A 57,671-nucleotide genomic window follows, 5' to 3' on the forward strand; every position below is an offset into this window, starting at 1 on the left:
CAACATCAAAGCCATATAAGCAAAAATGATAAATTCTTGATCATTTTCTTGAGTAAATAATCCTACTAAATCCTTATCCAAAACAAATATCATTGCAACAGACAATAAAGATAAAATCGCACCTGCAAAAAAACATTACCTTTAAAATATCTTTAATCCTTGAAAAATCTTTTTTAGCATAATTATAACTTAATGCAGGTTGCATCGCATCACCCATAGCGATAATAAGCATAATGATAAAATTATCAATATACGAAACGATAGAAAAAGCGGCAACTGCTTGAGTGCCTGAAATTTTTAACAAAACTAAATTAGCAAATATACCATATAAAGAACCCGAGATATTGCCAAAAAATTCACTGCTTCCATTATAAACTATGTTTTTAAAAATCTTCATATTCATATACAAACTTGAGAATTTAAGCTCTAAATTTTGAAATAAAAAAGGAAAAATTCCAAAAATACCGCCTAGCATAAGCCCCAAGCAAGTCGCAAGAGCTGCTGAAAACAAGCCCCAACCCAACACAACGATGAAAATATAATCAAGCACTATATTACTCAATGCTATAATCACATTCATTGTCATACTATAAGTTGTTTTTCCGCAAATTCTAAGATAATTATCCAAAGCAAAAGAACACATAGTAAAGGGGGCGAACAAAGCAAATACAAGCATACACTCTTTTGCCATTGATTTGATATCTTCATTTACATCTAAAAAATCGATCAAAACAGGACTCAAAAGATATTCTAAAATACCTACTAAACATGAAATAAGGAAGATAATTAACATACTAGAACTAAAGATTTTTCTAGCTAAATGCTTCTTCCCAAGTCCTAAATGCATGGAAATTTGTACAGCTGAACCAATGGCAATCATATCAGCCAAAGCAAAAGATATCATAATAAAAGGAATAATCAAGGCCAAAGCTGCTAAAGCATCATTTCCTAGATATTTTCCAACAAAAATTCCATCAACAATATAATAAAAAGAAATAAATGCCATGCTTATTACATTAGACACAGCACATTTAACAAAAAGCCTAAAAGGGCTTAAAGTGCTAAAAATATTTGACATAAAAAATCCTTTAAAATATTTAACAATACAAATATCTTAAAAGGAGCTAATAGAGTGTTTGAAGTCCTAGTATGTAGAAAGCTAAGCGATAGGTTTCTATCGGTATGATTTTTTTATTGTTTTTATCTTGTGTTTGCATAATAATATTTAAAAATTAAAATATAATGAAGAAATTATAATATTGAAAGTTTAATAAGTCAAATTCAGCCCAAGGGCTAAATTTGATTAAATTACGGCAAGTATCTTTACAGCGTCATTTAAACCTGTTACTATGCTTGCGCCATTTTTAGTCGCAATATCTCCTGCTACGAAAATACCTTTTACATTGCTTTGTTTATTTTCATCCATTAAAGGAACTCCTTTATCATCAACATTGATTCCGCATTTTTGTAAAAAATCAAGAGGAGTAGAACCACCGATAGCATAAATGATTCTATCATAAGTCTCACTGCTACCATCGTTAAATTTCACTTTAGCTTTGCCATTATCATCCTCAAGCTCTTCTATATCTATACCGAGTTTTAATTCTACTTTGCCTGAATTTCCAGCTTCGTGGATATCTTTAAGATTAATATCATTTAGTCTTGTAAATTCTTTCTTGCGATAACAAAGGCTTACTTTGTTTGAACTAGCCAAATCCACTGCGTACTCTGCAGCTGAATTTCCGCCTCCTACAACGAGGATTTTTTCATCACCTAAAACAGAGTTGGCATTGAAATTAATAATCTTTGTTAAAGTTATAGGAAGTTTATAATCAGGCTTATTAGGCTTACCCATTCTACCTATAGCTACGATGATATTTTTACACTCATAAACACCCTTGCCTGTACTTACTAAAAATACTCCATTTTCATTTTTCACACTCTCTACCTCAGAGCCAAACTCAACTTCTATTTTATGCTCATTTAAAGCATTTTGAAAAGTCTCTATAGTGCTTTCTTTGGTTCCATCTTGAAAAGGAACATGTCCGTGATTTGTGCCTTCACAACCCTTATAAGCCATATCAACCCTTTTGCCATCTTTATAAAACTGCATCAAAGTTTGACAAATATTGTTTGATTTTTCTAATACCAAAACTTCTTTATTTTTAAGCTTAGCTTCAACTGCACAACCAATTCCTGTCGGCCCTGCACCTACTACAATTAAATCTACTTTTTTCATTCAAATTTACCTTTCAATTCTAAATTTTTTTGTATAATTTATCAAGTTTTTTGTAAATAAAGGATTAAAAATGCGAAATTTACTTGAAAATATTAAGAAAAATTCTCAAAAACTGCTCAATTTAACTCCCAAGGATAAAGAAAATATTATATTGAAATTAGCTTGTGCTTTAAGAGAGAATTTTAAAATCATATTAGAAGCCAATGAAAAAGACATGACAAATTTTACCAAAAGCGGAGCAATGCGAGATAGACTTTTACTAGATGAAAAACGCATTTTTTCTCTTTGTGATGCTTTGGAAAAGATTGCTTATTTAGAAGATCCTATAGGTAAAATTTCTAAAGGCTGGGTTAATTATACGGGCTTAAAGATAGAAAAAATCAGCATTCCTATAGGATTAATCAGTGTGATTTATGAAGCAAGACCAAGCCTAAGTGCTGAAATCATCGCTTTAATGATAAAAAGCTCCAATGCTTGCGTACTTAAAGGAGGCAGTGAGGCAAAATTTACAAATTCGGCCATATTTGATCTTGTTTATAAAGTGTTAGAAGAGTTTAATTTGCAAGATTGTTTTGCTATGTTTTATGAAAGAAATGAAATCATGCAAATTTTAGCTTTTGATGATTTGGTTGATGTGATCATCCCTCGTGGAAGTTCAAACATGATACAAGAAATTGCTAGTCATACAAAAATTCCACTCATCAAACAAGATAAAGGCTTATGTCATGCTTTTGTGGATGAGAGTGCAAATTTAAATATGGCTTTAGAAATCATCCTTAATGCAAAATGCCAAAGAGTAAGCGTTTGTAATGCTCTAGAAACCCTTTTAATCCATGAAAAAATTGCTAAAGATTTTATAAAGCTTTTAATCCCTGAATTTGAAAAATTTAAGGTAAAAATTCACGCACATGAAAATATCTTAGAACATTTTAAAAACTCAAAATTAGAAATTTCAAAGGCTGATGAAAGCACTTTTGATACAGAATGGCTTGATTATGCTATCAGTATAAAATCGGTAAAAGATTGTGATGAGGCTATAGAGCATATCAACCAACACAGCTCTTTACACTCTGAAACCATAATCTCAAACAATGCTTTAAACATAGGCAAATTTCAACGCCTTCTACGCTCATCTTGTATTTATGTCAATGCCTCGACTCGTTTTAGTGATGGGGGTGAATTTGGCTTTGGTGGAGAGGTAGGAATTTCCACAAGCAAACTTCATGCAAGAGGTCCTATGGGAGTTGAAGATATTTGCACCTATAAATACTTAATCAGTGGAGAAGGACAGATAAGAAAATGAGTAAAAGAAAAATTTTAAAACAATAATGTAAAGAAATCATACAACTTAATCCAACCGAAAGAGTTTGGCAAATGCCTTTTTTCTTTGCCTTAGCAGTTAGATTTGCGCTTAGTATTGCTGCATATTATGATCGTATGGACTTAGGATTAATTGCTATAATAGGAATTATGGCTTTTGTTTATACAACCAATACACCTATGTATCATAGAATGGCTGTTACAATGTGCTGCTCTTTTGATTTGTGTTTGTCTTTTTTAATAGGACTTTGCACGCATTTTTTTTCCTGCATTCTCTCCGCTTGTAGTTGGCTTAGTAGCTATGGCTAGCTCTATTTTGATACGCTATTATAATATAGGCGCGCCAGGATATTTTTTCTTCGTTTTTTCCTGTTTACTAGCTTCATTTTTTCCTTTTCCGCCAAAAGATTATATTTTTCTAGTGGGACTGTATAGGCGGTATCATTGCTAATATAACTGCTTTTTTATACTCTGTATCTGTCATTTATATTTTTAAAAATTCTCCACCCAAACCCGTTTTAAAAAATGGAAATTTAGGTTTTGATGTTATCTTTGTGGATTCTATAATTATTGCTTTTTTTGTTGGCTTTGCTGTGTTTTTAGGAACATTTTTAGAACTTGATCGAAGTTATTGGGTTGCAGTTAGCACAACGGTTATCTTACAAGGGACTAATTTAAATTCAGTTTGGATAAAACAACTTCAACGCATTCTTGGAACAACAGTTGGAATTTTATTTGCATGGTGGCTTTTAAGAATTAAATTCACTCCTTTAGAATTTATCTTTTTAATGATGTTTTTAGCCTTTATAATTGAATTTTTAGTAGTTAGAAACTATGCCTTAGCTGTCATTTTTCTTACACCTTATGTGACCTATTTGGCAGAGGCGGCTTCTTTTGGAAACTTAAGTGTTGATATGTTAATACACGCTCGCTTACAAGATATTATCATAGGCAGTCTTTTAGGTTTTGTTATTCATAGGGCTTATTTAAGAAAATATTTTGAATACATTGCAAAATACATTTTTAGAGCAAAATTGACAAGTAAATAATTCTTTAAATTCAGCTTTTAAGCTTGCATGCATTAAAAGCTGAAATAATATATTTTAAAATCTTACATAAATATCTTAATTTATACAAACTTGCTGAATTTGATATTTATTTTTTGCGATAAAATCAAACGCGCTTAAAAAAATCTGTACGCGTAAAAATTTTATTTATTAGCTCTTTCGATATATTCTCCGCGCACTGTATCAACGCGTATAACTTCACCCTCTAAAACATGGAAAGGAATTTGCACAACTGCACCTGTTTCAAGTGTAGCAGGTTTTTTGTTTGAACCTTGAGTATCGCCTTTAAAATTTGGAGCTGTTTCTACAATCTTAAGTTCTACAACTTGCGGAACTTCCACGCCAATAGCCTTGCCGTTGTGAAAAAGTACATCCACCATCATACCATCAAGCATCCATTTTTTTGCTTCGCCTACATCTTCATCACTGATTGCAACTTGCTCATAAGATTCTGTATCCATAAATTGACAATTTTCTCCATCATCATAAAGATACTGCATAGTTTTTTCTTCCAAATTTGGAGCTTCGCATTTATCTCCTGCGTGAAAAGTTTTTTCTAAAACCTTACCATCAATAAAAGATTTGATTTTTATACGCACAAAAGCAGGACCTTTTCCTGGTTTTACATGTTGATATTCAACTATTTTAAAAGGAATTCCATCGATTTCGATTTTAAGCCCTTTTTTTAAATCACCCATTGAATAAGATGCCATAATTTTCCTTTTATATTAAAAATAAATTATAATTCTAACAAAAATTATTTGATATCACAATATAATTGATAATAAAATAAGCATTTTTTTGTTAGAATTTAGCTTTAAAGCATAGTAAATGCTCGCTTCTTTAAAAAAAGAAGAGGAAAGTCCGAGCTGCAAAAGACAAACATTCCATCTAACAGATGGCTAGGGCGACCTAAGGGACAGTGCAACAGAAAGAAAACTACCACAAAAGTGGAAAAGGTGAAACGGTGAGGTAAAAGCTTACCAGCGATTTTGGCAACAATTTCGGCTATGTAAACCCAATGTGCAGCAAGAAGGGATGGTTAAGGTCTTTGTTTTAACCCTTCGCTTGATTTTGTTTGCGAAAACAAAACTAGATAAATGAGCATTCTAGACAGAACTCGGCTTATCACTATGCTTTAAAATATTTTAAAGCTTTTTGAATTTTTTGAATTTCACAAGCCTTAGAATTCTTTTTTGCACTTATTAAAACAACTGCTTCTTGTAAAAGCGCTTTAATTTGTCCTAAATTGTCATTTAATTTATCTTTTAGCTCATCATTTTGAAAATCTCTTGCAAGATCTTCAAGCATTTTTTTTAAATCAAGCGCATTTAGCAAACTTTCAAGCTTATTAACATCCTCTTGTATGAGCGCAAGTTTAAAATCACTAAGCCATTGCTTCATTGTTATGCACTTCTCTCCAAGCTTCTAACAAGCCTTTAGTTACATTAATAACCTCATCAATCCTTGCTTCATTATTTTCCAAATTTGCCAAAGATAAAAGCTGAATTTCTCTTGTGTAAAGACCACTAAGATAATGAGCCACTTCTCCGCCTTTTTCATAGTTTAAAGTATTAATAAGCTCTATAAAAATAGCCGTAGTTCTTTTTACAAAATACACTCTTTGTTCTATGTCTTCATTTCTTATGGCTACTTTAGCTCTTGCACAAAAACGCAAAATTCCCTCATAAAGCATTTCAATAAGTTTTTGCGGAGACTCTATCCCCACTTGATTTTGAGAATAAGCATTATAGGCTAAATTATTTTGCATCTCTTTTATCCTTAATTATTAGAATTGTTTGCCGCATTAATCATATTAGTTACAGTATTTAGCTGTTGATTGAGTTTATTTAAAATACTCTCATATTGCAACCATTGATTCGCCATAGAATCATATTTAGTGTCTATTGCTTTTTGGGCACTCTCTTTTGCTTTATTTAAAGTCTTTGTGTCATTAGTTAAACTTTCATCGTATTTAGTGAGCGAACCCTTTGTTCCTGTCATCCCTTGCAAGGTGGATTTAAGCTTAGAAAAAACGCCCTTACCTTCCACAGGTTTAGCTGTGATATTGGTTTCGCTAAGACCAAATTTTTTAAGGAAATCTTTATTGCCCTTGATAGAAAAATCAGACCCACCATCGCCTTTAATTTTAAGCTCCCAGCCTTTTTGATTGTTCTTATCATAGGCTTCAACCTTAACGCTTAAACCTTCTATACCCAAACTATTGATATGAGTGGCTAAATTTTGAAGCATTTCTTGCTCTGTTGCACCTGTAAGCTTAAAGGTGCTTCCATCGCGTGCTTTTGATATATCATAACTTTGATTATTATAAACTATAGTAAATTCGCCCTGCTTAAATTCTAAACCATTATTTGTTCCGGTGCCTACATATTGCTTCAAGCTTCCTTCTTTAATCAAATCCCCAGTATGATTAATGTCTTCATATTTGGTAATATTTGAGAAAAAGCTCTCTGTAAGGTCAGGGTTTTCTTTTACCTTTTTTTCAAATTTCGAAGAATCAAAGCTTAAACTCCCTGAGTCTGTCAAACTCAAGCCAAAATCCTGCATAGAAAGCATAACCTTAGTTTTTACTTTATTCCCGTTTTTATCTTCAACCGTTCCATCTATACTTTGAGAGTCAAACAAAATAGAAGTTATACTAGAGCGTATGGAATTTACTTCTGTTACACCCTGCAAAGTTCCTTTAGTGCCAGTTTCTGAGTTATAATCCGTTGCGGCATTAAGATTGCTTACTAAATTATTATAAGCATCCACAAGCTCTTGCATAGTTTTAGTTACAGCTTCATTGTCTTGCTGGACATCGAAATTAATCTCCCCTGTTTTATTTAAGGTTAAAGTAAGTCCTACGCCAAGGTCTGTAATGGTATTGCTTGAACGAATCATTTTAATACCATCAAGAGTAAATTCGGCATTTTGTGCTTTTTGTATATGCAAAGGGTCTGTGGCGTTATCTTTAATCCCATAGCCTTTTTTATCTTTAGCTGGGTCAATTGTGCCTCCAGTAGTATCTAACTCCCAACCAAGATTTTTAAAAATTTCTTTAGATTCATTGCTCTCAGTATATTTACCATTACCATCCTTCTTACCCGAGTAAAAGCTTATAGCGTGGTCTTCGCCTGTTTCCTTGCTAGTAAGAGTCAGACGATAAGGAGTATTTTTTTCGCCTGTATTAACTATCTTTGCAACTATTTCACCCCCACTAGCCGCATTAATCTTATCAGCTAAATCCTTATAAGTCGTGTTTTTATCTACACTTACGATATATTCTTTGCCATTAGAAAAAAAGGTCAAATCCGTAGCCTTTGTTAAATTTGCATTGACATAACCAGAATCGTTTGTAAGTCCCTTGCTTTGATACACATCTTTTTGAGCGATTTGAGTTACATTGACCTTCATACTTTGCAAGGACACCCCGCTGTTCGCAGTCAAACTCGCAGGTGGGTTTTCGGTAATACTACCTACAACTTTTCTTTTAGCAAAGGCTGTGGCATCTGCCAAGGATGAAACAGCGGTTTGAAAGGTAAGCAATTTGGTTTTGATTTCAGTCAAATCCTTTTGCTTGGTTGTGTTTTCCTCAACTTTTTTTGTATAAGGCTCAACTTTATCCTTCTCTTCTGCTTTTTTCATTTTATCCATAATATCTTGCTTTAAAACATTTGACGCAAAACCCAAACTTGCTAATTGTCCTAATGCCATCTTAACTCTCCTTATCGAATATCATTCCTATCACATCTTTAAAATACTCAGCTAAACGCATAGCCTCTTCGCTAGGAATTTGGCGGATTTCTCTTCCTGTGCTTTTTTCCGTTACGCTAATATACATAGAGCCGATTTTATCGCTATAACCAAAGCGAACATTGGTATCTAAAGAGTCCATTTGCTCATTTAGTTTTTTTGTAATATCAGCTAACTTTTCACTCAAACCTTGTTCTTTTTGTCCATCATCGCCTCCTTGGCTTTTATTTTCTCCAGCTTGAATATCTGAATAAGTTTGATGCACTCCACTTGCTCTTTGACCTAAATTCGCAAAAGCTGCATCTAACTGTCCATTTGCCTTTGATATTTCCATTTTAAAATCCTTTTTAAAATTTAATATTGCTATTTAAAGGCTATATCGACAAAATTATAAATTTATGAATACTTTATAAAGAAAAATTTATTTTTCATTATAAAAAAATAACAAGCAAAAAGTGTACCAAGAGTTATTAAAAAGCTGAATTTAAGATAGAACTAACCTAGAATTTCAAATTTTGAAAAAAGTTCTGAGTTATTTTCCAAAATATTTCTTAAAATCAAATCCTCAATCACGCTTTTAGTACAATCAGTTTGCTTAGGCCAAACTCTTTCATAACCCTCTACTAAGCCCTTGGCACTAGCATCGACACCTACTCTATCAGCTTTGATAAAAATATCTCTTTTAGCGTCTATATTGTTTACCACACGCCATACAAGCATATAAGGATTTTCAAGTTTGTTATTGGAATCTAAAAATACTAAAATTCTAAAATGTTTTTTAAATTCCAAAAGTTTTTCAAAGCTTTGCTCTATTTTTTCTTTTTTATCTAGCAAAATACAAACTATAGGGCTTTTGCTTTCTTTGTAAAATTGTTTTAAATTAACAGGCTCTATTTTGGTTGTAAAAAGTTCTAATAATTTTTCATCTTCTAAAATTTCAAGCTCTTCTACCATGGCTTCTTCACAAGCATCAAGTCCTGCTTTTCCTCCAAAGCAAGAATTAGGCGAAGCATGATCTAATTGATCACAAATTCCTTCAGAAATTAAAATTTTATTTGTATTAAAACGATTTAAAATATAAGGTATTAATGCATCATAATCATCCAAATTTGGAGCTTTTTTATCTACAAAAATAGCATGTTTAACAAAGCTCATTTGCCCCACTCCCCAAAAAGCATGCATAATTTGCTGTGCATGAGCGGGATATTTTGCATCAATTTTTGCCAAGATAAGATTATGAAAAACCCCATTTTCGGGCATTTTATAATCGATTAAATCAGGAACTGAAGTTTGCAAAAGAGGTAAAAATATTCTTTCAGTCCCAAGTCCCATAATCTTATCTTCTAAAGGCGGTTTTCCCACAACAGTTGCTTGATAGATGGCTTCTTTTTTAGCATAAATTTTTTCTACCTTCATCACAGGAAAAAGCTCTGCAGGGGTATAAAAACCCGTATGATCGCCAAAAGGTCCTTCGACTTTAAACTCTTCTAAATCCACGTAGCCTTCGATCACTATATCGCTATCATAAGGCACGAAAATACCATTTTCACAAGGTGTCAGCTTAGCTGGAGTTTTTTTAATAAAACCATAAAGCAAAAGTTCAAAAATTCCCTTAGGTAAAGGTGCTTGAGAGCACCAAATATAAAGAGGATCTCCGCCTATAGCTATACTTACAGGCATTTTTTTAAAGCCAGCATTTTTATACTCATGATAAAAATTTGCCCCATCTTTATGAATTTGCCAATGCATTAAAAGCTCATTTTTATCGCTAACTTGTAAACGATACATGCCAAGATTGTTTTGGGTTTTGTCTAAATTTTGTGTATAAACTTGCCCCATAGTAATAAATCTACCCGCATCTTCTTCCCAAGTCTTAAGTATAGGAAGTTCTTCAAGAGAATTTAAAAGCTCATAATCATACAAAGCTTTATCTGCTTTTAATCTTTTAGGTGGGACATTTTTAAGACTTAATAAATTCATAAAAAAATCTATTTTTGCTTTAAAACTAGTAGGAATATGAAGTTTGGTTAGCTTTGAAATTTCATCAGCTACCTCTTTATAATCTCGTCCAAAAGCCAAATTTAATGCTTTTTCATTACAAAAAGCATTCATTAAAACAGGAAATTTATATTGTTTATTGTTTTGTTTATCTATGGGATTTTTAAAAAGCAAGGCCTTGCCATTTTCACCTTTTTTAGCTTCTATATAAGCTAAATGGGCGATTTCAAGATCTACATCTACAGGTTCTTCATACACTTTTAGTAAATCATTGTCTTTTAGAATTTTAATAAAATCTTTCATATCATACTTTCAGCTTTTTTCAAAATTTCTTTAGCCCCCTTGGCGATAAATTCTTTCGCTAAACTTTCGCCAAAGCCTTTAAAATCACTTTTTTTGATCATTCTTTTTTCTTTTAAAATTTCACTACCATCAGGCAAACCAAGTATGGCACGCACACAAATCTCATCATTTAGAAGTTCTGCATTAATACCAATAGGCACTTGACATCCTCCTTCTAAAGTAGCGATAAATTCTCTTTCTATGGTAGTTTCTATCAAAGCATTATCATCATTTAAACACTTTAAAAATTCTAAAATTTTTTCATCATCTGTACTCTCTATACCCAAAGCCCCTTGAGATGCTGCTGGGATCAGCTCATCTTTGCTAAATGCATAAACAAAATTCACTTGTTTGTCTAAATCCAAACGCTTAATGCCTGCCATAGCTAAGATAATCGCATCAAAATCCCCATTTTTTAATTTTTCTATACGAGAATTCACATTGCCACGTAAGGAAATGATTTCCAAATCAGGTCTTAATAATAAAAGTTGCATTTTGCGTCTAAGGCTTGTAGTGCCTATCTTTGCGCCTTTTGGCAAAGAAAGAAAATCTTTATAATTTTGACTCAACATCGCATCATTACTTTGTTCTCTTTTGCTAACTGCAGCCAAAATCAAACCTTGTGGAAAAAAGCTCGGTACATCTTTTAAACTATGTACAGCTAAATGCGCTTCATTTCTTAGCATACTTTCTTCTAGTTCTTTAGTAAAAAGTCCTTTACCACCTATTTTTGCTAGTGGGCTATCTAACAAAACATCTCCTTTGGTTTTAAAGCCTTCTAAGCGAACTGCTATGCCATGAGTTTTATTTAAAAAATCTGCTACAAATTCACTTTGCCAAAGAGCTAATTGACTCTTTCTTGTAGCTATAACAAGCTCTTTCATTTTCTCTCCTCTATAATTTCAACATCGATAATTTCTTCATCAGAAGTGTTATTTTGTCTGTAGTTTCTTTTATATCTAGGCTTAGCAAAATTAAAAATCAAACCAAAACACAAAACAAAAAATCCAAAAATACTCGTTACTATTCCTGGAAAGATAAGCAAAAAAGCCGCCATTACAAAAGCAAATTGAGTCAACATATCTTTAAAACCGCTTATACGAAATTCAAGCATATTTTTCCAAAAAATTCCGAGCAAAATTACTCCAAAAATCATACTAGCTAAAATAAATATTAAAAAATTTCCCAAACCAAAAAATACAATAAATAAAATACTTGCAACAAGTTCTAGTAAAAAAAGCGGACTAAGGCTAAGTTTATAATTCATTCTATACTCTTTTTAATAAAATCAAAAGCTTCTTTACTTGATATGATTTTTTTCTCTAGTGTTTTTCTATCTATAAATTCTAATTCATCCTTTTCTAAGCCCTTGCCTACAACTAAAGCATAAGGAAAGCCTATAAGCTCAAAATCATTCATCTTAACACCAAAACGCTCATTTCTATCATCAAGTAAAACTTCAATACCTGCATTGCTTAAATCCTCATAAAGCTTGGTAGCAAATTCCAAAGACTTCTCATCTTTGATATTTGAAATTATAATTTCAAGCGTAAAAGGAGCTAAGGTTTTATTCCAAATACAACCCTTTTCATCATGATTTGCCTCAATTGCTACTGCAAGTAAACGCGAAACTCCTATACCATAACATCCCATGTAAAAAGGCTTGCTTTTGCCATTTTCATCTAAGAAATTTGCATTCATAGTCTTAGAATATTTTTGTCCTAATTTGAAAATATGTCCTACTTCTATACCCTTGCTTAATTTTAATTTTCCACCACATTTAGCACAGCAATCATTTTCTTTAACCTCTGCTAAATCCTTAAAGCGATCTTTGTTTAAATTAACTACATCAATGCCTATTAAATGATAATCTTTTTCATTTGCTCCCATTATCATTTGTTTTTCGCCTTCAAGCTCTTTATCCAAATAAAAATCAACATTTTTCAAACCCACAAAGCCTATAAAACCTGCAACCAATCCCGCTTTTTCCAATTCTTCTTCGCTCGCATCCACAAGCTCAAGAGCATTGCAAGCGTTTTGCGCTTTGGTTTCTTGTAAATCATCGCAACCGCGTATAAAAAACACAACTAATTTATTTTCATTTTCATAAATAGCTTTTTTCACCACAGCCTTGATAGTATAAAAAGCATTGATTTTGAAAAATTGCGCTAAAGCTTCTATGGTTTTAATATCTGGAGTGTGAAATTTACTTGCGTAATTTGCCTCAGGACGCTCTTCATCACAAGTTTTATTGGCTCTAACTGCAGCTTCAACATTTGCAGCATAATCACAATTTTCACAAATTAAAATATCATCCTCACCATTTTTTGCCAAAACCATAAATTCCTTAGAACCACTTCCACCAATAGCCCCACTATCAGCTTCAACTGCTCTAAAATCAAGCCCCATTCTTTGCAAGATTTGGGAATAAGTGTTATACATCAAATCAAATTCACGCGTTAAATCTTCTTCATTTGCATGAAAACTATAACCATCTTTCATTAAAAATTCACGACATCTTAAAAGCCCAAATCTTGGTCTTGCTTCATCACGAAATTTAAGCCCTATTTGATATAAATGCAAAGGAAGTTGTTTATAAGATGTGATTTTATTTTTTACCAAAGAAAGCATAGCCTCTTCATGCGTTGGGCCTAAAACAAAATCATTTTCTTTTCTATCTTTAAAACGCAAAAGCTCTTTACCAAAAACATTATAACGCCCGCTTTCTTGCCATAAAGTCGCTGGAGTCACAAAGCTTAAATTTACCTCTTGTGCTCCTGCTTTATCCATTTCTTCCTTAACAATAGTGCGAATTTTATCCAATACTCTTTTTCCCAAAGGTAAAAAATTATAAAGCCCACTACCAATTTGCTCAACAAAGCCAGCGCGTGTTAAAAAAATATGGCTCGGTAAAGTCGCATCTTTTGGAGCCTCTTTAAGACTTGGTGCATATAATTTACTAAATTTCATCATTATTCTCCATATTAAATTCGCATGTGTATTGATTTAAACCTTCAAGATTATTTTCCAAATCAAAAATATAACGCATAGCATTAATCACTGTATCACTTTGCATTTTACCTTGCAAATGTTTCAAATTCATAGTTGGAGTATGCAAGAAAGCTTTAAAAACTTGATGGATTAATTTTCTTGCCTCTTCTTCATCAGAATGTTTTAAATATCCTTTATCTAAAGCGATTTGAAGCTGTTTGTTGGCACATTCTTTTGCTTGCAAGCGAATCGCTTTTATAATAGGAGTTAAAGCTAAATCATTTAAATATCTAAAAAATTCTGCTGTCTCACGCCCGATGATACCATACGCCATACGCGCTTCTTGTTCTCTTAAGGCTAAATTTTTTCGCACAACAACTTCAAGATCATCGACCGCAAAAACTGATATTTTTTCATTTTCACTAATATAAATATCTCGTGGCACAGCAATATCAAAAAAATATCTCTTATGAGAGACCTCATCGATTAAAGAATTTGTAATAATAGCATTTGGGGCATTGGTAGCTGAGAAAAAAAGTTCATACTCATCAAGATATTTTTTTAAATTATTTAAGCTATCGCACTCGCTTAAAACACCCAATCTCTCACAAAGGATACGAGCCTTTTCCATATCCCTGTTTAACACTATAACTCTAGCTCCAGCAGTGATTAAATGCTTGGCTGCAAGCTCTCCCATCTCACCCGCACCTATAACTATAGCACTTTTTCCATCTAAAGGCAAAAGTTCTTTAGCCTTAGCTACTGCTACACTAGCGACTGAAATAGGATTTTTTGAAATTTGGGTTTCATTACGAACCTTAGCTGCGCATTTAAATGCACTGTGAATTGCCCTTGAAAGATGTACCGCGCAAAAATTATTTTTTAAAGCAAAAGCAAAAGCATCTTTTAATTGCCCTGCGATTTGTGTTTCTCCAACAACCAAACTATCAAGTGAGCTTGCAACCGAAAAAAGATGATGAATAGCTCCGCTATCTTCAAAAATATCAGCTTTTTGAACTAAGCTTTCTTTATCTACATTGCATAATAAAGCTAAGGATTTAATAATATATTCTGCACAAGCTTCTTTTACATAAGCTACTATTTCTACACGATTACAAGTGCTTATAACCAAACATTCTTCAATATTTTCATGAATGCTTAGCAATCTCAAAAACTCGTTTTTTTTTGCTTCATCTGAAAAACTCAATCTCTCCCTTAAAGAAAGATCTGTATTTTTATGAGTAAAAGATATGCAATAATACATTAAAAATCCCTATCTATCATAGCTTGAATTATATCTTGAAGTTTTTCATTGGAAAAATCTTTTATAGCTAGTGCTGCTTGGTGGGCATATTCTTTAGCCTCCAATATAGCTTTATTTAAAGCTTTTGTTTCTTCAAATTTGGTTTGTATCCAAATTTTTTCATCATTGTTTAAATCTTTTTGAAATAAATTCTTTAATTGAGCCCTATCCTCATTATTTAAATTTTCATAAAGATAAATATAAGGCAAAGTGGTTTTACCCTCTTTAAAATCATTCATAGCAGGTTTTCCAAGGGTTTTTTCATCGCCCTTAATGTCTAAAATATCATCAATCATTTGAAATGCAAGACCTAAATTTTTGCCATATTCTCCAAAAGCTTTTTCATCTAAATTTGCCAAAATAGCCCCACACCTTGCACTTGCTTCGATTAAAACTGCGGTTTTATTATAAATCATCTTTAGATATTTATCTTTATCCGCATTAAAACTTTTGCTAAGCTCAACATCCATAAGCTCGCCTACAGCAAGCTTAACAACCGCATCTGAAATAATACTTGCAAAACAAGCATCTAGTTGGCTCAATTCATAAAAAGCTTTTGAATATAAAATATCTCCAAGCATAAGGGCGTTTTTTGTACCAAATTCGGCATTAACAGACTTTGCACCACGTCTTAATTTGCTTTCATCTATGATATCATCATGCAACAAACTTGCTAAATGTATAAGTTCTATTGCGGCACAAATTTTATAAGAATTTGCATTTTCTCCTGCGATTGCTAAAAGTAGCTTTGAACGCAATTTTTTGCCTGATTTGGTATTAGCAAGCATAGTTAAAATAGGTTCATAATCAAGCTCTTGCAAATATTGTTTTATCAAATCATCTATTGGCTGCACCCTATATCCTTCAAATTTAGTTTGTGGTATTTTCTCGTTGTATCAATGGTTCTACTTGAGGCTCATTAAAATCTATCATAGGCACTACTTGATTATTTTGAGGTGGATTTGTTAATTGCATTTTTCTTGGATCAAGAAATTTCACTTCAAGTCTAGAATCCTTATCTTCTATATACACAGTAAAAATTGCCTCACCTTTTTTGTATTCGCTAAATTCTAAAATAAGCCTTGCTCTATCAATATGTGGATTTTTATAATCAGGAATTAAAGTTTGGGTTACCCAGTCCAAATTTCTTCTTAAACTCATCACAAATTGACGCGGATATTTACGAAATTTAGAATGAACGACTATATTGGTATTATCAAACAAAGTCCAATAAAAATCAAAATTTTGAACCCCATTATCATAACCAAGCTCTTTAATCTCCACGCTAGCTCTCTCGTCTTTTTTAAGTGTAAATTTATATGTATAATCAAAAACAGGAGCAGCATTTAAAACAATGCAATTTGCCATCAAAGTAAAAAAAACCAAAAGCCTAATGCTCATTAGCCCTCATGTCCTAAAATTTTAGCACCTAATTCTATAAAAAGATCGTTTTGCCTTTCTTGAATAAAATCTCCATTTTCAAGTATAAAGCTTTTCATATCCATTTCATTAAAACCTTGTTTTTCTAAAAGTTCGATCATAGCAATATGATCAGCAAAAAAGTTTTCAAATACTTTTTCTAAAGCTCCTAAATTTCCATTTTGTATAATTTCTATAAATTTTTCCTTAGGAGTTTTATTAAACATTTCGTCAAAAATATCCATTGAATTTCCTTAATAAATATGTTTTTGATTATAAAATTTTAATCGTTAAAAGTAGCTAAATTAAAAAATGAAAAAGTTTAAAAATTTATTTCAAGAAGCAATAAATTTGGGAATAAACCCAAATTTATTTAAGAATGAGCTTTGGTTTCTTGTGCGTATTTAACACCCAAATCAAAAGCTTTAGAATTTGCATCTCTTGTTTTAGCTGGAACCATATGAAGCATCGTTTCTTTAAGAATATCCAAATCAATACATTTACTCATATAAGCAGCTATGGCTAGTGCAACAACTGATTGAGTAGCTACATTACCTACCTCATCTTTAGCTATAGTAATGATAGGAATTTCAAAAATTTGCCATTTTTTATAATCTTCGCTTTCAGGATGAACCAAATTTGGTTCTACAACTATGATGCCACCCTCTTTTACTCCGCCACGAAAACCTTTATAACCCTTATCTGCAGTTGAAAGCATAAAGTCTACTTCGCCCTCTACCGCATAAGGAAAAAGAATTTCTTTATCATCGATGATAATATCAACCTTAGTCGGACCTCCACGCACTTGGGAAGTATAAGTTGAAGCTTTAAAGGCTTGACGACCTTCTTTAATCGCTGCTTCAGCTAAAATTTCTCCTGCGGTGATAACACCTTGACCACCCTCACCACCAAATCTTAATTGATATTTCATTTTAAGGCTCCTAAATCAACCATTCTTTTTTCTTTGGCTGCACGACGCACTTCTTCATAAGCGTAGCAGTATTCTGGCTGAGAATTATCTTCATGTAAAATTCCTGTTGGGAATTTATCTTTTCTTTCTTCAAAATCCATACTTTCAAATTTAGACTTATCCACAACACGATTTTTAATCCAATCAAGCATAGCCACTGCTTCACCCATTTTATTTTTTCTACCTAGGTTAATATGACAATTTGAGAAAACATCAACAAAGCTATAACCTTTGTGTGCTAAAGCTTTATAAATTAAATTTTCTAATTTATTTGCCTCAATAACATTTCCTCTTGCCACAAAAGAAGCTCCAGCAGCTTTAGTTAATTCGCAAGCATCAAAATTTGGATCGATATTTCCAAATTGTGCAGTTACTGTATAAAAACCTTTTGGAGTAGTTGGAGAAGTTTGGGAATTAGTAAGCCCATAAATAAAATTGTTGATTACAATATGAGTTAAATCTATATTTCTACGACATCCATGTATAGTATGATTTCCACCAATTGCTAAAGTATCACCATCGCCACTTACTACAATAACATGTTTGCTAGGATTGGCTAGTTTTATGCCTGTTGCATAAGCAATAGCTCTACCATGAGTAGTGTGCACGGTATTGCAATTTACATAAGAGCTCATTCTACCGCTACATCCTATACCTGAAACAAGACAAACATCATCCATATTCCAACCAAGTTTTTCTATCGCGCGGATAATACATTTTAAAACAACACCATCGCCACATCCCCAACACCATTGAGTAGGCATTTTATCTACTCTTAGATATTCATCATAATTAAAAGCCATTTATATATTCTCCTTTACCTTAGCAATAATTTCACTTGGAGTGATAGGACGACCATTTGCACGGTGCAAACTAATAAAATCGCGACGCGAAGTTACTCTTTCAATCTCCTCAAGATACTGTCCCATATTTAATTCGCTTACCATTACCTTTTTAAATTTGTTTACCACTTCAGCAATTTTCTTTTCAGCTACAGGATAAAGTGTGATAGGGCGGAAAAGTCCTACCTTAATACCCTCTTCTCTGAGCCTATTGATAGCTTCTTTAGCAGAACGACTTACGCTTCCGTAAGCTATGATTAAAAATTCAGCATCATCAAGCATATATTCTTCATAAGTACAAATATCATCTTGGTTGTTTTTAATTTTACCTATAAGTCTTTCCATGTTTTTCTTAACTATAGCGCCATCTTCTGTTGGAAAACCTATATCTCCATGATGAAGTCCGGTTACATGATAGCGATAGCCAGTAAAAAATGGATTGAGTGTTGCGGGTTCATTTTCGCCCGCTGCATAAGGTTTATAATCTTTTTTATCGCCTGTGAATTTTTTACGATTAATAATTTCTATATCTTTTAAATCAGGCAATACCGCTTTACCATTCATATGCCCTACAGTTTCATCCATAAGTAAAAATACAGGAGTCATATACTTTTCAGCCAAATTAAACGCTCTTATGGTTTCTGTATAAGCTTCTTCTAAACTCGCTGGTGCGATAGCCACACTAGCAAAATCCCCATGAGTAGGTGCTTTTGCTTGAAATAAATCCCCTTGAGCCACCCTTGTTGGAAGACCTGTCGAAGGACCACCTCTCATAACATTTACAATAACAAGTGGAATTTCAGCGATAAAAGCAAGACCGATTTGCTCTGCTTTAAGTGAAATTCCAGGACCACTACTTGCGGTCATTGATTTTACGCCACTCATAGCAGCACCAATAGTCACACTTACACCCGAAATTTCATCTTCCATTTGTATAAAAGTTCCATCATTTGCAGGAAGCATATGGCTTAATTCATGTGCAATTTCAGAACTTGGTGTAATAGGATAACCTCCAAAAAATTTACATCCACAATCAATTGCTGCTTTTGCAATCAAAACATTACCTGTTGCTATAACTTCTCTCATTGTCTTTCCTATGCTAATTTTTTATATTTATTATTTTTTACTGCTACGGCTCTGTCTTTAGCTTCCGGAGTCAGTTTGGCAAATTTAAATTCATCTCTTTTTGCCACCATAATAGCAAAATCTGGACAATGTGTTTCACACTCAGTACAACCTATACAGGACTCAGGATGTACAACCTCTATCATTTGTCCCAAAACCGCATGAACATCATCGCGCATAGCTAAAACCCCTGCAGGGCAATAGCTAACGCAGATATTGCAAGCTTTACATCTATGCTCATCTACCCAAACAGGGGTATCTTTTGGAGCTGCTATACTCATATCTTTTTCCTTTTTTAGCCTAATATTTTTTGTATTTCTTCACCGATTAAAGCTGGAGAATCCACTACATGAATTCCATAAGACTTTAATGCTTCTTTTTTAGCTGCAGCACTTTCATCAGCACTACCTACTATAGCTCCTGCATGTCCCATTCTTTTACCTTTTGGCGCAGTCGCTCCCGCAATGAATGCTACCACAGGTTTGCTAATATTTTCTTTAATAAATTTTGCTGCTTCTACTTCTAAGCTACCGCCGATTTCCCCTATCATAACAATAGCTTTTGTTTCGTTATCTTTTTCAAATTCACTTAAAAGTTCTTTATAAGCAAGTCCTATGATAGGATCTCCACCAATGCCTACTGCTGTTGAAATTCCATACCCACCTTGAACTACTTGATTAGCTGCTTCATAAGTTAAAGTTCCACTTTTTGAAATAAGCCCTACGCAACCCTTTTTAAAGATAAAGCCTGGCATAATGCCTAATTTGCATTCTTCAGAAGTAATGATTCCTGGGCAATTTGGTCCTATAATTTTCATGCCTTTTTTATTTGCATACTGCTTGGCAAACATCATATCTTTAACCGGAGTATGTTCTGTAATTACAACAGCAAGCTTAATGCCTGCATCCGCTGCTTCAATCACACTATCACCTACTGCAAAAGCAGGAACAAAAATCAAACTTACATCAGCTCCTGTGGCTTTAACTGCATCTGCAACTGTATCAAAAACAGGCTTGCCAAGATGAGTTTGACCACCTTTATGAGGAGTTACACCTCCGACTATATTTGTACCATAAGCCATACACTGCTCTGCATGAAAAGTTGCTTCTTTACCTGTAAAACCTTGAACTATTACTTTTGTATTTTTATTAACCAATATACTCATTTTTTATCCTTATCCTACTAAACTTTTTACTAATTCTGCACCATTTTTAAGATTGGTTGCTGCTTTGATATTTTTAAGATTTGAACTATCTAAGATCGCTTTTGCTTCAGCTGCATTTGTACCATCAAGACGCACTACGATAGGAATGTTCACCTCAACATTTTTAGTTGCCTCCAAAATACCATTTGCGATTCTATCACAACGAACAATACCACCAAAAATATTGATAAATATTACTTTAACATTTTTATCTCTTAAAATGATTTCAAAAGCTTTTGCAACTGTTTCAGCAGATGCGCCACCGCCCACATCTAAGAAGTTTGCAGGTTTTGCACCACTATAATTGATAATATCCATTGTTGCCATAGCAAGTCCTGCACCATTTACCATACAAGCAACATCACCGTCTAATTTTACATAACTTAAACCAAATTCAGCTGCTTCTCTTTCAGCAGGATTTTCTTCTGTGATATCTCTAAGTTCGGCAATCTCTGGATGGCGATAAAGTGCACTGTCATCAAAACTACATTTTGCATCAAGAGCGTAAAAATCTCCTTCTGCAGTTTTAATTAAAGGATTGATTTCAAGCATATTCATATCTTTATCCATATAAAGCTTATAAAGTTTTGCTATCATAGAAATAAGTTTTTTGCTTTCATCTTTATCAAGTCCTAAAACTCTCGCTACTTCAAGTCCATGAAACATTTTAAAGCCAATTTGTGGATCAATGCCTACTTTTGCGATTTTTTCAGGGCTTTCTTTAGCCACTTTTTCTATATCCATCCCCCCTTCGCTTGAAGCAATGATTGTAATTTGTTCTGCCATTCTGTTAAATAAAATAGCCAAATAATATTCTTTTACTATATTTGCACCACTTTCTATATAAAGTTTTTGCACGAGCTTACCTTCAGGTCCTGTTTGATGAGTAACCAAATTCATTCCTAAAATTTTACTTGCATAATCTTTTACCTCATCTAAATTTTTAGCGATTTTAACACCACCGCCAAGACCACGACCACCTGCATGGATTTGAGCTTTCACAGCCCAAACGCTACCGCCTAATTCTTTAGCATTTTCTACAGCTTCTTCTACGCTAAATGCAACCTTTCCCTTTAAAGTAGGGATACCATTGTCTGCAAAAATCGCTTTTGCTTGATATTCATGTATATTCATTTATCTTCCTTTATATATTGATATTTTATTAATGATTTTTTTACCTTGTCTTTTTCTTCGTCGCTAAGTTCAAGCTTCATAATCTCAACAACGCCCTCTAAACCCAATCTTGCCATAGTACCTAAAGCTTTATTTTGCACTCCAAATTCTCCATGCAAAATCACACTCATAGGTAAAAATTCTCCACTTCTTATGGATTCGAGCATTCTTACACAAGCGCTTGCAGGTGCCAAATATGCTGAAGTTTTAAGATGTTTAATCACCTTTGCTCCACCGGTTTTAACTTCATTTTCCAAATCCTCAAATTCTTCTTCGCTTAAAAGTTCTCCGAGTTTTTGATTTTTAACACTTGCATAAGATTTTACTAAAACCATATCATCATTATGAAAACCAATTAATCTTGTATCCACACTTGAAATTCTAGCTTTTAACTTTTTAGCTACTTCATACTTAAATCTTGCATTGTCTAAAACCCCTGCCATAGCAACAATTTTTTTAGAAGAAAAAATTCCACTCTCATAAAGAGTATTGAGCAAAAAATCCACCGGATTTGTTAAAATGATAAAAAGTGGATCAGGATTAAATTCTTTAATTTTTTTAGCACAATCAAGCATAATGTTTGTATTTAGCTGCAAAAGCTCTTCTCTACTTTGGCCATCTTTTCTTGCAAATCCTGCGCTAAAAAGCACAATATCAGAATTTTTTGTATAAGCATAATCCTTAGTACAAGTTAATTCTATGTCTAAATTTAAAGCAGCTATGCTTTGGGATAATTCTAATTCCCTTGCAATCAATAAATCTTCATTGATATCAACTAAAACAATCTCATTTGCCAATTCACGCAAAATTAAAGCATAGGCTACGCTTGAGCCTACATTCCCTGCACCGATGATTGTGATTTTCATCTTTGTCCTATTTTTTCTATGATAGCATTAAAAGTTGCACTTGGGCGCATAATTTTATTTGCTTTCTCATCATCAAATTTATAATATCCACCCAAATCGACTTTCACACCTTGTGCATCATTAAATTCGGCTCTAATTTTTTCTTCATTAGAGGAAAGCTCTAAGGCAATATCTTTAAAAAAGCTTTGAAGCTCCATATCATTTGCTTGTCTTGCCAAATGATTTGCAAAATACATTGCTAAATAAAAATGGCTTGTACGATTATCATCTTCTTTTACTTTTCTTGATGGAGCTTTATTGTTTTCAAGCCATTCACCTATAGCCTCATCAAGACATTCTGCTAAGACTTTAGCTTTATGATTGCCACACTTATTTGCATAAAATTCTAAGCTTGCTTGTAGGGCTAAAAATTCACCCAAGCTATCCCAACGCAAATGATTTTCTTCGACTAATTGTTCTACTTGCTTTGGTGCTGAACCTCCTGCTCCGGTTTCAAACATAGCTCCACCATTTAACATTGGTACAACTGAAAGCATTTTAGCACTTGTTCCAAGCTCTAGAATAGGAAAAAGATCGGTTAAATAATCTCTTAAGACATTTCCTGTAATAGAAATAGCATCTTTTCCAGCACGAATCAATTCTAAGCTTTTTAAGCAAGCTTCATAAGGAGCAAGGATAGCTATATTTTTATTTTTTTCCTTAAGACGGTTTTGAACTAAATCTATCATAATTTTATTACTAGCTCTTTTACTGTCTAGCCAAAAAATCGCTTCAGCTCCTGTCAAATCAGCTCTTTCTATACCCAAATCGATCCAATTTAAAACAGCGTCAAATTTAGCTTGATTGGCTCTATAAATATCACCTTTTCTAACTTTATGCTCTAATAAAACCTTACCTTTGGCAATGATTTTAAACACTCCATCTTCTTTAGCAACAAATGTTTTATCATGTGAGCCGTATTCTTGAGCTTTTTTAGCCATCAAACCTACATTAGATACACTGCCTAATTTCGCAGGATTTAAAGTGCCATTCTTATGCAAATCTTCGATAACCGCTTCATAAATAGTTGCGTAAGTTTGATCAGGGATAACTGCATTTGTGTCTTTTTCTTTGCCTTCTTTATCCCATAATCTTGCACCATTTTTAAGCATAGCAGGCATAGAAGCATCAACAATAACATCGCTTGGAACATGTAAATTGGTGATACCCTTATCTGAATTTACCATAGAAATATCAGCACGACTGTTTAAAATTTCGTTGTATCTTCTTAAAATTTCGTCTTTCTTGCTTGAAGTTTTCACCTTGCTTAAAAGTTCGCTCAATCCATTGTTTGGATTGATTCCAAGTGTTTCAAATTCATCTTTAAATTCATCAAATAATTCTTTAAAAAAGATTTTTACCGCATAACCAAAAAGTATAGGATCGCTTACTTTCATCATCGTAGCTTTTAAATGAAGAGAGAAAAGTAAATCATTATCTTTGCTTGCTTTGATTTCTTTAGCATAAAAATCTTGCAATTTTTCTACATCCATAAAGGTTGCATCTAAAATTTCATTTTTTTCAAGCTTTAAGCCTTCTTTTAAAATTTCACTTTTGCCACTATCTGCGACAAATTCAATACTTGCTACACAATCCTCATCGATTAAAACCGCTTTTTCATTAGAAAAGAAATCACCTTCTTTCATATAAGATACACGAGTTTTAGAATTAGGATTAAACTCAACCACACGATAAGGATTATTCTTTGCATAATCTTTTACCGCTTTAGTAGAACGGCGATCTGAATTGCCTTGTCTAAGCACAGGATTAACTGCTGAACCTAAAACTTTTTGATATTTTGCTTTTATTTGAAATTCTTCATCGTTTTTTGGTTCGTCTGGGTAGTTTGGTAACATATAACCCTTTTCCTGCAATTCTTTAATAGCAGCTTTCAGCTGTGGAATAGAAGCTGAAATATTTGGAGTTTTGATTAAATTTGCATCTGATTTTTTTACGAGCTCACCCAAAAGCTCCAAAGCATCTTCGCATCTTTGATCTTCTTTTAGATACTCACTAAAAGTAGCTAAAATTCTTCCAGATAGCGAAATATCAGAAGTTTTTACTCCTATATGCGCCTTGCTTAAAAAAGCTTTTACTATAGGTAAAAACGAATAGGTCGCAAGTGCTGGAGACTCATCTGTCAAAGTGTAAGTAACTTGCATTTTCTGTCCTTTTAAACACTAATTTTATTTTTCAATCTAAAGTATATTACAATTAAAAAAAAATGCAAGAGTAAATTTAAAGTTTGTTTTAGTTTTAAAACAAACTTTAAACACTTTTAATTAAACAAATTAGAAGGAAGTTGTATGATATTTTTAATCAAATTAAAAGGGGTTTTTAAAGTATCGCTTAAAATTTGAGTGTGAAATTTTGGATCATCTAAAGCGCCATCGACTTTTATATTGGCGCTTATCTCTTGATTTTTCCCCAAAATAACATAATTTAAAATCGGAACCTTTGAAATAGTTTCAGAAGCTGATTTTAAAGTTTTTAATTCTAAATCTATATCTATGGTATTTAATCTTAAATTTGCACTGCCTAAACCATACAAATCCATACTGTTGCCATTTAAATTAATCGCTTCAAAACTTAACAAATCCTTTTTACGATTAAAAACAACTCTTCCATCATGCAAACTTAAACCTTTTTCATTAAAAGTAGGAGTTTTAAACATCAAAAGACTTGGAACCGTATCGATAAAAGATATAAGCTGATTAACCCCTTTAAGGTCCCTTATAAAGGTATCTTTAAAATTAAATTCCCCCTCAAAATAATCTAGGCCACTACCTATCACGCTAAAATTAAAGACACCCTCTTGCACAGCCCGTTTTTGCAAAAATTCATTCAGATGTTCATCGTTTATATTTTTAATAAATAATTTCAAATCATTAGGACTATAATGAAGATCAAAATTTGCATTCTTGCGAGTAGCCCTAGCATCTAAGATATCACTTTTTAAATTTGCCTCCATTTTATCGAAATTTAGAGTTTTGTTAAAATCTGCTAAAATCAAAGTGAGATTTTCTCCATTAAGTATAATATTTTGAGTATTTTTTGCTATATCAAATGAAGAAGTAGAAACATTTTCATCTTTTTGGTAAATATAAGTTAAATTTTTAAGATGTATGGTTTTATTATTATCAATAACCTTAACATTAGCTAAACCACTTTGTGTATTTATGTTTAAAACACCACTTTTACGAACAATACCAAAGCTATCATTTTCGTAAGGCTTGTTATTAACCAATAAGTTATTTTTAAAATGAGCATCCTGTATTTGCGCATTAAAATCATTAAAGTCTACACTTTTATAATAAATACTTTTTGCACTCATAAAACCGAATTTTTTTAATAAAGGCGAATGAGGGATTAAAATATTAGGATTGTTTGCATATGCCTCAAATCCTTCTTTAAAATTTAAAGTCAAATCCCATTCTGGCACACTAAGCTGTAAATCATCTGTATAGTCTAAATTTATCTTTGTTTTTTGATTTCTCATATCAAAAAGCTCGCCATTGTCAAAATATAATCTTGAAATTTGAGTATCAAAAATACCCTTATGGGTAGCTAGATCGATTTTAGCATTAAAATCTGCTTCCAAAAACTCATTTTTTACGCTTGCATTTTCTATACTCAAATCATTTTGATTTAATTTAACAAAAGCTCTAGCCACGCTAAAATTTGCTAATGAAAGCTCCGCATTTTCTAAAGACAAAGTGCCATTATATTTTACATCACCCTTTTCGTTAAAATCGATTATAAGCTCTAAATCACTTCCAAGTTTTCCATTTTTTTGGTAAAAAGGTAAATTTAAATCATAATTTTTTAATGCCTTAGCAAGTTTTTCATCAAATTTTAAATTTTTAGATTTGATACGCAAGTAAATTCCATGCTTTTTATTATCAAATAAATCATATAAAAACACCTTGCTTTCACTTAAATCTGATTCATTATAACTTGCCTTATTGAAGGTAAAATTTAATTTTTGATTGCTTAAATTTAAATCAAGTTTTGGAAAATTAATAGCATTCATTTGATTATCCAAACGAACTTTTACATTATTTGCATAACCCCAAGCACTGATATCATCAAAATAATAATTATTTTTAGAAAAATCAATAAAACCTTGAATAAAATCAAAATGATAAAAATCTCCTTTAGCCCTATGCGCAACCCAAAGAACTAAAGGTTCGGGCAATGCTATTCTTTTTTTTGCTTGATTGAAGATAGTGGTAATATCTCTAATATTGATATCTTCAAATTTATAGGCTAGGTTTTGATTTTTGTAAGAAATATTTATCTTAAAATCAGCCAAATCACTATTTGCTTGGCCTTTAAAATTATAAAATTCACTTTTTGCATTAATACTTAAATTTCCATCTATGCTTAAATTATAATCTTTAAGCAAAAGATTTTTAATATCAGCATTAATTTCCTTTCCTTCTCTGTGTAGCGCAAGTTTTAAAAACAATAAATCATTATCTACAAAAAATTCATCATTTTTAAACAATATACGCATATGATTATCTTTGATATTGAAATTTTGTATGTCTATTTCCTCAACAAAAGTATAAAGATATTTTAAATTTTTAGTAATATTTAACAATTCCTTAGAAGCAAAGTCAGAATTTACATTCTTATCATCCTGAATACTTGCATTGTTATCTTCATTAAATGTGATATTTTTTGCTCGTACAATGAGTTTTTTATCTAATTTAATATATAATTGCTCCAAATTTAAAAAACTAAATTGGATATGAGATATGAGAATACCATTCTTAAGAACTAAAAATACAACTGAGATAAATACAATTAAAACAAGTAATGCATATACAATTTTCTTTTTCATTAGAAACTTCTTTTTGATATTTATTTTAGGAATTTTTTATTATTTAACACAACCTTTAAAAAGCAATTCTGTTGTTTTTTTGCCTCAAGGTTCCATTGCTCAAATTATAACACATCTAAAACAAAATAAATATGAAATGAGCACGATTGATAAATATATCTTATTTTTCTTGGGTCATCCTCAATCAGGCTGGATAAATATAGGCACAAAAGAACTCAATAGAATAGAATTTTTACACAAACTCACCATAGCTAAAGCAGCATTAGAAACCCTTACTCTCATCCCTGGAGAAACCAGTGTGATTTTTTTAGAGCAAGCTGCAAAACAATTAGAACTTGATAAAAACACGCTTTTAGCCGAATTTGAAAAACAAGCTACATATAAAGAAGGGGTTTTTCTTCCTGAAACTTACAAAATTCCAAAAGGAATCACAGAAGCACTTTTGGTTCAAGTTTTGCTCAAACATGCAGAAAATTCAAATAGAAAAACTTCGGAGAAAATTTTTGGCGAATACAATGCCAAAAAATGGCACCAATACATCATAACAGCATCAGTCATTCAAAAAGAAGCGGCTAATGAAAGCGAAATGCCTATAGTTGCAAGCGTTATTTATAACCGTATAAAAAAAGGTATGAAGCTCCAAATGGATGGAACCTTAAACTATGGATTTTATTCTCATACAAAAATCACTCCTCAAAGAATAAGAGAAGATAATAGCTCTTATAATACTTATAAATTTGAAGGTTTGCCTAAAGAAGCAGTTTGTAATGTCTCTTTATCCGCAATTCGTGCTGCTATCTTTCCTGCAAAAACTGATTATTTATATTTTGTAAGAGATAAAACCACAGGGGCGCATATTTTTAGCACCAATCTCAATGATCATAATAAAGCCATTCAATCACAAAAAAACAAATAACTAAAATTGCAAAAATTTATGCAAGTTGGAACAGTATTTGCTTGTTAATTTTTGAAATGATAAAAAGGATAAAAAATGATTAACCCATTCAAATCAAAAGAACTTATCACAAGTGCTTTAGCGGGTAGAAATTTAAGAAATCAACTCATCAATGCAAACCTTGCAAATGTTGACACTCCTTTTTATAAAGCAAGAGATATTGAATTTGAAACTGCTTTAGTAAATCGTGCAAATGAAATCTTTAAAAAAAATGATAATAAAGAATTACAATTAGCAATAACTGAAGAAGGACATCAAAAACCTTGGAAATTCCCAGATCCTAGCAAATCTACTATTTATCTAAGGGATGGACATTTAGCAAGAAATGATGCAAATACTGTGGATTTAGATGTTGAGACAACTGAAATGAGTAAAAATACAGTGATGATTACAGCTCTTGATGGGGTCTTAAGAAGACAAAGTAATATTTTTAGCTCTATACTTGATGCAAGTTCTAAATTAAGTTAAAGGTAAATTATGGCATACTTAAGTGATTTTGATATTAGCGGATATGGTTTAAGTGCGCAACGCTTTAGAATGAATGTTATTAGCTCCAATATAGCTAATGCAAACACAACAAGAACAGCTGAAGGCGGACCTTATCGAAGACGCGAAGTGATCTTTAAAGCGACAGATTTTGATAAGCTTTTAAACGAGCAAATTAATAAGGACAATAACTTTTTAAAATATGAAAATCCTTTAAATGATCCAAGCTCACCTGAAGAGGCAAAGCCTGCTATACAAAGCGTTGTTGTAGATAAAGTCGTAAGAGATGATAAAGATTTTCGTATGAAATATGATCCTTCTCATCCTGATGCTAATGCGCAAGGCTATGTAGCATATCCAAATGTAAATCCTGTCATCGAAATGGCAGATTTGATTGAAGCAACAAGAGCTTATCAAGCTAATGTTAGTGCTTTTACAAGTGCAAAAACCATAGCTCAAAGTGCGATTGATTTATTAAGAGGATAATAAAATATGAATAATATTAATGATTTAAGATTAAATAATAACATTTCAAATGCAAACAAAAGCCAAAATTCTAATGATAAAATCGGCGATGAATTTGCTAAAATGCTTAAAAACGAAATCGAAGATTTAGATAAAACTCAAAAAACTGCAGAAGCTGCGATGACAGATATTGCAACAGGACAGGTAAAAGATTTACACCAAGCAGCTATTGCTATCACAAAAGCTGAAAGCAGTATGAAATTTATGCTAGAGGTTCGAAATAAAGCTATCAGCGCTTATAAAGAAATCACAAGAACACAAATTTAAGCTGTATGCAAGAGCATAAGAAAAATCGTGTTTCAAAAGTCGCCTTTGCTTACTGCATGGCGCTTTTTTTTATGATCATTTTTCTTAGCTCTACCTTTTTTCTCACTTCAAAGCGCCATATCCCCAACACTGAAAAAGATCAATACTCTCTTGCCTTACGCGGAAATATCATCACTAAAGATAATTTTACTATCACAAGCTCAAGGCAAATTTATCGCGCAGAAATTGATTTAAGAAGTATCAATAAGGATAAATTTGATTTATTTTTAAAGCTTTTTCAAATATATAGTGGAATTAGCGATGATGAAATTGCAGATATTAAAAAAAGAATTCAAAAACAGAAAAAACGATCCTATCATTTTATCCTTTCTCAAAATTTAGATTCTAAACAAGCAAGCTATCTTAGAGATCTTGCAAAAAAGCTTTATATACAAGGATTTTTTAAAGCATTTACCAATAACCTAGGAAAGGTTGAAACAAGAGGTTTAAGCATTATCGAACATGAAGAAGATAGAATTTATATGTCTAAAGATGCTTTAACTCCAGCCATAGGTTATACTAAAATGGTTTTAGATCCTCAAAGCGGAATTTTAAAAAATGTTGGAGTAAAAGGACTTGAAAAATACTATGACGACTGCTTAAGTCCACTCCAAAATGAAAAAATTCAAGGCCTAAAAGATATAGGTGGAAATATAATCTTAAATTTAAACTCATTGCAGCAAAAAAAGATTGATGGCTGTCTTTTATATCTTAATATATCCTTAAAACTTCAAAAAAGTATTGAAAAAGCGATTGATGGAAGAAATGAAGATTTAAAAGCTAATGAAATCATAGTCGGAGTTATGGATAGTAAAACAGGTCAAATTCTAGCTCTGGCAAGTTCTAGGCGTTATGATCCCCAAAATCGCGGTAAAGATTTATCTGTTTTAAATGCAAGCGCTATAGAGTATGGATATGAAGCAGGATCGGTTATCAAGCCTTTTATTTTTACAACTGCTCTAAGACTTGGCAAACTCAAGACAGATGAAGTAATTAACACCTATGGTGGAGCTTATAAACTGGGGCGTTTCACTATTAGAGATGATCATAAAATGGATAAAATGACTATGGAAGAGGTGATTAGATATTCTTCTAATATAGGTATGATACAAATTGCGAAAAGATTGAGTAATCTTGAAATCATTGCTGGACTTAAAATTTTTAAATTTGGCGAAAAAAGCGGAATTGACTTGCCTTACGAGCAAAAAGGAGAAATCCCTAATTCCAAGCGCTTAAGAGATATAGAAAAGTCGGTATTAAGCTATGGATATGGCTTAAAAACAACCTTTATACAACTACTTGCTGCTTATAATGTTTTTAATAACAATGGAGTTTACATCACTCCGCATTTGGCTGAAAAATTCTATCAAGATGGACGCTTTGTAAGTCTTGAAGAGGATATCAAAAAAGAAGTTATTTTAACCCCGCAAGCAGCGCAAACCATGCAAAAAATTCTTATTGATGTTATAGAAAAAGGCACAGGAAAAAAAGCTATCACTCAAGGTATAATCGTAGGGGGTAAAACAGGAACTGCGCGTATTGCAGAAAGACAAGGCTATACCTCCAATCGCTATAATGCTTCTTTTTTCGGTTTTGCCAACGATACAAAACATAACTATACCATAGGGGTTTTAGTAAGAAACCCTACCAAGCCTTATAGTTACTATGCTGCTCAAAGTGCTTTGCCTATGTTTAAAGATGTTGTAGATATTTTAATCAATGAAGATTTTCTAACCCCTATCATCACAGAAAATAATCAAACTCTTAATTAATATCATCCCAAAGCACCTTTTCTCTTGCGAAAATGATTTCAACGGCATCTATAAGATCTTTAGCAATCTTAGCAATAAAACTTGTATCATTAATTATAGATATACCCTCTGCGGTAGTGATTTTTCTAACTAAAATAAGATGTTCGACATTATTAAGAATTAAACCATCAATTTCTTTTAGAATTTCCTTGCCTTTTTGAAGATTTTTAATAATCAAATACACTTTTTCATCGTCCACGCTTCTAAGCTCTTGAATACTTCTTAGCAATTCTCCCAAATTAGATCTTATTTTATTGTATTCTAAGGCCAAATCTTTATTACCGCAATTAGAGTATTTTTTGATATTTTCTTGAACTAATTTTAAATTTTTAGTTGCCTCTGTAAGATTTTTAGCAGCGATTTTAAAAGTAAAAATTCTGTGATTTTTAAGTTCATCATCTATGTGAATTTGCGCTTTGGTTGAAAAGTCAATGATAGCTTCAAAAAGCACTTTGATTCTAGTTTGATACAAATAATCCAAATCCACATTTTTACTAAACCATTTTTTATTTTGCAAAATTTCTTCAAAGCTTTTATTGCTTTGTATATCTTTACGACTCAACCCTATAGCATGAGCGATAATCGCATACGCATTATCATAAAGATGTTCGCTTTCTTTTCGCAAAGCTTCGATAGCTGTATCACTAAATTTCAATAAACTAGGTTCAAGATATAAGGGTCGATCTTTATTTTTATCTTTAGGTGCTTTAACGATTTTGTTTAAAAAATTTACCAATTGTGGGATAAACAATACAAAGATAAATATTCCTAAAAGATTAAACAAAGTATGAAATAAGGCCATTTTTAAAGCTAAATTTTCTATATTTAAAATTTTTGCCATCCCATTTAAAAAATCAATAAAATAAGGAAAAATAAGTATGATTATAATTGCAATAGTAAAATTAAAAATACAATTTGCAAAAGCAAGCTTTTTGCCCTCAACATTAGTACTTAAAGAAGCTAGCACAGCTGTTACCACACCTCCTACACTCGTACCCAAAGTCGCTGCTAAAGAATTTTCAAAACTGATTTGCCCTGTCAATAGTGCTGCGACTATAATGGCTATTGTTGCTGTGCTTGATTGAATAATACCTGTAAGCAAAGCCCCAAGACCTACAAAAATCAACACTCCCTTAAAACCTGTAAAATCAAAATAAGACAAATCTATAGCATCTTGAAATTCATTAAAACCATTTTTTATATAATCCACTCCTAAGAAGAAAAAACCTATACCTATAAAAATATTTCCAAAACTTTTAATCATATTATCTTTTTGAAAGAAAAACAAAACTCCAATTACGAGCAAAGGTATAGCCAAGATAGAAATATTAACTCTTGTAAGCCAAACAATCAACCATGAACTTGCAGTATTTCCCAAATTTGCACCAAAAATAATACCCACACCAGCAACTAAAGATATTAGTCCTGCGCTCAAAAAAGAAAGAGAGATAATCGAAACTAAAGTTGAAGATTGCATGATAAGAGTGCTAATAGCACCAAAAAGTATGCTTTTAAGTTTTGTATTTGTCGAGTGAGTAAGAATTTTTTCAAGCAAGCCGCCACTAAAAGATTTAAATCCTAGGCTTAAATTGGTCATTCCTATAAGTAAAATTGCAACTCCAGCCAATAAATTAGCCAATTCACTAAATCGAATTAAAGCAAAGATTAAAACCAAAGTAAAAATACCCCAAAAAGTCATCTTGAGATATTTTAAAAAGTTTTTGCGTTCTTGCACCTTAGCCTCTAAGCTTTTCAAATTCATTCATCAAATTTTCTCTTAAATTTTCAGCCTCTTCTTCGCCATTTTCCAAATATTCAAGCAATAATTTTTCAAGCTCTTTTAAAAAATCAAAAAGCTCACTTTGCCATACACTATCGCTTTTATTGCTTAAATTCATTGTTTGTATGAAGGTAAGCTCTCTGCTTAAATCCCCTAATTTTTCCAATAATTCATCTTTTTTATCTTGATCTTTTAAGGTAAAACTATTATTTTGAACCCCATCCTTAAATTCTCTAATTCTTTCATCGATAATATCACAAAATTTGGGATAAATATCTGATTTTATAGGCTCAAGCAAGGCCTTTTCATCTATATTTAAAGTAAGTTTTTTAAGTGCAAAATAAAGGAGTAAAAAAGATAACGCTGCTATCAACAAATAAAGTCCTATCATATCAAGCCTTTTAATGCCAACATCCCACCATCTAAATTTACACTTTCTAAACCGAGTTCATTTTTAATAAAATTTGCAGCCATCATACTTCTATGACCTCCACGACAAATAAAAGCAAGTTTTTTATTTTCATTTCTTCTCGCTTGAAATTCTTCTAAAAAATTAGCATTTAAAAGCCCATGATTATCATACAAAGCTACACATTCAGCATGAGGTAAAACACCCTCCTCCCATTCAGCTGGAGTGCGAACATCAAAAATTTGATATTCGCTTAAATCCTGCTTCATCCAAACACTTGCTGGGAGATTTGTAATCATGAGAAAGCCTTAGTGATGATTTTTGTAAGGCTTGCATTAAATTCAGCCGGATTATCCACACCCATACCTTCGCTAAGTTTTGCCATATTTAAAACTAAGGTTGCTATATCAGCACTAAAAGTTTCATTATTTTTAAGACCTGTAAAAATGGCGTGTTTTGGATTGATTTCTAAAATAGGTTTAAAGTTTTGTTCTTGTCCCATTTGTTTTAAAAGCTGCTGCATTGCAAAATCAGGCTTATTTTTATCATAAACAATACAACTTGGACTATCTTTTAAACGACTTGTAAGTCTCACATCTTCAACTTGATCCTTTAAAAGCTCTTTAAATTTAGCCACCAATGGAGCAAATTCATTTTTTTCCTCATCGCTTAATTCATTTTTATCTTCAACTTGATTAATGGCTATAAATTTCAAGCCTTCATATTCTCCAAGCATAGGAGTAACCAAAGAATCAATCTCATCATCCATAAGTAATACTTCTATATTTTTTTGCTTATATTCTTCAAGTAAAGGTGAATTTCTAAGCAAGCTTTCATTGTTTCCAGCGATATAGAAAATTTCTTTTTGCTCGCCTTGTATATCATTTTTATATTCTTCTAAAGAGCGCAAACTTTCACCCTTAGTGCTTTTATAAAGCATGAGTTTTAAAAGACTGTCTTTTTCGCCACCAAAACCATAAAGTCCCTCTTTTAACACTTTGCCAAAATTCTTAAAAAAGCTTAAATATTTTTCTTTATCTTTATTTTTAAGTTTTTCAAGCTCGCTAAGTATTTTTTTAACGCTGGCTTCTTTTACGCCTTTTAAAATTTGATTTTCTTGTAAAATTTCACGGCTTACATTAAGTGGTAAATCCTCTACATCAATAATCCCGCGCACAAAACGCAAATAAGTCGGTAAAAGCTCCTTATCATCATCGCTGATAAATACGCGTTTTACATAAAGTTTTAATCCGCTTTGATAATCCACACGATAAAGATCAAAAGGTGCATTTTGCGGAATAAAAAATAAAGAATTGTATTCTAATTTTCCCTCACTCTTAGTATGAAGATAAAGCAAAGGCTTGTTAGAATCGTGAAAATTTTGCTCATAAAATCTTTCATAATCCTCTGCCTTAAGGCTTGATTTTTGCATTCTCCACAAGGCATTAGCTTTATTAATTTGAGAAATTTTAAGCTCGGTTTTTCCTTCTTCCTCGCCCTCTTTAGCAGGGATAAATTCCTCTTTTTCCATAAAAATTGGAAATTGGATATGATTTGAATATTTTTCTATAATACTTTCGATTTTATAAGAATTTGCAAATTCATCATCTTTTAAATATAAAGTAATACTTGTCCCTTGCTCTTCTTTAGTCGCATCTTCAATCTCATAGCCATTTGCATCAGAAATCCAAAGATAAGCTTTATCATCTAAAGCTTTTTTGCTTAAAACTTCGATTTTACTAGCCACCATAAATGCAGAATAAAAACCTACACCAAATTGTCCTATAAGTTGAGAATCTTTTTTTGCATCACCACTTAAATTCTCTAAAAAACTTTTTGTACCACTTTTTGCTATGGTTCCAAGATTGTTAATAAGATCATCTTTATCCATACCTATACCATTATCGCTAATAGTAAGGGTTTTCTTATCTTTATCGATTTTAATATCTATTCTAGGTTCAAATTTTAAACTTTTATATTTATCATCACTCACGCTTAAAAAATTAAGTTTATCTAAAGCATCACTTGAATTTGATACAAGTTCTCTTAAAAATATTTCCTTGTTTGAGTATAAGGAATGAATCATCAATTGTAAAAGTTGATTTACTTCAGTTTGAAACTGCATTTTTTCTCCTTTATAAATTTTGAAACAGATATTTTAGCAAAAAATACAAATTCTAAGGTAAATTTCAAGAGCTTACTTAAAAATTATAAAACCAAGCCAAACTGCTATCAGGCAAAGGATTATATTTAATAAAATATTTAAAGAAAAATTAAAATAATTTCCACTTTGTAAAAGCAGTAAATTTTCATAAGAAAATGTAGAAAAAGTTGTAAAAGCTCCTAAAAATCCTGTACTTATAAAGCTTTTGAGCGCAGGAGATAAACCCTTATGATGTGCATAAGAAAACAAAAGCCCCATCATAAAAGATCCTAAGACATTAACAAAAAGAGTACCAAAGCTTATAGAATGGGGTAAAATTTTATTTATCAAATTGATAGAAAGCATTCTTAAAACCGCCCCTATAAAACCCCCAAGACCAACAACTAAAATGGTATTTAGCAAAGCTTAGCTCTTTCTTGATCTAGTAATTCTTGCATTTTTTTTCTAGTATTTTCAAGCCATTTTTCATCACTCGTATCCACTAAATCCATGCAAATGATTTTCAATACTCCAGAACTAGCACTAAAACTTTTAGTGTCTAAAATTTTCGCAGAATCAACAATCAAAATAGGCTGCACTTTTAAATCAAGCTTTTCACTTAAAATTTTAGCACCACTTTGAAATTTAAGCAATTTTTCATTCCTAGAACGCGTTCCTTCAGGAAAAATCGCCAAAACTCTATCTTCACTAAGCCTTTGTTTAGCTTCTTTTAAAACACGCACCAAATCGCGTGGATTTTTTCTATCTATGCAAAGAAGTTTAGGTTTTTTAATGGCAATTTTAAAAAGAGGAATTTCGCCTAATTCTTTTTTGGCAATCCAACATAAATTTTTAGGATACAAATCCTCTAAAGCTATGATATCTAAGGTACTTTGATGATTCATTAAAATCATATTTGCTTTAAGATCAAATTCCCCTATGACTTCATATTTGTAAAAAAGAATATTTTTTTGAAATCTAGCCCAAGATTTTCGAAGTTTCCAAAGCGTATCTTGAGATTTGATAAAACAAAAACATAGCACAACAAAAGCTACGCTTATAATAAAAAAGAACCAAAAATATAAAGCTTTAATTTTTTTGTAAATCACTACTTTCAACCCATCCTATCTTACCATCGCGAAAAAGCACTTTAACATAATGAAGTCTTTTGCCTAACACCTCAACCTTTTCGTTAGAATTTGCTGTATAAAAATAAGTTGATGATTCAGTTGGTAAAATTTTAGCCCTAGAACCCGCTTTTAAAATTGCATTTTCTGTGTTAGTATCTACAAGAAAACCAAGTATAAAACATAAAAGCGCTCCTGCTAAAATAAAATAATTTTTCTTCCAAACAAACCATAATGCCAAAATAAGAGTCAAAGCCCAAAGAGCATATTGTTTATAAATATTAAAATCCCTATTTGTAGGATTTAAATCGCTTTGAGTGCTCACCTCATCATCGCTGATTTTAAGCTTAAAGCTCATATTTTCCATTTTTTTAGTATCTTTGTTAAAATAAGAAAATTCAAAATCTGTTTTAGTCGATGGAAAAATAGCATAATAAAAAGCATTAGAAGAATTAAAATCACCCTTTAAATTTTCAATACCCTGTTTCTCGACTCCATTTACAAAAAAGCTCTTAAGATTTGCATTTGTGGCGCTTAGTTCAATCATTGTAATAATGCTTGAATCATCAAAATAACTGGTTTTGATTTTTTTAACCTCCAAGGAACTTGCCACAAGATGTGAAAAATTTTTATTATTAGGTGTATTTTCAAAATGGATAGCACCTATACTAATACTAGCACTTTGAAAAATTTTTCCATTTCTTAAAAGGCTGACTGAAATCTGTTCTAAATTTGCATTTGAAGTTTTAGCCTCAAACCACAAAACAGCCCTATAATCGCCTTTAATATATTCCCATTTTAAATCAGGATTTAAAAAGATCAAGTCCTTGCTTTTTTGCAAAGTGATGTTAAAATCAAAATTTGTATCCTCTGTAATCTTAGCATGAAGAACTATGGGAAATACTTCTCCAATATATACTTTATTAACATAATCATCAGTAGTAAGAACTAATGAACTTTGAGGTATAAAAGGATCATATATATTACTATCAAAATCGGAATTTTCATCACTTGGAGCGATATTTTGATAGATTTGCTGTTCCTCTTTTGGAAGTTTTTGCAATTCTCTTTGCATATTTTCATCTTGACCATCAAAAACAGAAATTTCACTTCGAGCAAAAAGACTCAGACAAACAAAAACTAAAAAAAATATTATTCTCACATAAAACCTTCGAGCATTCTTAAGCCTATATCATTACCTAATATTTTATCGCAAGCGCGCTCTGGATGAGGCATAAGGCCAAAAATTTTTTTATTTTCATCACAAATTCCTGCGATATCCAACACAGAGCCATTAGGATTTGGTTCGTATTTTAAAAGAATTAAATCTTTATCTTGCATTTTTTTCAAGGTAGCTTCATCTGCATAATAATTTCCTTCACCATGAGCAACAGGAAGATTGATAATTTCATCTTTTTGAAAATTCTTTAAAAAAACATTATCATTTGAAACAACTCTTAAATTTTGATTTTTGGAGATAAAACTTAAATTATTATTGTACTTCATAGCACCTTCTAAAAGTCCACTTTCAAGCAAGATTTGAAAGCCATTGCAAATTCCTAAAATATATCCTCCTCTTTTCGCATGTGCGATAACACCTTGCATAGCAGGAGCGATTTTAGCAATGGCTGCACATCTTAGATAATCTCCATACGAAAATCCTCCAGGCAAAACCACTAAGTCTGCATCAATTTCTTTTTCTTCATGCCAAATGATTTGTGCTTTTACACCAAGTTTTTCAAAAGCATATTGGGTATCAAATTCGCAGTTTGTTCCAGGAAATCTAATAATAGCAACTTTCATCATTTCTCACTTACAATAAGCTCATAATCTTCGATTACACTATTTACCAAAAGCTCTTCACACATACTTTTCACGCGTTCTTTTGCTTTTTGTTCATCACTCTCATCTAAATCAAGCACGATTTGTTTGGCTACTCTTGCTTCTTTGATTTCATTAAAATTTAAAGAATGTAAAGCCTTTTCTATAGCTTTTCCTTGAGGATCTAAAACACCATTTTTTAAAAAAACATTGACAAGTATTTTCATGATATTCCTTAGTTTAAAATTCTTTTTAAAACTTCTTCATAGGCCATTTTAACATTTCCTAAATCTTGACGAAATCTATCTTTGTCTAGCTTTTCATTGCTAAATTTATCCCAAAATCTACAGCTATCAGGACTGATTTCATCGGCTAAAACAAGCTCATTGTCTTTAGTTAAACCTAGCTCAATTTTAAAGTCAATAAGTCTTAAATTTTTAGCATCAAAAAAAGGAGTTAAAATCGCATTGATTTTTTTAGCCATTTCTTTAATTTCTTTAATCTGTGCTTCATTTTGTACTAAATTTAAAATCAAACAATGCTCATCATTGATAAAAGGATCTCCTAACTCATCGTTCTTAAGACAAAATTCCACCAAAGCAAAAGGCAAAACTGTGCCGTCTTTAATACCCAATCTTTTTGTAAGCGATCCTGTTGCAACATTGCGCACTATAACCTCAATAGGCACAATTTTGCATTTTTTTACCACTTGCTCATTATCACTAATGGTTTCAACTAAATGAGTTTTTATGCCATTTTTTTCAAGCAAATGAAAAAGTTCTGTGCTGATTTTGCAATTTAATGCACCTTTTCCACTTTCACTTCCTTTTTTTTCAGCATTAAAGGCTGTTAAATCGTCTTTAAATTCGCTTATAAGAAAATTTTCATCTTCGGTTGTATAGAGTTTTTTACCCTTACCTTCATAAAGTAATTCTTTTTTTTTCATAATTATTGTCCTTGTTTAATATTTAATATTTTAATGGTATCTATGGCAGATTTTAACTGCGCATCATCATTAATTTGCTTTTGAGTAATGATATTTTTATCATTTTTTTGCTCTTTTTTGTCTTCTTTTTTCTCATTTTTATCAAGTTTTTCCAATTCACTTTCTAAATGCTGCTTTAAATCACTTTCTTTGATATTAAAGCCATCTTCTTGAGTATTAACTTTTCCTGGAAATACTTCAATATCAGGTTTTACACCTACTGCTTGTATAGTGCGCCCACTTGGCAAATAATATCTTGCAATAGTAAGTCTTAAAGCTTCAGTTTCATTGATCGGAATAATTTGTTGAACACTGCCTTTTCCAAAAGTATTTTCTCCTATGATTATAGCTCGCTTAAGATCTTGCAAAGCCCCACTAACAATCTCACTAGCACTCGCACTTCCGCCATTCACAAGCACTACTAAAGAACTGTCAGAAATTTTATTTTTTGGATTTGCTGTATACTCTTGATTTTCACTTGTAACGCGTCCTTTTTGAGAAACAATTACTCCTTTATCTACAAATAAATTAACAAGCCCTGTAGCTTGATTTAAAAGACCGCCAGGGTTATTTCTTAAATCCAAAATTACACCCTTTACATTAGGATGTTTTTTAAGCTCTTTACTTGTCATGTCCACAACATTTTTATCAAAATTCGTAACTCTTAAATAAAGTATATTTTCATCTTCGATAAGCTTTGCATAAACACTTTCTACTTTAATAATATCACGCGTTAAAGTAACATCAAAAGGCTTAGTTGCTCCTTTTCTAAATATAGTAAGAGTGATTTGCGTCTTTGGTTTTCCGCGCATTTTATCCACTGCATCGTTTAAATTGATTCCCAAAGTAGCCTCATCGTTGATTTTTAATATTATATCGCCTGATTTAATCCCAGCTTTATCTGCTGGAGTTCCCTCTATAGGAGAAATAACAGTCAAGGCGCCATCTTTCATACCTACAGTGATCCCAAGTCCACCAAATTCACCACTTGTTTGAATTTTCATATCATTAAAATCTTTTTCATTTAAAAAAGAAGAATGCGCATCAAGATTGCTCAAAAGTCCAGAAAGTGATTTATCAATCAAATCTGTAATATTTTCATCATCTACATAATACTGCTCAACTATAGCCAAAGTTTTAGTCAATTTATCTAAAGACTCTAAGCGTTGTTGCATTAAATCAGATGGATTCTTTGGTTTTGCTTGTAGGTTGCTTGCTAAAAAAACACAAAGAGCCAAAGAGCCTGTAAAACCTGTAATAGCGGCTAGAAATCTTTTACTACTCAAAATGAACTCCAAAATTAAATATTTTAAGCCCAAATTTTAATAACTTTTGCTTAAAAATTCGTAAATAATACTAAATTTGTTATAAGTTTAATGGATTTAAAAAAAATTAATGCTAAAATATTTTATATTTTTTAATTTCAAAGCAAGAAAGAATATAAATGAAACACACTCATACGCATTCTCCAAAACATATCAAAGCCATAAGTAATCGTTTAAGTCGCACTATAGGACATTTAGAAGCTATTAAAAAAATGGTTGAAAGAGATGAGGATTGTAGTGATATTCTTATCCAGCTTGCTGCGGTTAAAGCAGCGGTTAACAATACCGCTAAAGCCATACTTAAAGAACATTTAGCCCATTGTATGTATCATGCGGTGATGGAAAAAGATACGCAAAGCATAGAGGATTTAAACAAGGCTATTGATATGTTTGTAAAATAGCTATTTAAGTGCTTAAAATTCAATACTTTCTAAAATATACTTAATTTTATTTCAAAAATTTTATAAAATAACTTGACATTATTTGACTAAAGTTATATAATACTTCATATATAAAACTTGAAAAAGGATATACAATGGCAAATATACAAGAATTTTTAACCGACAATATGCTTTCAAACCTTGAAAGTGCAGCGTCTTTGGCGATTCATTCTAAAAATAATGAAGTTGTCCCTTTACATCTTTTATGGGCTTTAATTGTAGACAGTTCAAGTATTTTAAATCAAATTTGTAATAAATTTAATATTTCAAAAGAAGCTTTAGAACTTGAAATCAAAAGCAGAATTTCAAATCTTGCAACAAGCTCTAATGTCAATCGTGAAAATGTGCGTTTTTCTAATGAATTTATCAATTCCTTAGAAAGTGCTAAAGGACTTATGAGTGCCAATGGTGATAATTACTTAAGTGTAGATACTTGGCTTATAAGCGAAAGCGAAAAAAATCCTATTAGAGAAATTTTAGCCAAATTTATAGATATTAAAGAATTTCAAAAAGAGCTCCAAAATTTAAGAGCAGGACGCAAAATCGAAAGCAAAACAAGTGATGAAACCCTAGATAGCTTAAATAAATTTGGTATAGATTTAACCGCAAAAGCAAGTGAAGGAAAGCTTGATCCTGTTATAGGCAGAGAAGAAGAAATCGAACGCTTAATGCAAATTCTTATACGCAAAACAAAAAACAACCCTATACTTTTAGGTGAACCAGGAGTAGGAAAAACAGCGATCGTAGAAGCTTTAGCACAAAGAATTATCAAAAAAGATGTGCCAAAATCTTTACAAAATAAAAAAGTCATAGCTCTTGATATGAGTGCATTGATCGCAGGAGCAAAATATCGTGGAGAATTTGAAGATAGATTAAAAGCGGTGGTAAATGAGGTCATTAAAAGTGAAAATATCATACTTTTTATCGATGAAATTCACACCATAGTAGGCGCAGGAGCAAGCGAAGGAAGTATGGATGCTGCAAATATTTTAAAGCCGGCACTTGCAAGAGGCGAACTTCACACCATAGGAGCAACCACTCTTAAAGAATATCGTAAATACTTTGAAAAAGATGCGGCCTTGCAACGCCGTTTTCAACCTGTAAATGTAGGCGAACCTAGCGTAAATGAAGCTTTAGCAATGCTAAGGGGTATTAAAGAAAAACTTGAAATTCATCACAATGTCACCATCAATGATAGTGCTTTAGTAGCGGCAGCTAAGCTTTCAAAACGCTATATTGCCGATCGTTTTTTACCCGATAAAGCAATTGATTTAATCGATGAAGCTGCGGCTGAACTTAAAATGCAAATTGAAAGCGAACCAAGCTCTTTGAGAAAGGCACGCAAAGACATAGAAACTTTAGAAGTAGAAAATGAAGCTCTAAAGATGGAAAATGATGAAAAAAATCAAAAAAGACTAGATGAAATTGCCAAAGAACTGGCCAATTTAAAAGAAAAACAAAGTGCTTTAAATTCACAATTTGAAAATGAAAAAGCAGTTTTTGATAGCATAAGCGCAAAGAAAAAAGAAATCGATAGTCTTAAAAACGAAGCTGTTTTTGCAAAAAATAAGGGTGAATTCCAAAAAGCTGCAGAATTAGAATATGGCAAAATTCCAGAATGCGAAAAAGAAGTGGCAAATTTAGAAGAAAAATGGAAAAAAATGAGCGAAAATGGAGTCTTGCTTAAAAATCAAGTGGATGAAGATTTGGTTGCTGGAATTTTAAGCAAATGGACAGGAATTAGCGTGCAAAAAATGCTGACTTCAGAGAAGCAAAAATTTTTGGAAGTAGAAAAACACTTAAAAGAAAGTGTGATTGGGCAAGATAAGGCTCTAAGCGCTTTAGCAAGAGCTATCAAACGCAATAAAGCAGGATTAAATGCAGACAATAAGCCTATAGGAAGCTTTTTATTTTTAGGGCCTACAGGAGTAGGAAAAACACAATCTGCTAAGGCTTTGGCGAAATTTTTATTTGATGATGAAAAAGCAATGATTCGCTTTGATATGAGCGAATTTATGGAAAAACATAGCGTTTCAAGACTCTTAGGAGCGCCTCCAGGTTATGTAGGGCATGAAGAAGGCGGAGAGCTTACTGAAGCGGTGCGTAGAAAACCTTATAGCGTGCTTTTATTTGATGAAGTCGAAAAAGCCCACAAGGATGTGTTTAATGTACTTTTAGGAATTTTAGACGATGGTAGGGCAACTGATAGCAAGGGTGTAACTGTGGATTTTAAAAATACCATTATTATTTTAACTTCTAATATCGCCTCAAGTGCTATCATGAATTTAAGCGGAAAAGAACAAGAAGATGCGGTAAAAAATGAGTTAAAAAATTTCTTTAAACCTGAATTTTTAAACCGCTTAGACGATATCATCACCTTTAATCCACTTGGAAAAGATGAGGCATATGAGATAGTTAAACTTTTATTTAAAGACTTGCAAAAAAGTTTGGAAAATAAGGGTATAAAAGCAAGTCTTAGTGAAAATGCTGCGCTTTTAATCGCTAAGGACGGATTTGATCCTGACTTTGGTGCTAGACCTTTAAGAAGGGCTATTTATGATTTAATCGAAGACAAGCTAAGCGATATGATACTTGCAGACAAGCTTAATGAAAATGATGAGATTGTTATCGATGCAAAAAATGATGAGATTGTTATCGAAAAAGCTTAACTCTTTTAGAAGAAATAGATTTTTCTATTTCTTCACATACTTTTAAAATAAAATCTCACTTTCATTAAATTTCATATTCGCTCTTGGCAGAGGTGATTTGATAGTATAATAAGCATTTTGCCCCTTATAACTTCCTCTATATACCCCATTTGGAATGCTGAATTTTCTTGTAGTATCAGGAAATTTCTCTAAGTATTTATTTAAAAATTCCTTAAACACGGGAGCAGAAGTCCTAGCCCCACCCTCTGTATAACGCATAGGCTTATTATTGTCATTTCCATACCAAATCAAAGCTTCAATCTCAGGTGTTAAGCCACAAAACCAAGCATCGATATTTTTATTGGTAGTTCCTGTTTTGCCTGCTATTTCTATGCCTTCAACCCTTGCATTGCGTCCTGTACCATGCTCTACAACATTTCTCATCATATCCAAAACCAAAAAGCTTTGCGCTTCATCGCTCACTCTGTATTCATTTGAGTTAAATTCCATAATAATTTGATCATTTCTATCTTGTACTTGCTTAATGATTTGTGGCTCTTTTATAACTCCATAATTTCCAAACATAGTATAAAATTTAGAATACTCCAAAGGAGAAATTCCAAAGCTTCCTAAAACAATCGATAAATTAGCCGGAATATCCCTAAAGCCAAATTCTACAAGCTTTGAATGAAGCACATCAAGTCCCATACCAAGAGCAAGATTGATAGTAGCTAGGTTTCTTGAACGTGTTAAGGCTTCTTTTAGGGTAATCAAGCCAAGGAATTTACCTCCATCATTTTTAGGTTTCCAGTCTTTATTATCCCCTGCTCCACCTTCAAAAATTCTAGAAATATCTGCAATCTCACTCATAGGCGAATAGCCTAGATTAATAGCTGCTTGATACACAAAAGGTTTAAAGGAGCTGCCTGGTTGTCGTGTGCTTTGAGTAGCTCGGTTGTAATTACTTTTTTCATAATCAACCCCACCCACTAAGGCTAAAACATCTCCACTTTGATGATTAACCACCACCATAGCTCCATTTAGCGTACTTAAATTTGCATCCTTATCACGCTTTACTATTTCATCATAACCAAATTTTAAGGCATTTTGAGCCATTTCTTGCACATCTAAATCTATATTTAAAGTGATTTTATAGCCGCCTGTTTTAAGATCTTTAATGCTAGGACTTAATTGCTTAATCACCTCATCTACAACATAAGGAGCTGCATTTTGCGTTAAAGTATCATCATAAACTTGAGGAATTTCTTTCATAGCTTCATCATATTCTGCTTTAGAAATCCAACCTAATGTATACATTCTTGCTACAACATTATTTGCCCTTGCGATAGAAAGATCTAAATGTTTTGTAGGATCATAGCTACTTGGTGCTTTTGGCATACCCACAAGCATAGCAATCTCTTTAAGGCTTAACTCATTTAGATTTTTATGAAAATATCCTTGCGCAGCTGTTTTAACCCCATAATATCCATGTCCAAAAAAGATATAATTTAAATATCTTTCCAAAATTTGCTCTTTGCTTAAAATTGTTTCCATTTTATAGGCGAGCAAGGCTTCGCGAATTTTACGAGTGATAGTTCTTTCAGGGGTTAATTCTGTATTTTTGATAAATTGTTGAGTAAGCGTTGAAGCTCCCTCCATGGTTTTTCCACCACTTCTTATAATTTTAACAATAGCCCTAAAAATAGCATCAATATTTACCCCATCATGTTCAAAAAAGCTAGTATCTTCTATAGCTACAAGAGCTTCTATAAGACGCGGGGGTAATTCTTCATAGCTTGCATAAAAACGATGTTGTTCAAAGATATTGGCTACTAATTTTCCATTTCTGTCGTAAATTTGCGTTGTAAGTGGAGGTTTATACTCTTTAAAAGTATATCCTTGAGTATCTGCATTTGCAAAAAGATAGGCCACATAAATAAATACAGCGATCAAACACACAACAAAAAATGAAAATATATATTTTAAAATTTTCATAAATAAGCCTTTAAATTTTGAGTATCAAGTCCTAAAGCGGTGTTTAAATTTCCCTCTTGTTTAATGATATAGTTTTTATGAAAACCCTCACACATAATCGCCCCTGCTTTACCCTTATAAAATCCATTTTCTACATAGTCTTTTAAATCACGAGGATCAAATTTTGAAAAATAAAGCGTTGTTTTTGAAAGAGAGAAAACTCTTTTTTTTAAATTCTTTAACAAAAAAGCACTTAAAATACTAGCACATTTTCCATCTTGTAAATCAAGCATTTCACAAGCTTCTTCTTTGGTATTTGCCTTAGTAAGAATTTTATCTCCTATGCAAACTATGCTGTCTGCAAAGAGTAAAGTTTCATCTTTAAATTTCTCTTCATAAGTCGTGCAAAATTGTCTTTCTTTCTCTAAGACGATTTTTTGCACATAAATACTAGGCTTTAAATTTTTGTCTAAATTTTCATCATAGTCAAAGCTTATTTGTTGAAATTCAATCTTTGCCTCTTTGAGCAAATTCGATCTAGAAACAGAACTTGAAGCAAGAATTAACATTGCTTAAAGTCCTTTTTGGATCAAATCCAAAGCCTGTTTTAAAGCTTCATCTATCTTGCTTATATCTTTACCGCCTGCTGTAGCAAAATCATCTCTTCCGCCGCCATTGCCACCTAAAATTTGAGCAATATTTTTAACCAAATTTCCAGCTTTTAAAGGACAATTTTTCACACCTGCTGCAAGGGTTATCTTATCATCTTTTGTTTGTATTAGTAAAATAGCAGCTTTTTCAAATTTGTTTTTAAATTCATCAATCATGGTTTTTATATCACCGCTTTCTACGCATTCAACGCAAATTTGAACTCCATTGATATTGCTTGAGTTAAGCTGTGATTTGTTAGAATTTTTAAGCTCGTTTTTTAATTTTAGAATTTCATTTTTAAGTTTTTTTACCCCAAGACTTAAATCATTGCTTTTAAGCTCTTCTTTAAGGTTTAGATTTTCATTCATAAAAGTCTTGCAAAATTCTAAAGCTGCTCTTGAAACAACCGCTTCTATACGCCTTACACCTGCACTTACACCACTTTCTTTAACTATGTAAAAACTTCCTATTTGAGCTGTATTTTTTACATGAGTTCCTCCGCAAAGCTCTTTACTTTCACCTAAGGTTAAAACGCGTACATTACCTTGATATTTTTCATTAAATAAAGCAATAGCTCCACTTTTTTTAGCATCTTCTAAAGGCATATTTTCTAAAATTGCTTCGCTTGAGCTAATGATCATTTCATTAACTCTTTTTTCAATACTTTCTAATTCTTCCTTGCTTAAAGCTTTGTGATGAGTAAAATCAAATCTTAATTTATTGCTTTCAACCAAAGAACCTGCTTGACTGATATGAGAACCCAAAATTTCTCTTAAAGCGTGATGTAAAAGATGAGTAGCTGAATGATGGCGTGCAGTTTGTTCTCTTTTGTCGGTATCAATTTTTGCTATTATCTTATCATTAAGCTTGATTTCTTCATTAGCTTTTACAAGACTAAGATTGAGATTGAAAAACTTTTGAGTATCTAGCACTTCGCTAGTTCCTATATATCCTGTATCAGCAATTTGCCCCCCACTTGTTGCATAAAAAGGAGTATTATCAAGCATAACCCAGCCTAGACCTTTAAGACTTGAAACTTCTTTAAAATCTTCATCTAAAAGAGCTAAAACGGTGGCTTGACATTCTGTTTTTTCATAACCCACAAAGCAATTTTCTCCAAATTTTTCAAGTAAATTTTTAAAATCTCCACTTGCTACCTTATCGCCGCTTCCTTTCCAAGAAGCTTTTGCACGATTTTTTTGTTCATTCATCAATTCTTCAAATTTAGCTTCATCTACCACAAGATTTTTTTCTCTTAACATATCTTGCGTTAAATCAAGTGGAAAACCATAAGTATCATAAAGCTTGAATGCAACCTCTCCGCTAAAAACTTCTTTGGTATTTTTAAGCTCTTCATTAAAAATTTCAATACCGTTTTCTATAGTGCTCAAAAATCTCTCTTCTTCTAAGCAGATTTGCTCTTTTATAAAATCTTTCTTTTCATTAAGATAGGTATAATGCTCACCCATAAGCTTGCAAACTACATCAACTAAATTATACATAAAAGGTTTTTTAAGCCCCAATAAATACCCATGTCTTAAAGCACGGCGTAAAATACGGCGTAAAACATAACCCCTACCCTCTTTATCAAAACTCGTTCCTTGAGCGAGCAAAAATACACTCGATCTTATATGATCAGCGATAACTCTAAAGCTAGCTCCACTTTCATAAATATAAGTTTTACCACAAAGTTTTGCAATTTCATCGATAATAGGCATAAAAAGCGAGCTGTCAAAATTGCTAAATTTACCCTCTTTGATAGCCGTAACCCTCTCAAGCCCCATTCCTGTATCAATACTTGGTTTTGGCAAAGGCGTAAGTTTACCATCAGCACTTCTTTCATACTGCATGAAAACAAGGTTCCAAATTTCTAAGAACCTATCTCCATCTCCACCCATATAATCTTCTTCTCCATTAAAATACTCTTCGCCTTGATCATAAAAGATCTCGCTACAAGGACCACAAGGGCCTGTATCGCCCATTTGCCAAAAATTATCCTTATCGCCAAATCTATAAATTCTTTCTTTTTGGATATGTTTTTGCCATAATTCAAAGGCTTCATCATCGCTTTCATGTACAGTTACATAAAGTCTATCTTTAGGAAGTTTTAACACCTCAGTTACAAATTCCCAAGCATAAGCGATAGCTTGTTCTTTAAAATAATCCCCAAAGCTGAAGTTTCCTAACATTTCAAAAAAAGTATGATGGCGAGCAGTATAGCCTACATTATCTAAATCATTGTGTTTTCCCCCTGCTCTTATACAAGTTTGGCAGCTTGTTTTGCGTGGTGGGTTTGGACGAGGCACTTCTCCTGTAAATATACTTTTAAAAGGCACCATTCCCGCATTTGTAAAAAGCAAGGTTGCATCATCAGGAACTAAAGGACTTGAAGGTGTGATTTCATGACCCTTAGACTTAAAAAAATTTAAATATTCACTTCTAACATCCATAAGATTTTCCTAAGAAATTTTTATAAAAGCATATCATACCAAAATTACTTTAAATTAAGTAAAACTAAAATACAATAAGCCTTTTTAATTAATTTCTTTAATTTTCAAGGTTTTTTATGAATTTTATCAATCTTCAAACTCAATATCTTCAGTATAAAGAAGAAATCGATTCTGAAATTGCAAGTGTTTTATCAAGCTCCTCTTTTATAGGAGGTGCAAAATTAAATGAATTTGAAACAAATTTAGCCCGATACACTCATGTACAACACGCAATAGGATGCTCAAGTGGCACAAGTGCTTTATATCTTGCTTTAAGGGCTTTAGATATCAAACAAGAAGATGAAGTCATAGTGCCTAGCTTTACTTTTATAGCTACAGCTGAAATGGTCGCATTACTTGGAGCTAAGCCTGTATTTGTAGATATAAATTTAGATAATTTTAATATCGATTTTGAACTCCTAAAAAACGCCATCACTCCTAAAACAAAAGCAATTATTGCTGTGAGTATGTTTGGTCAAATGAGTAATTTACAAGAACTAAACGCCTTTTGCGAAAGCAAAAATATAAGCTTGATTGAAGATGGTGCACAAAGTTTTGGAGCAAGCTTTAAGGGTGAAAAATCTTGCTCTATTGCCAAAATTTCATGCACTAGCTTTTTTCCTTCTAAGCCTTTGGGGGCTTATGGCGATGGTGGAGCGATTTTTTGTAACGATGAGAGCATAGCTAAAAAATTAAGAATTTTACTCAATCATGGACAAACTGATCGTTATAAACATGAATTTATAGGGATAAATGCTCGTCTTGATACTCTTCAAGCAGCCATTTTAAATGTAAAATTAAAACACCTAGATGAAGAAATTAACAAAAGACAAGAAATAGCAAAATTCTACAACGAAAATTTGACAAATTGCCAAATTCCAAAGATTGATGAAAACGCCATCAGTGCTTATGCGCAATATAGCGTTTTAGTAGAGGATAGAGCTAGAGTTTTAAAAGCTTTTGAAAAAGCAAACATTCCTTATGCTATCCATTATCCTACACCACTTCACAAGCAACCTTGCTTCAGTGAATTTTCGCATTTAAAATTAGAAAAATCAGAATTTGCGAGTAAGCATATTTTATCCTTGCCATTTTCAGCATTTTTAAGTCAAAGTGAGCAAGAAAGTGTAATTAAAGTGTTTAAGGAAGGACTATGAAATTAGATCAAGTGGGATCTTTTTTAAGACCTAAAATTTTAAAAGAAGCTAGAGAAAATTTTGCCTTGGGAAAAATCGATGAAGAACAACTTCGCAGCATTGAAGATTCTTGCATAAGAGATCTTTTAGAAGAGTGCGATAAGGCGGGAATTTATTATTTAAGTGATGGGGAATTACGCCGTTCTTGGTGGCATCTTGATTTTTACTGGGGTTTTGGCGGTATTAAAAAAATCAAAAAAGAAAAGGGTTATATCTTTAAAGGGATAGAAACAAGGGCTGAGGGCATAGAAATTGAAAGTAAAATCGAGTGCAATAACCATCCTTTTTTAAAAGATTTTGAAAGATTAATGCAAATTGCAAAAGGTTTAAAAATAGATACAAATCGCTTAAAACTTACCATTCCAAGCCCTTCAATGCTTTTATATATGCTTTTTATCCGCGGGGGCAAAAACACAGAATTTAATTACTATGGTAAAGATTTTACAAAACTTAAAAATGATATTTTAAATGCTTATGAAAATTTTTACAAAGAATTTGCAGCTCTTGGTGGAGTATATTTGCAACTTGATGATACAAGCTTTGGTTCTTTATGTGATTATGAATTTTGCGCTTTAAATGAGATCAACACAGATGATATTTGTGAAGAATATGTAGATTTTTTAAATGAGAGTTTAAAAACTATGCCAAAAAACATAATGAGTGCAATTCATATTTGTCGTGGAAACTACCGCAGTCGCTATGTAGCAAGTGGGGGCTATATGAAAGTCGCTAAGAAGCTTTTTGGAGAACTTAGAGTCGATAAATTCTTCTTAGAATTTGATGATGAAAGGGCTGGAAATTTTGAACCTTTAAAATACATCAACGATCAAATTGCGGTTTTAGGAATTCTTACTAGCAAAACCAATGAAAGTCCAAGCGTAGAAGAGTTAAAAGCAAGAGTAAAAATAGCAGCTCAATTTTTAAATCCAAAACAAATTGAAATCAGCACACAATGTGGCTTTAGCTCCACTGAAGAAGGAAATGAAATCTTCACTCATTCTCAATGGGAAAAAATCAAACTCTTAAAACAAGTTTTAAGCGAACTTGAAAATGAAGGATTTTTCTCTTGAAAGTAGGAATTGTAGGCCTTGGAAAAATGGGGCAAAACCATTTAAACGAGCTTAGTAAAAATAAAAATTTTAAAATCAACGCTTTGTTTGATATGGTTGAAAATAAAAATTTAAACGCGCCTTTTTTTATTAATTTGGATGAATTTTTAAATCAAGATAATGACATCATCATCATTGCAACACCGACAAATTCACATTTAGAAATAGCTAGAAAGGTTTTTTGTAAATGTAAATGCGTATTGATCGAAAAACCTTTAGCACTAAATTTAAATGAAATAAATGAAATTTCAAATTTGGCTAAAGATCATAATGTAAAAGTGGGTGTGGGATTTTGCGAAAGATTTAATCCTGCAGTTTTGGCTCTAAAAAAAGAGCTTCAAAATGAAGAAATTATCAGCATCAATATACAAAGATTTTCCACTTATCCGCAAAGAATCAGTGATGTAGGAATTTTGCAAGATTTGGCTGTGCATGATCTTGACTTGCTTCATTTTTTAAGCGCAGAGAAAATTACAAATGCTAACATTTTAAAAAGTTTCAACAAAGACAATCAAAGAGAAGATGAAAGCATTATAACCTGCAAGCTAGAAAAAACGATCGCTTGTGTGCATCAAAGCTGGAACAGTACGCAAAGACTAAGAAAAATTACACTTGTGAGTAAAAATCATTTTTACGAGGCAAATTTAGCAGATTTTTCCCTAAGTAAAGATGGACAAAACTTAGAACTGATGACACAAACACCCCTTTTTGGCGAACATATGGCTTTATATGATTTGTTTTTAAATAAGGAAAATTACCTAGCAAATATACAAAATGCTTATGCTGTGCAAGAAATTTTAGAAAAATTTTAATTTTTCTAAAATAATGCAATAAACTCCAAATAACTTGAGTTTCAATAAAACACTTAGATAAAAATTTATTGATTTTAAATCCATACTGAAGTAAAATAAAATTAAAAAAAGGTTTTTAGATGAAATTAGTTTTATTTTTAAATATGGGCGGAGCCACAAATTTACAAGATTGTGAAACTTTTTTAAAAAATATGTTTAATGATCCTTATATTTTGGGTATTAAAAATAAATTTATAAGAAGATTTGTGGCGTGGATTATTACGAAATCTCGCGTAAAAGCTATGAGAGAAAATTATAAACAAATGGGTGGAAAATCTCCACTCAATGAACTTACTCAAAGTTTGTGCGAAAAGCTTAATGCAAAAACAAAAGACTTTAAATTTGATTTTGTCAATCTTTATGTGCCGCCTTTTGCCAATGAAGTTTTGCAAAAATACACTTTAAGTGAAAATGATGAAATCATTCTTTTTCCACTTTATCCACACCACTCAAGCACCACAGTTACTTCATCGCTTGAAGTTTTGCAAAATGAAATTTTAAAACAAAAAATCAAGGCAAAAATAAAGATTGTAGATATTTTTTACGAAGATGAGCTTTATAATGAGACGATTGTTTCTCATATTTTGACCAAAAAAAGTGAGTTTGATGCTAAAACTTTAATTTTTTCAGCACATTCTTTACCGCAAAGTATTATCGACAAGGGCGATTTATATGAAAAACATGTCAATCATCATGTAGAGCTTTTAAAAGAAAGATTAAAAGATCATTTTGATGAGATTATCTTAGCTTATCAATCAAAATTAGGTCCAGTAAAATGGCTTGAGCCAAATACGAGCGATATTTTGGCAAATTTAGATAACAAAGCTTTGATTTATCCTATTTCTTTTTGCATAGATTGTTCTGAAACGATTTTTGAGCTAGGTATGGAGTATAAACATTTAGCAAAGTGCGATTATGATTTAATCACTTGCCCAAATGATAGTGATGAATTTATCCACTTTATTTTAAAGTATTTATCTGATTTTAATTAAGAATGATTTTGAAGTCCTTGTTTATGATTACAAGGACTTTTTAGTAAAAATTTAGCCAACTAAGCTAAAGTATAAGCTTTTTCTCCGTGCAAACTCACATCTAAGCCTTTTTGCTCTACTTCTTCTTTTACTCTTAAGTCTGTAAAACAAGAGATAATCTTAAAAATAACAAAGCTTATAAGAGCTGACAAAACCACACAAATCACAATAGCAAAAATTTGCTCTTTTAAAAGTTCCAAACTTCCGCTGATAAAAAATCCCTCGCCAAGTGCATTTTGGGCAATCACATTAGGATTTACTTTAGCACTTGCAAAAAGTCCTGTAGCGATTCCTCCCCAAACACCTCCGATTCCGTGCAAAGAAAAAGCATCTAAAGAATCATCCCATTTGAGTTTGTATTTAATAAAACTCAAACCAAAATAACAAAATACAGAAGACAAAGCCCCTATAACAAGAGAAGCATAAATATCTACATAACCACAAGCTGGAGTAATCCCTACAAGCCCTGCTACAAGCCCACTAAGCCCACCTAAAATAGTCGGTTTTTTATGGATGAGCCACTCAAGCACTACCCAGGATAAAAAGCCACAAGCTGCTGATATAATACTTACTATAAAAGCATTGATAGCAATATCATTCATTTCACCAGCACTTCCAGCATTAAAACCCAACCATCCTATAAAAAGCAAAATCGCACCTAAGAAAGCATAAGGAATAGAATGTGCGTTTTTATCCTCATCATCACTTTTTCTAGCACCCACTATCAAAGCTCCTACAAGTCCGGCAACCCCAGAGCTAATATGCACAACACCGCCCCCAGCAAAATCAAGGCTTCCTCTTTTAAGCAAAAACCCCTCACTACTCCAAATCATATGCGCTAACACATCATAAACTAAAGTACTCCAAAAAAGTAAAAATATCACCAAAACACCCAGTTTAATTCTTCCAACCAAAGAGCCTGTTATGATGGCAGATGCAATAAGTGCAAACATCATTTGAAAAATTACAAAAAGAATATTTGGAACACCTGAAGCATTATATCCGCTAATACCCTCTAAGAGGAAATTCTCGAAATTTCCTACAAGCCCAAGTCCTTCATCTTTACCAAAAGAAAGACTAAATCCAAGCACTACCCATTGTAAAGTAATAACACCAAAAACAATAAAGCAATTCATTATGGTATTAAGAGTATTTTTACTTCTTACCATACCTGAATAAAACATTGCCAAAGCTGGAGTCATAAGCAAAACTAGCAAAGTACACAACACAATAAAACTTGAATTTATCGCATTCATTTACCTGTCCTTTCTTACAAAATTTAATTGCGAGATAATTATATTTAAAATGGTTTAAAAAAATATAAATTTAAGAAATATTTTATATATTTTTTTTATCAAAATTTATTTTTTTATCTTAAATTACTATAAATAGGTATTTTAAAAAATATTTTACTTCTCTATAATTCAAATTTACTAGCATTAAAATAAAAATTTGGGGCTAAACCAAAACAATAAAAAAGAATTCTTGCAAGATAATAAAGAAAATTTTGATGATTTAGTAAAAGTTTTTTTAAATTAAAAGTAGAAATTATCTAGTATTAAAAAAGCAATTGCGTTTTAAAATAGCCTAAAAGCTCTTCTTTGGCTTTGAAGATATCATCAGTGTTTAGCTCAAAATCTATTTTTTGTGGCTTTTTATAACTCTTATCATAATAAGCCAAAAGCAAGGCAATAAGCCTTTGCCATTCTCTTTGCTCATAACTTTTTAGCAAATCCTGACGAAGATTTACACTGATATAAGGACTGATCTTAGCAAGACATTCTTTAAATTTCAAAGGAGTCATTTTTTCTTGATAGATCTTTTGTATCCTGTCTATGCGCTTTTCTAAAGAACAAAAACAATGAATTTTAAATGCTTTTTGCATTTTTTCATAAAGCTTTAAAGGCAAAACTATTTCGCCTATTTTACGACTTTCACTCTCTATAAAGATAAAATCTTTTAAAGAATTTAAAGTATGAAAAAGGCTTGCTTCAAAAGCTTTTTGCGTAGGTTGAGTACCTAAAATATCGCCAAAAGAAGAGCCTAGATGATTTGCCATTTTTTCTAAATTTAAATGATGGGGTAAAAGCTCCAAAAGCTCTGTTTTTCCACAGCCTGTATTACCACAAAGAGCAAAAAAATCTAAATTTATTTCATTATCAAAATAATGTGCTAAAAAACTTCTATAAGCTTTAAAGCCACCCTTTAAACGCACCACTCTATAGCCTAATTCGCTCAAAATCACTGCGATAGATTTTGAACGCAAACCCCCACGAGAACAGTAAATTCCAATCTTATCTCCTATGCGGAATTTTTGAGTAAGTTCTAAGATATGCTTTGACATATTTTGACAAATATAACTCGCACCCCTAGCCTTAGCTAAAGCTTGATTTTTCTTATAAATCATTCCTATTTCTTGATATTCTTCATCATTGAGTGCATAAAAATTTAAAGCTCCTATCAAATGAGAATGCAAAAATTCTCTAGGGCTTCTTGCATCGATTAAAAGAGAGAAATTTTCTTTTTGAAATTCTGTAAATTCAACTTCACTGAGCATTTTTAAAAGCCAAAACAAGTTTTTGATAAACTTGCTCGATATTAGCGCCACAAACCCTAGTTTCTCCTATGGTTGTGATAAAATTTGTATCTCCTGCCCAGCGTGGCACTAGATGATAATGACAATGAAAAGCTATGCCAGCTCCTGCATCTTTACTTAAATTCATACCGATATTGACCCCATTTGCATGAATTTGCTCTTTTAAAATTTTCACTCCCAAACGCACAAAATGGCTCATTTCTTGCCAAATTTCATCGCTTAAATTTTCTATATGCTCTTCATGTACATAAGGAATCACCATAAAATGCCCCGCAGAATAAGGATAGCGGTTCATCACTCCAAAACAATGCTTTGCTCTAAAAATCACGCCTAATTCTTCATCGCTTTTGATCTTATTAGCACAATCGCAAAATGGACAAACACTTTTTTCTTTTTCAAAATACTCACTCCGCCATGGTGCATACAAATACTGCATTTTCCCTCCTTAAAGCAAAGCTTTTAAAGCCTTTCCTTCATCTTTTTCGCGCATAAAATATTCGCCGATTAAACAAGCATCAACGCCTAAATTTTGCAAATGCCTTAAAAAATCTTTATCCTCTAAACCGCTTTCTGCGATAATAATTTTTGAATTTGGAATTTGTGGGATGAGTTTTTCGCATAAATTCATATCCATAGAAAAATCATCCAAATTGCGATGATTTATGCCTATAATATCAGCTCCTGAAAAAATCGCTTTGCTCAAATCTTCTTTATCGTGAATTTCCACCAAGGCTTCAAGTCCCAAATGTCTTGTAAATTCAAGCAATCTTTTAAGCTCTTTCATACTTAACATTCTAGCGATAAGCAAAACAAAATCCGCCCCATAAACCAAAGCTTCTAAAATTTGATACTCATCAAAAATAAAATCCTTTCGCAACAAAGGAGCGTGCGTATAACGGCGTATCATGCTAAGGTATTCTAAACTCCCTTGAAAAAAATGCGGTTCTGTTAAAACTGAAATAGCAGCAGCTCCATTTTTTTCGTATTTTAAAGCTATATCTAAAGGATCAAAATTTTCCCTTATAACCCCTTTACTTGGACTAGCTTTTTTAACCTCTGCGATAATTCTTACTTCATTTTCTATTCTTTTTAAAGCAGCTTTAACATCTTTAGGAAAAAAAGGATTCGATGCTAAAGATCGTCCCAACATATCATAAGGCAGTTGCGCCTTACGCTCTTTTAAATCTTCTTTAGTTTTTTCAAAAATTTTATCTAAAATCATGGTTTAATACACGCCTTTATTGCTTTTGCATGAGCCTTGCTCTCATCAGAATTTGCAAATTCTTTATCCTCTAAAGTTTGCTTCAAAATTTCCCAAGCCTTTTTACAATCACCTTGTTTATAATACCCCCACGCTAAAGAATCCAAATAGTATAAATTTTGAGGCTCTTTTTTTAAGGCAAGTTCAACCAATTTCATACCTTTTTTAAGATCTAAATCATAATCTATCAATAAATACCCATAATAATTCAAATACAAAGCATCACTATTTTCATCAATCGCATTAGAA

53 protein-coding genes, 1 other RNA gene and 3 pseudogenes (1 of these 57 running past the window's edge) are annotated in these 57,671 nt (G+C 32.1%); 14 read left to right on the forward strand and 43 right to left on the reverse strand.

Annotated features, from left to right (window positions below; genetic code table 11):
• Together CCO88_RS04420 and CCO88_RS04425 are read right to left on the reverse strand one after the other, a co-directional pair.
• Positions 1-1,078: pseudogene (locus tag CCO88_RS04420) on the reverse strand (MATE family efflux transporter); the annotation flags it as partial.
• 225 nt (positions 1,079-1,303) lie between these two features.
• Positions 1,304-2,239, reverse strand: coding sequence for an NAD(P)-binding domain-containing protein (locus tag CCO88_RS04425; protein ID WP_002812583.1), 936 nt, complete (start codon positions 2,237-2,239; stop codon positions 1,304-1,306).
• 70 nt (positions 2,240-2,309) lie between these two features.
• Here CCO88_RS04425 and CCO88_RS04430 point away from each other — a divergent pair, with 70 nt between their 5' ends.
• The gene (locus CCO88_RS04430; protein WP_002839598.1) at positions 2,310-3,542 is read left to right on the forward strand and encodes a glutamate-5-semialdehyde dehydrogenase; all 1,233 of its coding nucleotides are present in this window, start codon (positions 2,310-2,312) and stop codon (positions 3,540-3,542) included.
• A gap of 71 nt (positions 3,543-3,613) precedes the next feature.
• Positions 3,614-4,608 (forward strand): annotated as a pseudogene (locus tag CCO88_RS04435) (FUSC family protein).
• Between the two features lie 161 nt (positions 4,609-4,769).
• Here the strand turns inward: CCO88_RS04435 and efp are convergent.
• Positions 4,770-5,339 carry an elongation factor P gene (gene efp / locus CCO88_RS04440; protein WP_002776189.1) on the reverse strand — a complete coding sequence of 190 codons (570 nt, stop codon included), beginning with the start codon at positions 5,337-5,339 and terminating at the stop codon, positions 4,770-4,772.
• A gap of 106 nt (positions 5,340-5,445) precedes the next feature.
• On the opposite strand from efp, the gene rnpB reads away from it, so the two are divergent.
• An RNA gene (gene rnpB, locus CCO88_RS10070) (RNase P RNA component class A) lies at positions 5,446-5,770 on the forward strand.
• On the opposite strand, the gene CCO88_RS04445 is transcribed toward rnpB, so the two are convergent.
• The 21 genes from CCO88_RS04445 to CCO88_RS04545 all read right to left on the reverse strand — a co-directional run bounded on the left by CCO88_RS04445 (position 5,758) and on the right by CCO88_RS04545 (position 27,503).
• The gene (locus CCO88_RS04445; protein ID WP_002780900.1) at positions 5,758-6,030 is read right to left on the reverse strand and encodes a hypothetical protein; all 273 of its coding nucleotides are present in this window, start codon (positions 6,028-6,030) and stop codon (positions 5,758-5,760) included. The genes rnpB and CCO88_RS04445 overlap by 13 nt on opposite strands.
• Complete coding sequence (gene fliS / locus CCO88_RS04450) at positions 6,014-6,397, reverse strand: flagellar export chaperone FliS (RefSeq protein ID WP_002810578.1); 384 nt, start codon at positions 6,395-6,397, stop codon at positions 6,014-6,016. The genes CCO88_RS04445 and fliS overlap by 17 nt, the downstream gene beginning before the upstream one ends.
• Before the next feature lie 11 nt (positions 6,398-6,408).
• Complete coding sequence (fliD, locus tag CCO88_RS04455; protein ID WP_002839599.1) at positions 6,409-8,343, reverse strand: flagellar filament capping protein FliD; 1,935 nt, start codon at positions 8,341-8,343, stop codon at positions 6,409-6,411.
• Between the two features lies 1 nt (position 8,344).
• Positions 8,345-8,716 carry a FlaG family protein gene (locus tag CCO88_RS04460; protein WP_002780897.1) on the reverse strand — a complete coding sequence of 124 codons (372 nt, stop codon included), beginning with the start codon at positions 8,714-8,716 and terminating at the stop codon, positions 8,345-8,347.
• Positions 8,717-8,877: 161 nt separating this feature from the next.
• Positions 8,878-10,683, reverse strand: a complete 1,806-nt coding sequence (locus CCO88_RS04465) for a menaquinone biosynthesis decarboxylase (RefSeq protein ID WP_002806758.1) — start codon at positions 10,681-10,683, stop codon at positions 8,878-8,880.
• The gene (gene hemC / locus CCO88_RS04470) at positions 10,680-11,606 is read right to left on the reverse strand and encodes a hydroxymethylbilane synthase (protein WP_002786008.1); all 927 of its coding nucleotides are present in this window, start codon (positions 11,604-11,606) and stop codon (positions 10,680-10,682) included. The genes CCO88_RS04465 and hemC overlap by 4 nt, the downstream gene beginning before the upstream one ends.
• Entirely contained in the window at positions 11,603-11,989 is a 387-nt protein-coding gene (locus CCO88_RS04475) for a hypothetical protein (protein WP_002780886.1), read from the reverse strand. The genes hemC and CCO88_RS04475 overlap by 4 nt, the downstream gene beginning before the upstream one ends.
• Positions 11,986-13,695: a proline--tRNA ligase gene (locus tag CCO88_RS04480; RefSeq protein ID WP_072215588.1), complete on the reverse strand. Its 1,710-nt coding sequence runs from the start codon at positions 13,693-13,695 to the stop codon at positions 11,986-11,988. The genes CCO88_RS04475 and CCO88_RS04480 overlap by 4 nt, the downstream gene beginning before the upstream one ends.
• A complete protein-coding gene (hemA, locus tag CCO88_RS04485) occupies positions 13,682-14,977 on the reverse strand; it encodes a glutamyl-tRNA reductase (protein WP_002799579.1) in 1,296 nt (431 codons plus the stop codon). The genes CCO88_RS04480 and hemA overlap by 14 nt, the downstream gene beginning before the upstream one ends.
• Positions 14,977-15,870: a polyprenyl synthetase family protein gene (locus tag CCO88_RS04490; protein ID WP_002780880.1), complete on the reverse strand. Its 894-nt coding sequence runs from the start codon at positions 15,868-15,870 to the stop codon at positions 14,977-14,979. The genes hemA and CCO88_RS04490 overlap by 1 nt, the downstream gene beginning before the upstream one ends.
• Positions 15,871-15,886: 16 nt before the next feature.
• A complete protein-coding gene (locus CCO88_RS04495; protein WP_002780877.1) occupies positions 15,887-16,417 on the reverse strand; it encodes a hypothetical protein in 531 nt (176 codons plus the stop codon).
• Entirely contained in the window at positions 16,417-16,680 is a 264-nt protein-coding gene (locus CCO88_RS04500; RefSeq protein ID WP_002780876.1) for a DUF2018 family protein, read from the reverse strand. The genes CCO88_RS04495 and CCO88_RS04500 overlap by 1 nt, the downstream gene beginning before the upstream one ends.
• A 128-nt stretch (positions 16,681-16,808) precedes the next feature.
• Positions 16,809-17,366, reverse strand: coding sequence for a 2-oxoacid:acceptor oxidoreductase family protein (locus CCO88_RS04505; protein WP_002776094.1), 558 nt, complete (start codon positions 17,364-17,366; stop codon positions 16,809-16,811).
• The gene (locus CCO88_RS04510) at positions 17,363-18,208 is read right to left on the reverse strand and encodes a 2-oxoglutarate ferredoxin oxidoreductase subunit beta (RefSeq protein ID WP_002810592.1); all 846 of its coding nucleotides are present in this window, start codon (positions 18,206-18,208) and stop codon (positions 17,363-17,365) included. Before CCO88_RS04510 ends, CCO88_RS04505 begins: the two co-directional genes overlap by 4 nt.
• Positions 18,209-19,333, reverse strand: coding sequence for a 2-oxoglutarate synthase subunit alpha (locus CCO88_RS04515; protein WP_002810594.1), 1,125 nt, complete (start codon positions 19,331-19,333; stop codon positions 18,209-18,211).
• Between the two features lie 8 nt (positions 19,334-19,341).
• Positions 19,342-19,653, reverse strand: coding sequence for a 4Fe-4S binding protein (locus CCO88_RS04520; RefSeq protein ID WP_002776091.1), 312 nt, complete (start codon positions 19,651-19,653; stop codon positions 19,342-19,344).
• Positions 19,654-19,667: 14 nt separating this feature from the next.
• On the reverse strand, positions 19,668-20,537 hold the full coding sequence (sucD, locus tag CCO88_RS04525) for a succinate--CoA ligase subunit alpha (RefSeq protein WP_002776090.1): 870 nt from the start codon (positions 20,535-20,537) through the stop codon (positions 19,668-19,670).
• 9 nt (positions 20,538-20,546) lie between these two features.
• On the reverse strand, positions 20,547-21,710 hold the full coding sequence (sucC, locus tag CCO88_RS04530) for an ADP-forming succinate--CoA ligase subunit beta (RefSeq protein ID WP_002812561.1): 1,164 nt from the start codon (positions 21,708-21,710) through the stop codon (positions 20,547-20,549).
• Positions 21,707-22,615 (reverse strand): malate dehydrogenase, encoded by a 909-nt coding sequence (locus CCO88_RS04535; protein ID WP_002776081.1) that lies wholly within the window; start codon positions 22,613-22,615, stop codon positions 21,707-21,709. The genes sucC and CCO88_RS04535 overlap by 4 nt, the downstream gene beginning before the upstream one ends.
• Positions 22,612-24,816: an NADP-dependent isocitrate dehydrogenase gene (locus CCO88_RS04540; RefSeq protein WP_002780875.1), complete on the reverse strand. Its 2,205-nt coding sequence runs from the start codon at positions 24,814-24,816 to the stop codon at positions 22,612-22,614. Before CCO88_RS04540 ends, CCO88_RS04535 begins: the two co-directional genes overlap by 4 nt.
• Positions 24,817-24,932: 116 nt before the next feature.
• On the reverse strand, positions 24,933-27,503 hold the full coding sequence (locus CCO88_RS04545) for a YhdP family protein (RefSeq protein ID WP_002804760.1): 2,571 nt from the start codon (positions 27,501-27,503) through the stop codon (positions 24,933-24,935).
• Between CCO88_RS04545 and mltG the strand changes: the two genes are divergently transcribed.
• The 5 genes from mltG (at position 27,418) to CCO88_RS04570 (ending at position 31,547) form a co-directional block, all read left to right on the forward strand.
• Entirely contained in the window at positions 27,418-28,419 is a 1,002-nt protein-coding gene (gene mltG / locus CCO88_RS04550; RefSeq protein ID WP_002776077.1) for an endolytic transglycosylase MltG, read from the forward strand. The two genes, CCO88_RS04545 and mltG, sit on opposite strands and share 86 nt — an antisense overlap.
• A 75-nt stretch (positions 28,420-28,494) precedes the next feature.
• Positions 28,495-28,926, forward strand: coding sequence for a flagellar basal body rod protein FlgB (gene flgB / locus CCO88_RS04555; protein ID WP_002776076.1), 432 nt, complete (start codon positions 28,495-28,497; stop codon positions 28,924-28,926).
• Between the two features lie 9 nt (positions 28,927-28,935).
• Positions 28,936-29,430 (forward strand): flagellar basal body rod protein FlgC, encoded by a 495-nt coding sequence (gene flgC, locus CCO88_RS04560; RefSeq protein WP_002776072.1) that lies wholly within the window; start codon positions 28,936-28,938, stop codon positions 29,428-29,430.
• A 6-nt stretch (positions 29,431-29,436) separates the two neighbouring features.
• Positions 29,437-29,736, forward strand: a complete 300-nt coding sequence (gene fliE / locus CCO88_RS04565; RefSeq protein ID WP_002776071.1) for a flagellar hook-basal body complex protein FliE — start codon at positions 29,437-29,439, stop codon at positions 29,734-29,736.
• A 5-nt stretch (positions 29,737-29,741) separates the two neighbouring features.
• A complete protein-coding gene (locus CCO88_RS04570; protein WP_002791851.1) occupies positions 29,742-31,547 on the forward strand; it encodes a peptidoglycan D,D-transpeptidase FtsI family protein in 1,806 nt (601 codons plus the stop codon).
• Here CCO88_RS04570 and CCO88_RS04575 read toward each other — a convergent pair.
• From CCO88_RS04575 to CCO88_RS04625, 11 genes and pseudogenes are all read right to left on the reverse strand, one after another.
• Positions 31,540-33,348 carry a Na/Pi cotransporter family protein gene (locus CCO88_RS04575; RefSeq protein WP_002839600.1) on the reverse strand — a complete coding sequence of 603 codons (1,809 nt, stop codon included), beginning with the start codon at positions 33,346-33,348 and terminating at the stop codon, positions 31,540-31,542. The two genes, CCO88_RS04570 and CCO88_RS04575, sit on opposite strands and share 8 nt — an antisense overlap.
• Positions 33,323-33,757, reverse strand: coding sequence for a hypothetical protein (locus CCO88_RS04580; protein ID WP_002780864.1), 435 nt, complete (start codon positions 33,755-33,757; stop codon positions 33,323-33,325). The genes CCO88_RS04575 and CCO88_RS04580 overlap by 26 nt, the downstream gene beginning before the upstream one ends.
• Positions 33,754-34,074, reverse strand: coding sequence for a rhodanese-like domain-containing protein (locus CCO88_RS04585; protein ID WP_002780862.1), 321 nt, complete (start codon positions 34,072-34,074; stop codon positions 33,754-33,756). Before CCO88_RS04585 ends, CCO88_RS04580 begins: the two co-directional genes overlap by 4 nt.
• The gene (gene htpG / locus CCO88_RS04590) at positions 34,071-35,900 is read right to left on the reverse strand and encodes a molecular chaperone HtpG (RefSeq protein WP_002839601.1); all 1,830 of its coding nucleotides are present in this window, start codon (positions 35,898-35,900) and stop codon (positions 34,071-34,073) included. Before htpG ends, CCO88_RS04585 begins: the two co-directional genes overlap by 4 nt.
• Before the next feature lie 72 nt (positions 35,901-35,972).
• Positions 35,973-36,341 carry a fluoride efflux transporter CrcB gene (crcB, locus tag CCO88_RS04595; RefSeq protein WP_002780858.1) on the reverse strand — a complete coding sequence of 123 codons (369 nt, stop codon included), beginning with the start codon at positions 36,339-36,341 and terminating at the stop codon, positions 35,973-35,975.
• Positions 36,335-37,027: a lysophospholipid acyltransferase family protein gene (locus CCO88_RS04600; protein WP_025443334.1), complete on the reverse strand. Its 693-nt coding sequence runs from the start codon at positions 37,025-37,027 to the stop codon at positions 36,335-36,337. The genes crcB and CCO88_RS04600 overlap by 7 nt, the downstream gene beginning before the upstream one ends.
• Positions 37,008-38,120, reverse strand: coding sequence for an SH3 domain-containing protein (locus CCO88_RS04605; RefSeq protein ID WP_235694512.1), 1,113 nt, complete (start codon positions 38,118-38,120; stop codon positions 37,008-37,010). Before CCO88_RS04605 ends, CCO88_RS04600 begins: the two co-directional genes overlap by 20 nt.
• A gap of 31 nt (positions 38,121-38,151) precedes the next feature.
• Positions 38,152-38,848 (reverse strand): annotated as a pseudogene (gene purQ, locus CCO88_RS04610) (phosphoribosylformylglycinamidine synthase I).
• A complete protein-coding gene (purS, locus tag CCO88_RS04615) occupies positions 38,848-39,093 on the reverse strand; it encodes a phosphoribosylformylglycinamidine synthase subunit PurS (RefSeq protein WP_002776055.1) in 246 nt (81 codons plus the stop codon). The pseudogene purQ and the gene purS overlap by 1 nt, the downstream one beginning before the upstream one ends.
• Before the next feature lie 8 nt (positions 39,094-39,101).
• Positions 39,102-39,812 carry a phosphoribosylaminoimidazolesuccinocarboxamide synthase gene (gene purC / locus CCO88_RS04620; protein WP_002776052.1) on the reverse strand — a complete coding sequence of 237 codons (711 nt, stop codon included), beginning with the start codon at positions 39,810-39,812 and terminating at the stop codon, positions 39,102-39,104.
• Positions 39,813-39,814: 2 nt separating this feature from the next.
• Positions 39,815-41,152 (reverse strand): S41 family peptidase, encoded by a 1,338-nt coding sequence (locus CCO88_RS04625; protein WP_025443335.1) that lies wholly within the window; start codon positions 41,150-41,152, stop codon positions 39,815-39,817.
• A 143-nt stretch (positions 41,153-41,295) separates the two neighbouring features.
• On the opposite strand from CCO88_RS04625, the gene CCO88_RS04630 reads away from it, so the two are divergent.
• Positions 41,296-41,577 carry a metal-sensing transcriptional repressor gene (locus tag CCO88_RS04630; protein ID WP_002779742.1) on the forward strand — a complete coding sequence of 94 codons (282 nt, stop codon included), beginning with the start codon at positions 41,296-41,298 and terminating at the stop codon, positions 41,575-41,577.
• Between the two features lie 134 nt (positions 41,578-41,711).
• Positions 41,712-44,285 carry an ATP-dependent Clp protease ATP-binding subunit gene (locus CCO88_RS04635; protein ID WP_002780845.1) on the forward strand — a complete coding sequence of 858 codons (2,574 nt, stop codon included), beginning with the start codon at positions 41,712-41,714 and terminating at the stop codon, positions 44,283-44,285.
• Positions 44,286-44,327: 42 nt separating this feature from the next.
• Here the strand turns inward: CCO88_RS04635 and CCO88_RS04640 are convergent, their stop codons facing one another.
• From CCO88_RS04640 to alaS, 3 genes are read right to left on the reverse strand one after another with little or no spacing between them, the layout of a single operon-like run.
• Positions 44,328-46,259, reverse strand: coding sequence for a penicillin-binding protein 1A (locus CCO88_RS04640; RefSeq protein ID WP_002780831.1), 1,932 nt, complete (start codon positions 46,257-46,259; stop codon positions 44,328-44,330).
• Positions 46,256-46,807, reverse strand: a complete 552-nt coding sequence (maf, locus tag CCO88_RS04645) for a septum formation inhibitor Maf (protein WP_002779739.1) — start codon at positions 46,805-46,807, stop codon at positions 46,256-46,258. Before maf ends, CCO88_RS04640 begins: the two co-directional genes overlap by 4 nt.
• 3 nt (positions 46,808-46,810) lie before the next feature.
• Complete coding sequence (alaS, locus tag CCO88_RS04650; protein ID WP_002839608.1) at positions 46,811-49,339, reverse strand: alanine--tRNA ligase; 2,529 nt, start codon at positions 49,337-49,339, stop codon at positions 46,811-46,813.
• A gap of 116 nt (positions 49,340-49,455) precedes the next feature.
• Between alaS and CCO88_RS04655 the strand changes: the two genes are divergently transcribed.
• From CCO88_RS04655 to hemH, 4 genes are all read left to right on the forward strand, one after another.
• A complete protein-coding gene (locus CCO88_RS04655; RefSeq protein ID WP_002839611.1) occupies positions 49,456-50,535 on the forward strand; it encodes a DegT/DnrJ/EryC1/StrS family aminotransferase in 1,080 nt (359 codons plus the stop codon).
• Positions 50,532-51,644, forward strand: coding sequence for a cobalamin-independent methionine synthase II family protein (locus CCO88_RS04660; protein WP_002782930.1), 1,113 nt, complete (start codon positions 50,532-50,534; stop codon positions 51,642-51,644). Before CCO88_RS04655 ends, CCO88_RS04660 begins: the two co-directional genes overlap by 4 nt.
• Positions 51,641-52,495: a Gfo/Idh/MocA family protein gene (locus CCO88_RS04665; protein ID WP_002793528.1), complete on the forward strand. Its 855-nt coding sequence runs from the start codon at positions 51,641-51,643 to the stop codon at positions 52,493-52,495. The genes CCO88_RS04660 and CCO88_RS04665 overlap by 4 nt, the downstream gene beginning before the upstream one ends.
• A 119-nt stretch (positions 52,496-52,614) precedes the next feature.
• Positions 52,615-53,526 (forward strand): ferrochelatase, encoded by a 912-nt coding sequence (gene hemH, locus CCO88_RS04670; RefSeq protein ID WP_002823718.1) that lies wholly within the window; start codon positions 52,615-52,617, stop codon positions 53,524-53,526.
• 59 nt (positions 53,527-53,585) lie between these two features.
• Here hemH and CCO88_RS04675 read toward each other — a convergent pair whose 3' ends face one another.
• The 5 genes from CCO88_RS04675 to CCO88_RS04695 all read right to left on the reverse strand — a co-directional run.
• Positions 53,586-54,821, reverse strand: coding sequence for an ammonium transporter (locus CCO88_RS04675; RefSeq protein WP_002823717.1), 1,236 nt, complete (start codon positions 54,819-54,821; stop codon positions 53,586-53,588).
• Between the two features lie 302 nt (positions 54,822-55,123).
• Positions 55,124-56,122, reverse strand: coding sequence for a tRNA 2-selenouridine(34) synthase MnmH (mnmH, locus tag CCO88_RS04680; protein WP_025443336.1), 999 nt, complete (start codon positions 56,120-56,122; stop codon positions 55,124-55,126).
• On the reverse strand, positions 56,112-56,597 hold the full coding sequence (locus tag CCO88_RS04685; protein ID WP_002823715.1) for an HIT family protein: 486 nt from the start codon (positions 56,595-56,597) through the stop codon (positions 56,112-56,114). Before CCO88_RS04685 ends, mnmH begins: the two co-directional genes overlap by 11 nt.
• Before the next feature lie 9 nt (positions 56,598-56,606).
• Positions 56,607-57,383, reverse strand: a complete 777-nt coding sequence (trpC, locus tag CCO88_RS04690; protein WP_002839615.1) for an indole-3-glycerol phosphate synthase TrpC — start codon at positions 57,381-57,383, stop codon at positions 56,607-56,609.
• A protein-coding gene (locus tag CCO88_RS04695) for a tetratricopeptide repeat protein (protein ID WP_002779477.1) crosses the window boundary here: on the reverse strand, positions 57,380-57,671 show its 3' portion. 986 nt of this gene lie beyond the right edge of the window; only the last 292 of its 1,278 coding nucleotides appear in the window; the start codon falls outside the window, past its right edge; it ends in the stop codon at positions 57,380-57,382. Before CCO88_RS04695 ends, trpC begins: the two co-directional genes overlap by 4 nt.

This window comes from Campylobacter coli LMG 9860 (genome assembly GCF_000254135.1).
GTDB classification, from domain to species: domain Bacteria; phylum Campylobacterota; class Campylobacteria; order Campylobacterales; family Campylobacteraceae; genus Campylobacter_D; species Campylobacter_D coli.

Excerpts from the sequence above, each read along its gene's own strand:
- CCO88_RS04425 (WP_002812583.1), bottom strand. The coding sequence starts at position 2,239 with ATGAAAAAAGTAGATTTAATTGTAGTAGGTGCAGGGCCGACAGGAATT.
- hemH (WP_002823718.1), top strand. The coding sequence starts at position 52,615 with ATGAAATTAGTTTTATTTTTAAATATGGGCGGAGCCACAAATTTACAA.
- sucD (WP_002776090.1), bottom strand. The coding sequence starts at position 20,537 with ATGAGTATATTGGTTAATAAAAATACAAAAGTAATAGTTCAAGGTTTT.
- mltG (WP_002776077.1), top strand. The coding sequence starts at position 27,418 with ATGAGAATACCATTCTTAAGAACTAAAAATACAACTGAGATAAATACA.
- fliD (WP_002839599.1), bottom strand. The coding sequence starts at position 8,343 with ATGGCATTAGGACAATTAGCAAGTTTGGGTTTTGCGTCAAATGTTTTA.
- CCO88_RS04640 (WP_002780831.1), bottom strand. The coding sequence starts at position 46,259 with ATGAAAATTTTAAAATATATATTTTCATTTTTTGTTGTGTGTTTGATC.
- CCO88_RS04540 (WP_002780875.1), bottom strand. The coding sequence starts at position 24,816 with ATGCAAGTTACTTACACTTTGACAGATGAGTCTCCAGCACTTGCGACC.
- hemA (WP_002799579.1), bottom strand. The coding sequence starts at position 14,977 with ATGTATTATTGCATATCTTTTACTCATAAAAATACAGATCTTTCTTTA.
- mnmH (WP_025443336.1), bottom strand. The coding sequence starts at position 56,122 with ATGCTCAGTGAAGTTGAATTTACAGAATTTCAAAAAGAAAATTTCTCT.
- CCO88_RS04585 (WP_002780862.1), bottom strand. The coding sequence starts at position 34,074 with ATGATTACAAATCTCCCAGCAAGTGTTTGGATGAAGCAGGATTTAAGC.
- CCO88_RS04660 (WP_002782930.1), top strand. The coding sequence starts at position 50,532 with ATGAAATTAGATCAAGTGGGATCTTTTTTAAGACCTAAAATTTTAAAA.
- CCO88_RS04630 (WP_002779742.1), top strand. The coding sequence starts at position 41,296 with ATGAAACACACTCATACGCATTCTCCAAAACATATCAAAGCCATAAGT.
- CCO88_RS04675 (WP_002823717.1), bottom strand. The coding sequence starts at position 54,821 with ATGAATGCGATAAATTCAAGTTTTATTGTGTTGTGTACTTTGCTAGTT.
- CCO88_RS04515 (WP_002810594.1), bottom strand. The coding sequence starts at position 19,333 with ATGAGAGAAGTTATAGCAACAGGTAATGTTTTGATTGCAAAAGCAGCA.
- fliS (WP_002810578.1), bottom strand. The coding sequence starts at position 6,397 with ATGCAAAATAATTTAGCCTATAATGCTTATTCTCAAAATCAAGTGGGG.
- purS (WP_002776055.1), bottom strand. The coding sequence starts at position 39,093 with ATGAAAATACTTGTCAATGTTTTTTTAAAAAATGGTGTTTTAGATCCT.
- CCO88_RS04685 (WP_002823715.1), bottom strand. The coding sequence starts at position 56,597 with ATGCAGTATTTGTATGCACCATGGCGGAGTGAGTATTTTGAAAAAGAA.
- CCO88_RS04465 (WP_002806758.1), bottom strand. The coding sequence starts at position 10,683 with ATGAAAGATTTTATTAAAATTCTAAAAGACAATGATTTACTAAAAGTG.
- purC (WP_002776052.1), bottom strand. The coding sequence starts at position 39,812 with ATGAAAAAAAAAGAATTACTTTATGAAGGTAAGGGTAAAAAACTCTAT.
- CCO88_RS04580 (WP_002780864.1), bottom strand. The coding sequence starts at position 33,757 with ATGATAGGACTTTATTTGTTGATAGCAGCGTTATCTTTTTTACTCCTT.
- CCO88_RS04605 (WP_235694512.1), bottom strand. The coding sequence starts at position 38,120 with ATGCAAAGAGAATTGCAAAAACTTCCAAAAGAGGAACAGCAAATCTAT.
- CCO88_RS04635 (WP_002780845.1), top strand. The coding sequence starts at position 41,712 with ATGGCAAATATACAAGAATTTTTAACCGACAATATGCTTTCAAACCTT.
- CCO88_RS04495 (WP_002780877.1), bottom strand. The coding sequence starts at position 16,417 with ATGAGCATTAGGCTTTTGGTTTTTTTTACTTTGATGGCAAATTGCATT.
- CCO88_RS04475 (WP_002780886.1), bottom strand. The coding sequence starts at position 11,989 with ATGAATTATAAACTTAGCCTTAGTCCGCTTTTTTTACTAGAACTTGTT.
- CCO88_RS04545 (WP_002804760.1), bottom strand. The coding sequence starts at position 27,503 with ATGAAAAAGAAAATTGTATATGCATTACTTGTTTTAATTGTATTTATC.
- CCO88_RS04575 (WP_002839600.1), bottom strand. The coding sequence starts at position 33,348 with ATGAATTTGAAAAGCTTAGAGGCTAAGGTGCAAGAACGCAAAAACTTT.
- hemC (WP_002786008.1), bottom strand. The coding sequence starts at position 11,606 with ATGAAAGAGCTTGTTATAGCTACAAGAAAGAGTCAATTAGCTCTTTGG.
- CCO88_RS04655 (WP_002839611.1), top strand. The coding sequence starts at position 49,456 with ATGAATTTTATCAATCTTCAAACTCAATATCTTCAGTATAAAGAAGAA.
- efp (WP_002776189.1), bottom strand. The coding sequence starts at position 5,339 with ATGGCATCTTATTCAATGGGTGATTTAAAAAAAGGGCTTAAAATCGAA.
- fliE (WP_002776071.1), top strand. The coding sequence starts at position 29,437 with ATGAATAATATTAATGATTTAAGATTAAATAATAACATTTCAAATGCA.
- CCO88_RS04520 (WP_002776091.1), bottom strand. The coding sequence starts at position 19,653 with ATGAGTATAGCAGCTCCAAAAGATACCCCTGTTTGGGTAGATGAGCAT.
- alaS (WP_002839608.1), bottom strand. The coding sequence starts at position 49,339 with ATGGATGTTAGAAGTGAATATTTAAATTTTTTTAAGTCTAAGGGTCAT.
- htpG (WP_002839601.1), bottom strand. The coding sequence starts at position 35,900 with ATGCAGTTTCAAACTGAAGTAAATCAACTTTTACAATTGATGATTCAT.
- CCO88_RS04445 (WP_002780900.1), bottom strand. The coding sequence starts at position 6,030 with ATGAAGCAATGGCTTAGTGATTTTAAACTTGCGCTCATACAAGAGGAT.
- CCO88_RS04535 (WP_002776081.1), bottom strand. The coding sequence starts at position 22,615 with ATGAAAATCACAATCATCGGTGCAGGGAATGTAGGCTCAAGCGTAGCC.
- CCO88_RS04570 (WP_002791851.1), top strand. The coding sequence starts at position 29,742 with ATGCAAGAGCATAAGAAAAATCGTGTTTCAAAAGTCGCCTTTGCTTAC.
- sucC (WP_002812561.1), bottom strand. The coding sequence starts at position 21,710 with ATGAATATACATGAATATCAAGCAAAAGCGATTTTTGCAGACAATGGT.
- CCO88_RS04505 (WP_002776094.1), bottom strand. The coding sequence starts at position 17,366 with ATGAAATATCAATTAAGATTTGGTGGTGAGGGTGGTCAAGGTGTTATC.
- CCO88_RS04510 (WP_002810592.1), bottom strand. The coding sequence starts at position 18,208 with ATGGCTTTTAATTATGATGAATATCTAAGAGTAGATAAAATGCCTACT.
- CCO88_RS04480 (WP_072215588.1), bottom strand. The coding sequence starts at position 13,695 with ATGATGAAATTTAGTAAATTATATGCACCAAGTCTTAAAGAGGCTCCA.
- CCO88_RS04500 (WP_002780876.1), bottom strand. The coding sequence starts at position 16,680 with ATGGATATTTTTGACGAAATGTTTAATAAAACTCCTAAGGAAAAATTT.
- maf (WP_002779739.1), bottom strand. The coding sequence starts at position 46,807 with ATGTTAATTCTTGCTTCAAGTTCTGTTTCTAGATCGAATTTGCTCAAA.
- flgB (WP_002776076.1), top strand. The coding sequence starts at position 28,495 with ATGATTAACCCATTCAAATCAAAAGAACTTATCACAAGTGCTTTAGCG.
- flgC (WP_002776072.1), top strand. The coding sequence starts at position 28,936 with ATGGCATACTTAAGTGATTTTGATATTAGCGGATATGGTTTAAGTGCG.
- CCO88_RS04460 (WP_002780897.1), bottom strand. The coding sequence starts at position 8,716 with ATGGAAATATCAAAGGCAAATGGACAGTTAGATGCAGCTTTTGCGAAT.
- CCO88_RS04430 (WP_002839598.1), top strand. The coding sequence starts at position 2,310 with ATGCGAAATTTACTTGAAAATATTAAGAAAAATTCTCAAAAACTGCTC.
- trpC (WP_002839615.1), bottom strand. The coding sequence starts at position 57,383 with ATGATTTTAGATAAAATTTTTGAAAAAACTAAAGAAGATTTAAAAGAG.